This is a genomic window from Pseudomonas sp. LF-5, from assembly GCF_037626295.1.
Taxonomy (GTDB): Bacteria; Pseudomonadota; Gammaproteobacteria; order Pseudomonadales; family Pseudomonadaceae; genus Aquipseudomonas; species Aquipseudomonas monsensis.
In genome coordinates, this window is record NZ_JARKMT010000008.1 from 170,146 (window position 1) to 225,585 (window position 55,440).

General features: G+C 60.0%; 53 protein-coding genes, 4 tRNA genes and 1 pseudogene (2 of these 58 cut by a window edge). 26 read left to right on the plus strand and 32 right to left on the minus strand.

Annotated elements, in window-relative coordinates:
- The 7 genes and pseudogenes from clpB to PseuLF5_RS28290 form a co-directional block, all read left to right on the plus strand.
- Positions 1–1,597 carry the 3' portion of an ATP-dependent chaperone ClpB gene (gene clpB / locus PseuLF5_RS21355; RefSeq protein WP_123464050.1) on the plus strand. 968 nt of this gene lie to the left of the window's left edge, so the window shows 1,597 of its 2,565 coding nt (coding positions 969–2,565); its start codon lies beyond the left edge, outside the window; it ends in the stop codon at positions 1,595–1,597.
- Between the two features lie 298 nt (positions 1,598–1,895).
- A tRNA-Asn gene (locus tag PseuLF5_RS21360) sits at positions 1,896–1,971 on the plus strand.
- 9 nt (positions 1,972–1,980) lie between these two features.
- Positions 1,981–2,057, plus strand: a tRNA-Pro gene (locus PseuLF5_RS21365).
- A gap of 5 nt (positions 2,058–2,062) precedes the next feature.
- Positions 2,063–2,138, plus strand: a tRNA-Lys gene (locus tag PseuLF5_RS21370).
- 97 nt (positions 2,139–2,235) lie between these two features.
- Positions 2,236–2,312 (plus strand) — tRNA-Pro (locus PseuLF5_RS21375).
- A 164-nt stretch (positions 2,313–2,476) separates the two neighbouring features.
- A pseudogene (locus tag PseuLF5_RS28285) lies at positions 2,477–3,247 on the plus strand (MCP four helix bundle domain-containing protein); the annotation flags it as partial.
- Positions 3,239–4,102, plus strand: coding sequence for a methyl-accepting chemotaxis protein (locus PseuLF5_RS28290; protein WP_445262424.1), 864 nt, complete (start codon positions 3,239–3,241; stop codon positions 4,100–4,102). The pseudogene PseuLF5_RS28285 and the gene PseuLF5_RS28290, both read left to right, overlap by 9 nt.
- Positions 4,103–4,161: 59 nt before the next feature.
- On the opposite strand, the gene PseuLF5_RS21385 is transcribed toward PseuLF5_RS28290, so the two are convergent.
- The 5 genes from PseuLF5_RS21385 to PseuLF5_RS21405 all read right to left on the minus strand — a co-directional run bounded on the left by PseuLF5_RS21385 (position 4,162) and on the right by PseuLF5_RS21405 (position 7,622).
- On the minus strand, positions 4,162–4,569 hold the full coding sequence (locus PseuLF5_RS21385) for an HvfA family oxazolone/thioamide-modified RiPP metallophore (RefSeq protein ID WP_128616131.1): 408 nt from the start codon (positions 4,567–4,569) through the stop codon (positions 4,162–4,164).
- Positions 4,570–4,884: 315 nt separating this feature from the next.
- Positions 4,885–6,183 (minus strand): NAD(P)/FAD-dependent oxidoreductase, encoded by a 1,299-nt coding sequence (locus PseuLF5_RS21390; RefSeq protein ID WP_186747896.1) that lies wholly within the window; start codon positions 6,181–6,183, stop codon positions 4,885–4,887.
- 63 nt (positions 6,184–6,246) lie between these two features.
- Positions 6,247–6,420, minus strand: a complete 174-nt coding sequence (locus PseuLF5_RS21395; protein ID WP_007909875.1) for a DUF3094 domain-containing protein — start codon at positions 6,418–6,420, stop codon at positions 6,247–6,249.
- 51 nt (positions 6,421–6,471) lie between these two features.
- Positions 6,472–6,999, minus strand: a complete 528-nt coding sequence (locus PseuLF5_RS21400; protein ID WP_128616129.1) for an MOSC domain-containing protein — start codon at positions 6,997–6,999, stop codon at positions 6,472–6,474.
- On the minus strand, positions 6,996–7,622 hold the full coding sequence (locus PseuLF5_RS21405; protein WP_340134721.1) for a DUF1780 domain-containing protein: 627 nt from the start codon (positions 7,620–7,622) through the stop codon (positions 6,996–6,998). Before PseuLF5_RS21405 ends, PseuLF5_RS21400 begins: the two co-directional genes overlap by 4 nt.
- 129 nt (positions 7,623–7,751) lie before the next feature.
- On the opposite strand from PseuLF5_RS21405, the gene PseuLF5_RS21410 reads away from it, so the two are divergent.
- The 3 genes from PseuLF5_RS21410 (at position 7,752) to PseuLF5_RS21420 (ending at position 9,186) form a co-directional block, all read left to right on the plus strand.
- Positions 7,752–8,219, plus strand: a complete 468-nt coding sequence (locus PseuLF5_RS21410; protein ID WP_128616128.1) for an FAD/FMN-containing dehydrogenase — start codon at positions 7,752–7,754, stop codon at positions 8,217–8,219.
- Positions 8,216–8,905: an energy-coupling factor ABC transporter permease gene (locus PseuLF5_RS21415; RefSeq protein WP_340134722.1), complete on the plus strand. Its 690-nt coding sequence runs from the start codon at positions 8,216–8,218 to the stop codon at positions 8,903–8,905. The genes PseuLF5_RS21410 and PseuLF5_RS21415 overlap by 4 nt, the downstream gene beginning before the upstream one ends.
- Before the next feature lie 65 nt (positions 8,906–8,970).
- Positions 8,971–9,186 carry a hypothetical protein gene (locus tag PseuLF5_RS21420; RefSeq protein WP_123464064.1) on the plus strand — a complete coding sequence of 72 codons (216 nt, stop codon included), beginning with the start codon at positions 8,971–8,973 and terminating at the stop codon, positions 9,184–9,186.
- Positions 9,187–9,191: 5 nt separating this feature from the next.
- Here PseuLF5_RS21420 and yacG read toward each other — a convergent pair whose 3' ends face one another.
- From yacG to pilB, 5 genes are read right to left on the minus strand one after another with little or no spacing between them, the layout of a single operon-like run.
- A complete protein-coding gene (yacG, locus tag PseuLF5_RS21425; protein ID WP_340134723.1) occupies positions 9,192–9,392 on the minus strand; it encodes a DNA gyrase inhibitor YacG in 201 nt (66 codons plus the stop codon).
- Complete coding sequence (gene coaE / locus PseuLF5_RS21430; protein WP_123464068.1) at positions 9,389–10,012, minus strand: dephospho-CoA kinase; 624 nt, start codon at positions 10,010–10,012, stop codon at positions 9,389–9,391. Before coaE ends, yacG begins: the two co-directional genes overlap by 4 nt.
- Positions 10,009–10,881 carry a prepilin peptidase gene (locus tag PseuLF5_RS21435; RefSeq protein WP_340134724.1) on the minus strand — a complete coding sequence of 291 codons (873 nt, stop codon included), beginning with the start codon at positions 10,879–10,881 and terminating at the stop codon, positions 10,009–10,011. The genes coaE and PseuLF5_RS21435 overlap by 4 nt, the downstream gene beginning before the upstream one ends.
- 1 nt (position 10,882) lies before the next feature.
- Positions 10,883–12,100, minus strand: coding sequence for a type II secretion system F family protein (locus PseuLF5_RS21440; RefSeq protein ID WP_123464072.1), 1,218 nt, complete (start codon positions 12,098–12,100; stop codon positions 10,883–10,885).
- Positions 12,101–12,102: 2 nt separating this feature from the next.
- A complete protein-coding gene (pilB, locus tag PseuLF5_RS21445; protein ID WP_267804881.1) occupies positions 12,103–13,803 on the minus strand; it encodes a type IV-A pilus assembly ATPase PilB in 1,701 nt (566 codons plus the stop codon).
- Positions 13,804–14,029: 226 nt separating this feature from the next.
- On the opposite strand from pilB, the gene PseuLF5_RS21450 reads away from it, so the two are divergent.
- Together PseuLF5_RS21450 and PseuLF5_RS21455 are read left to right on the plus strand one after the other, a co-directional pair.
- Complete coding sequence (locus PseuLF5_RS21450) at positions 14,030–14,461, plus strand: pilin (protein ID WP_123464076.1); 432 nt, start codon at positions 14,030–14,032, stop codon at positions 14,459–14,461.
- A 295-nt stretch (positions 14,462–14,756) separates the two neighbouring features.
- Positions 14,757–15,113 carry a BON domain-containing protein gene (locus PseuLF5_RS21455; protein WP_047600285.1) on the plus strand — a complete coding sequence of 119 codons (357 nt, stop codon included), beginning with the start codon at positions 14,757–14,759 and terminating at the stop codon, positions 15,111–15,113.
- 208 nt (positions 15,114–15,321) lie between these two features.
- Here PseuLF5_RS21455 and PseuLF5_RS21460 read toward each other — a convergent pair whose 3' ends face one another.
- From PseuLF5_RS21460 to dksA, 16 genes are all read right to left on the minus strand, one after another.
- Positions 15,322–15,618: a DUF2845 domain-containing protein gene (locus tag PseuLF5_RS21460; RefSeq protein WP_336348240.1), complete on the minus strand. Its 297-nt coding sequence runs from the start codon at positions 15,616–15,618 to the stop codon at positions 15,322–15,324.
- Positions 15,618–18,566: a DUF748 domain-containing protein gene (locus PseuLF5_RS21465; RefSeq protein WP_336348230.1), complete on the minus strand. Its 2,949-nt coding sequence runs from the start codon at positions 18,564–18,566 to the stop codon at positions 15,618–15,620. The genes PseuLF5_RS21460 and PseuLF5_RS21465 overlap by 1 nt, the downstream gene beginning before the upstream one ends.
- 154 nt (positions 18,567–18,720) lie before the next feature.
- The gene (locus PseuLF5_RS21470) at positions 18,721–19,737 is read right to left on the minus strand and encodes a class I SAM-dependent rRNA methyltransferase (RefSeq protein WP_340134725.1); all 1,017 of its coding nucleotides are present in this window, start codon (positions 19,735–19,737) and stop codon (positions 18,721–18,723) included.
- 152 nt (positions 19,738–19,889) lie between these two features.
- Positions 19,890–20,762 (minus strand): oxygenase MpaB family protein, encoded by an 873-nt coding sequence (locus tag PseuLF5_RS21475; protein ID WP_186747907.1) that lies wholly within the window; start codon positions 20,760–20,762, stop codon positions 19,890–19,892.
- 51 nt (positions 20,763–20,813) lie between these two features.
- Positions 20,814–22,751 carry an acetate--CoA ligase gene (acs, locus tag PseuLF5_RS21480; RefSeq protein ID WP_340134726.1) on the minus strand — a complete coding sequence of 646 codons (1,938 nt, stop codon included), beginning with the start codon at positions 22,749–22,751 and terminating at the stop codon, positions 20,814–20,816.
- Positions 22,752–22,972: 221 nt separating this feature from the next.
- Positions 22,973–24,637, minus strand: coding sequence for a glucose-6-phosphate isomerase (gene pgi / locus PseuLF5_RS21485; RefSeq protein WP_123464087.1), 1,665 nt, complete (start codon positions 24,635–24,637; stop codon positions 22,973–22,975).
- A gap of 224 nt (positions 24,638–24,861) precedes the next feature.
- On the minus strand, positions 24,862–25,242 hold the full coding sequence (gene panD / locus PseuLF5_RS21490; protein ID WP_340134727.1) for an aspartate 1-decarboxylase: 381 nt from the start codon (positions 25,240–25,242) through the stop codon (positions 24,862–24,864).
- 210 nt (positions 25,243–25,452) lie between these two features.
- Positions 25,453–26,313: a pantoate--beta-alanine ligase gene (gene panC, locus PseuLF5_RS21495; RefSeq protein ID WP_340134728.1), complete on the minus strand. Its 861-nt coding sequence runs from the start codon at positions 26,311–26,313 to the stop codon at positions 25,453–25,455.
- Positions 26,310–27,110: a 3-methyl-2-oxobutanoate hydroxymethyltransferase gene (panB, locus tag PseuLF5_RS21500; protein WP_222834287.1), complete on the minus strand. Its 801-nt coding sequence runs from the start codon at positions 27,108–27,110 to the stop codon at positions 26,310–26,312. The genes panC and panB overlap by 4 nt, the downstream gene beginning before the upstream one ends.
- Before the next feature lie 311 nt (positions 27,111–27,421).
- Entirely contained in the window at positions 27,422–27,907 is a 486-nt protein-coding gene (gene folK / locus PseuLF5_RS21505) for a 2-amino-4-hydroxy-6-hydroxymethyldihydropteridine diphosphokinase (RefSeq protein ID WP_267804889.1), read from the minus strand.
- Positions 27,908–27,911: 4 nt separating this feature from the next.
- On the minus strand, positions 27,912–29,312 hold the full coding sequence (locus tag PseuLF5_RS21510; RefSeq protein WP_123464097.1) for a polynucleotide adenylyltransferase PcnB: 1,401 nt from the start codon (positions 29,310–29,312) through the stop codon (positions 27,912–27,914).
- Between the two features lie 734 nt (positions 29,313–30,046).
- On the minus strand, positions 30,047–31,483 hold the full coding sequence (locus PseuLF5_RS21515) for a sigma-54-dependent transcriptional regulator (protein WP_123464101.1): 1,437 nt from the start codon (positions 31,481–31,483) through the stop codon (positions 30,047–30,049).
- Positions 31,484–31,505: 22 nt separating this feature from the next.
- Positions 31,506–34,460, minus strand: coding sequence for a sensor histidine kinase (locus PseuLF5_RS21520; RefSeq protein ID WP_177490416.1), 2,955 nt, complete (start codon positions 34,458–34,460; stop codon positions 31,506–31,508).
- Positions 34,444–34,620, minus strand: coding sequence for a hypothetical protein (locus tag PseuLF5_RS21525; RefSeq protein WP_003176118.1), 177 nt, complete (start codon positions 34,618–34,620; stop codon positions 34,444–34,446). Before PseuLF5_RS21525 ends, PseuLF5_RS21520 begins: the two co-directional genes overlap by 17 nt.
- A gap of 77 nt (positions 34,621–34,697) precedes the next feature.
- Entirely contained in the window at positions 34,698–35,594 is an 897-nt protein-coding gene (gene gluQRS / locus PseuLF5_RS21530) for a tRNA glutamyl-Q(34) synthetase GluQRS (RefSeq protein ID WP_340134729.1), read from the minus strand.
- 110 nt (positions 35,595–35,704) lie between these two features.
- On the minus strand, positions 35,705–36,148 hold the full coding sequence (gene dksA / locus PseuLF5_RS21535; RefSeq protein WP_003228250.1) for an RNA polymerase-binding protein DksA: 444 nt from the start codon (positions 36,146–36,148) through the stop codon (positions 35,705–35,707).
- Between the two features lie 334 nt (positions 36,149–36,482).
- Here dksA and PseuLF5_RS21540 point away from each other — a divergent pair, with 334 nt between their 5' ends.
- Both PseuLF5_RS21540 and sfsA read left to right on the plus strand, forming a co-directional pair.
- Positions 36,483–37,655 carry a pyridoxal phosphate-dependent aminotransferase gene (locus PseuLF5_RS21540; RefSeq protein ID WP_186747917.1) on the plus strand — a complete coding sequence of 391 codons (1,173 nt, stop codon included), beginning with the start codon at positions 36,483–36,485 and terminating at the stop codon, positions 37,653–37,655.
- Positions 37,655–38,368 (plus strand): DNA/RNA nuclease SfsA, encoded by a 714-nt coding sequence (gene sfsA / locus PseuLF5_RS21545; protein ID WP_322375556.1) that lies wholly within the window; start codon positions 37,655–37,657, stop codon positions 38,366–38,368. Before PseuLF5_RS21540 ends, sfsA begins: the two co-directional genes overlap by 1 nt.
- On the opposite strand, the gene PseuLF5_RS21550 is transcribed toward sfsA, so the two are convergent.
- On the minus strand, positions 38,365–38,682 hold the full coding sequence (locus tag PseuLF5_RS21550; RefSeq protein ID WP_123464111.1) for a Rieske (2Fe-2S) protein: 318 nt from the start codon (positions 38,680–38,682) through the stop codon (positions 38,365–38,367). The two genes, sfsA and PseuLF5_RS21550, sit on opposite strands and share 4 nt — an antisense overlap.
- A 166-nt stretch (positions 38,683–38,848) precedes the next feature.
- Here PseuLF5_RS21550 and PseuLF5_RS21555 point away from each other — a divergent pair, with 166 nt between their 5' ends.
- Genes PseuLF5_RS21555 through PseuLF5_RS21570 form a run of 4 tightly spaced genes read left to right on the plus strand, consistent with a single transcriptional unit; the run spans position 38,849 to position 42,395 of the window.
- Positions 38,849–39,721: a heme/hemin ABC transporter substrate-binding protein gene (locus PseuLF5_RS21555; RefSeq protein ID WP_186747922.1), complete on the plus strand. Its 873-nt coding sequence runs from the start codon at positions 38,849–38,851 to the stop codon at positions 39,719–39,721.
- 50 nt (positions 39,722–39,771) lie between these two features.
- Positions 39,772–40,755, plus strand: coding sequence for a FecCD family ABC transporter permease (locus tag PseuLF5_RS21560; RefSeq protein WP_177490570.1), 984 nt, complete (start codon positions 39,772–39,774; stop codon positions 40,753–40,755).
- Positions 40,755–41,522 (plus strand): heme ABC transporter ATP-binding protein, encoded by a 768-nt coding sequence (locus PseuLF5_RS21565; protein ID WP_123464117.1) that lies wholly within the window; start codon positions 40,755–40,757, stop codon positions 41,520–41,522. The genes PseuLF5_RS21560 and PseuLF5_RS21565 overlap by 1 nt, the downstream gene beginning before the upstream one ends.
- Positions 41,523–41,543: 21 nt before the next feature.
- Positions 41,544–42,395 carry a ChaN family lipoprotein gene (locus PseuLF5_RS21570; protein ID WP_340134730.1) on the plus strand — a complete coding sequence of 284 codons (852 nt, stop codon included), beginning with the start codon at positions 41,544–41,546 and terminating at the stop codon, positions 42,393–42,395.
- Positions 42,396–42,628: 233 nt separating this feature from the next.
- On the opposite strand, the gene PseuLF5_RS21575 is transcribed toward PseuLF5_RS21570, so the two are convergent.
- From PseuLF5_RS21575 to PseuLF5_RS21590, 4 genes are all read right to left on the minus strand, one after another.
- Positions 42,629–43,423: a Crp/Fnr family transcriptional regulator gene (locus PseuLF5_RS21575; RefSeq protein ID WP_222834292.1), complete on the minus strand. Its 795-nt coding sequence runs from the start codon at positions 43,421–43,423 to the stop codon at positions 42,629–42,631.
- A gap of 16 nt (positions 43,424–43,439) precedes the next feature.
- Positions 43,440–43,712, minus strand: a complete 273-nt coding sequence (locus PseuLF5_RS21580; RefSeq protein WP_003228231.1) for a TfoX/Sxy family protein — start codon at positions 43,710–43,712, stop codon at positions 43,440–43,442.
- Positions 43,713–43,995: 283 nt separating this feature from the next.
- Complete coding sequence (locus PseuLF5_RS21585; protein ID WP_123464123.1) at positions 43,996–44,340, minus strand: pentapeptide repeat-containing protein; 345 nt, start codon at positions 44,338–44,340, stop codon at positions 43,996–43,998.
- 91 nt (positions 44,341–44,431) lie between these two features.
- Positions 44,432–45,988, minus strand: a complete 1,557-nt coding sequence (locus PseuLF5_RS21590; protein ID WP_340134731.1) for a bifunctional aminoglycoside phosphotransferase/ATP-binding protein — start codon at positions 45,986–45,988, stop codon at positions 44,432–44,434.
- A 118-nt stretch (positions 45,989–46,106) separates the two neighbouring features.
- On the opposite strand from PseuLF5_RS21590, the gene mrcB reads away from it, so the two are divergent.
- The 3 genes from mrcB to PseuLF5_RS21605 are packed head-to-tail and all read left to right on the plus strand — an operon-like array spanning position 46,107 to position 49,532.
- Positions 46,107–48,431 carry a penicillin-binding protein 1B gene (gene mrcB / locus PseuLF5_RS21595; protein WP_123464127.1) on the plus strand — a complete coding sequence of 775 codons (2,325 nt, stop codon included), beginning with the start codon at positions 46,107–46,109 and terminating at the stop codon, positions 48,429–48,431.
- A 16-nt stretch (positions 48,432–48,447) separates the two neighbouring features.
- The gene (locus tag PseuLF5_RS21600; protein WP_340134732.1) at positions 48,448–49,197 is read left to right on the plus strand and encodes a hypothetical protein; all 750 of its coding nucleotides are present in this window, start codon (positions 48,448–48,450) and stop codon (positions 49,195–49,197) included.
- Positions 49,197–49,532 carry a YqcC family protein gene (locus tag PseuLF5_RS21605; protein ID WP_123464131.1) on the plus strand — a complete coding sequence of 112 codons (336 nt, stop codon included), beginning with the start codon at positions 49,197–49,199 and terminating at the stop codon, positions 49,530–49,532. Before PseuLF5_RS21600 ends, PseuLF5_RS21605 begins: the two co-directional genes overlap by 1 nt.
- An 87-nt stretch (positions 49,533–49,619) precedes the next feature.
- On the opposite strand, the gene PseuLF5_RS21610 is transcribed toward PseuLF5_RS21605, so the two are convergent.
- The gene (locus tag PseuLF5_RS21610; RefSeq protein ID WP_340134733.1) at positions 49,620–50,036 is read right to left on the minus strand and encodes a DUF4124 domain-containing protein; all 417 of its coding nucleotides are present in this window, start codon (positions 50,034–50,036) and stop codon (positions 49,620–49,622) included.
- Positions 50,037–50,435: 399 nt separating this feature from the next.
- Here PseuLF5_RS21610 and PseuLF5_RS21615 point away from each other — a divergent pair, with 399 nt between their 5' ends.
- From PseuLF5_RS21615 to msrP, 5 genes are all read left to right on the plus strand, one after another.
- Positions 50,436–52,160 (plus strand): acetolactate synthase 3 large subunit, encoded by a 1,725-nt coding sequence (locus PseuLF5_RS21615; RefSeq protein ID WP_340134734.1) that lies wholly within the window; start codon positions 50,436–50,438, stop codon positions 52,158–52,160.
- Positions 52,161–52,162: 2 nt separating this feature from the next.
- On the plus strand, positions 52,163–52,654 hold the full coding sequence (gene ilvN / locus PseuLF5_RS21620) for an acetolactate synthase small subunit (RefSeq protein WP_003205610.1): 492 nt from the start codon (positions 52,163–52,165) through the stop codon (positions 52,652–52,654).
- A 48-nt stretch (positions 52,655–52,702) separates the two neighbouring features.
- Complete coding sequence (gene ilvC, locus PseuLF5_RS21625; RefSeq protein WP_007959661.1) at positions 52,703–53,719, plus strand: ketol-acid reductoisomerase; 1,017 nt, start codon at positions 52,703–52,705, stop codon at positions 53,717–53,719.
- Positions 53,720–53,866: 147 nt separating this feature from the next.
- Complete coding sequence (gene pssA, locus PseuLF5_RS21630) at positions 53,867–54,724, plus strand: CDP-diacylglycerol--serine O-phosphatidyltransferase (RefSeq protein WP_016983477.1); 858 nt, start codon at positions 53,867–53,869, stop codon at positions 54,722–54,724.
- A 63-nt stretch (positions 54,725–54,787) separates the two neighbouring features.
- Positions 54,788–55,440: the 5' portion of a protein-methionine-sulfoxide reductase catalytic subunit MsrP gene (gene msrP, locus PseuLF5_RS21635; protein ID WP_340134735.1), read on the plus strand. The gene runs 361 nt beyond the window's last position; only the first 653 of its 1,014 coding nucleotides appear in the window; it begins with the start codon at positions 54,788–54,790; its stop codon lies off the right edge, out of view.

Genomic DNA, 55,440 nt, shown 5'->3' on the forward strand with positions numbered 1-55,440 from the left:
AGAGAAGGATGCGGCCCTCGAGCGGCGCTTCCAGAAAGTGCTGGTGGACGAGCCGAGTGAAGAAGACACCATCGCCATCCTGCGTGGCCTCAAAGAGCGTTATGAGGTTCACCACAAGGTCGCGATCACCGACGGCGCGATCATCGCGGCGGCCAAGCTCAGCCATCGCTACATCACTGACCGGCAGCTGCCGGACAAGGCCATCGACCTGATCGACGAAGCGGCCAGCCGTATCCGTATGGAAATCGACTCCAAGCCGGAAGTGCTCGATCGTCTTGAGCGGCGTCTGATTCAGTTGAAGGTCGAATCCCAGGCACTGAAGAAAGAAAGCGATGAAGCGGCCATGAAGCGCCTGGAAAAACTTCAGGAAGAAATTGTCCGCCTCGAGCGTGAGTACTCGGACCTGGAAGAAATCTGGAACTCGGAAAAAGCCGAGGTGCAGGGTTCTGCGCAGATTCAGCAGAAGATCGAACAGTCCCGTCAGGAACTGGAAGCCGCGCGCCGCAAAGGCGATCTCAATCGCATGGCCGAGCTGCAATACGGGGTGATCCCGGACCTGGAGCGCAGTCTGCAAATGGTCGACCAGCACGGCAAGAGCGAAAACCAGTTGCTGCGCAGCAAGGTGACCGAAGAGGAAATCGCCGAAGTCGTTTCGAAGTGGACCGGTATTCCGGTATCGAAAATGCTCGAAGGCGAGCGCGACAAACTGATGAAGATGGAAAGCCTGTTGCACCAACGTGTGATCGGTCAGGACGAAGCCGTGGTGGCGGTGGCCAACGCAGTGCGGCGTTCCCGTGCCGGGTTGTCCGACCCGAATCGTCCGAGCGGCTCGTTCATGTTCCTCGGCCCGACCGGTGTCGGTAAAACCGAGCTGTGCAAGGCGCTGGCCGAATTCCTCTTTGATACTGAAGAGGCGATGGTGCGGATCGACATGTCCGAGTTCATGGAGAAACATTCCGTGGCTCGCCTGATCGGTGCACCACCGGGATACGTTGGTTACGAAGAGGGCGGTTACCTGACCGAAGCGGTACGGCGCAAGCCTTACTCGGTGATCCTGCTGGACGAGGTCGAGAAGGCGCACCCGGATGTGTTCAACATCTTGCTGCAAGTGCTCGAGGATGGTCGCCTGACCGACAGCCATGGCCGCACGGTGGACTTCCGTAATACCGTGATCGTCATGACCTCGAACCTCGGCTCTGTGCAGATTCAGGAGCTGGTCGGTGATCGCGAGGCGCAGCGTGCTGCGGTGATGGATGCGCTGACGTCGCACTTCCGTCCGGAGTTCATCAACCGGGTCGACGAAGTGGTGATCTTCGAGCCTCTGGCGCGGGATCAGATCGCAGGCATTACCGAGATCCAGTTGGGCCGTCTGCGCAGTCGTCTGGCCGAGCGCGAGCTGAAGCTGGAACTGAGTCCGGAAGCGATGGACAAGCTGATTGCCGTCGGTTACGACCCGGTTTACGGCGCACGTCCTTTGAAACGGGCGATTCAGCGCTGGATCGAAAACCCGCTGGCGCAATTGATCCTCTCGGGGCACTTCATGCCTGGCGAAACCGCGACCGGCACCGTCGAGAACGACGAAATCGTTTTCAACTGAGCCAAAGCGCCAAGGAAAAAAGGAGGGCCCCACATTGTGGGGCCTTTTTTTTCGTTAGGCTGTTGAACTCAAAGGAAAAGGCTTGTAAAGTGCGCCCCGCAGTCAGTCACCGGCAGCGTTTCAATCCTCTGGGTTGAAAACTGAAATAAGTTGCAAATCATTAACTTGAAAGCAATTTAGGGGGTTGACAGAGGTGTTCTAGGTTGTAGAATAGCGCGCCTCAGACACACGAACGCAGCGATGCGAAAACGGTGTCGAGAAGCTTCAGGTTTCACAGTTGTAAATTGAAATATGTAGTTCCGTGATAGCTCAGTCGGTAGAGCAAATGACTGTTAATCATTGGGTCCCAGGTTCGAGTCCTGGTCACGGAGCCAATTTCAAACCGGGGTATAGCGCAGTCCGGTAGCGCGCCTGCTTTGGGAGCAGGATGTCAGGAGTTCGAATCCCCTTACCCCGACCATTTTTGGGTCGTTAGCTCAGTTGGTAGAGCAGTTGGCTTTTAACCAATTGGTCGTAGGTTCGAATCCCACACGACCCACCATTTTTGAAACCAGGTAACACTGGGATCGAATCTTAAGATCAGAGGCCAAAAGCGCTGATCGAAGAAGGCGATCTTTGAAAGGTCGCCTTTTTTTTACCGGGGTATAGCGCAGTCCGGTAGCGCGCCTGCTTTGGGAGCAGGATGTCAGGAGTTCGAATCCCCTTACCCCGACCATATTAAAAATCCTCGTATCGAAAGATACGGGGATTTTTTTTGTCCCTCGAAAAGGCAATTCCCTTCAAGTCATCGTACAACTGGCCGATAGCCCGCTAACACGAGGGGACTGCCATGGCTTTCGCCCCTTGAATCTGGCCAATACAAGAATAAGGGCGTTCGTCATGTTGCTTCGTCAGTTGAATATTGCTCCCCGGGCTGCCTTGGGATTCGCCCTGATCGCGGTGTTGGTGGCATTGCTCGGCGTATTTGCGCTGGGGCAGATGTCGAGCATTCGCGACAGTGAGGTCGCGGTAGAAAATCAGTGGCTGCCGAGTATTCGTGGCGGCGACGAGATTCGCGAGATCATGCTGCGCATCCGCACCATCTCATTGCGCATGGCGTTGGATCAGGACGCGAACAATATCGCCACCTACCGCAGCCAGATGGACACCCGCGACAAGGAGCTGAGCGAGAAAATCGCCGCCTACGACAAACTGGTCGACACCCCGGAAGGCCAGCAGCTGTATGACCAATTCAAAAAGACCTTCGCCGCGTATCGCAGCGGTATCGCTCAATCCTTTGCCCTCGCCGAGCAAGGCAAGCGTGATGAGTTGACCAGATTGTTGCTGGTCGACATGAAAACCGTCGTCGATGGCTCCGGCAAACAACTCAACGACCTGGCGGACCTGTTCGCCAAACAGGTCGCCGCCGAAAGCCTGAAGTCCGCTGCGCACTACGAAAACTCGCGCACGATTGTCAGTTTGTTTATCGCGTTGGCCGCGCTGGCCACGGTGGCACTGGCGATGATGCTCACTCGCAGTATCGTCCGCCCGCTGAGCAGTGCCGTGAGCGCAGCAGAAAGTGTCGCGCAGGGGGATCTGACCCGACCGATCGAAACCCAGGGCAACGATGAAGTCAGCCGTTTGCTCAAGGCACTGGCGACCATGCAGCAAAACCTGCGCGAGACGCTGCAAGGCATCAGCGGCTCGGCTACGCAACTGGCGACCGCTGCCGATGAACTCAATGCAGTGACACTCGACAGTACGCAGGGGCTGCAACAACAGAACAACGAGATCGAACAGGCCGCGACGGCTGTTAATCAGATGACGGCCGCAGTGGAAGAGGTCGCACGCAATGCGGTGTCGACGTCTGACGCCACCCGTCAATCCAGCGAGTCGGCGCATCTGGGGCAGGTGCGCGTCAGTGAGACCGCCACGGCCATCAACGCCCTGGCCAGCGATGTGCAACAGACTGGCGAACTGGTGCAATCACTGGCCAATCAATCGCAGGATATCGGCAAAGTGCTGGACGTGATTCGGGCGATTGCCGAGCAGACCAACCTGCTGGCGCTCAACGCGGCGATTGAAGCGGCACGGGCCGGTGAGAGTGGGCGCGGCTTTGCTGTGGTCGCTGATGAAGTGCGGGCGCTGGCCTATCGCACGCAGCAATCGACGCAGGAGATCGAGCAAATGGTTCAGGGCATGCGCAGCGGTTCGAGCCTGGCGCTGGATTCGATGCAGGCCAGTACCGCGCGGGCGACGACCACGCTGGCGCTGGCTGAGCGTGCCGGTGAGGCGCTGCAAACCATTACCGCGTCGGTGCACGAGATCCATGAGCGCAATCTGGTCATTACCAGCGCTGCCGAAGAACAAGCGCAAGTCGCGCGGGAAGTGGACCGCAACCTGGTGAATATTCGGGATTTGTCGGTACGTTCTGCCGCAGGCGCCGACCAGACCAGTGCTTCCAGCCATGAATTGTCGCAACTGGCCAACGCCTTGAAGGGCATGGTGCGGCGTTTCCAGCTGTAAACAACCACACATAAAAAAGCCGCGTTTCTCGCAGGAGAAGCGCGGCTTTTTTCTGTCGATCAGGCGCCGTCTTGGTCTTTCAGGTGTTCGAACAGACCTTTCGGCATTTTCTTGCCATTGGCTTCAAAGTTGGCCTTCACGTTGTTGTAGGCCTCTTGCTCGTCGATAAAGCCGTCGTGGTTGGCGTCGATCTTGTCGAAGTCCGACTTCGGCGCGACTTTCAGAAATTCGGCGCGCGAGACCTTGCCGTCACCATCGCTGTCAGTCTTGGCCATCGAAGCATCGCCACACTTGCCTTCACCGCATTTGCCTTCTGGCGCTTTCACCGAGGTTTCCGCCGAGGCAACCATGTAGCCCTGTGCCAATGGCTGGGCGGCAAATACCGAGCCGGACAGCATCAAGCCGCCAGCCAGGGCTGCGCCGATCAGGCCAATGGATTGTTTACCGAGGGTCGAAGTACGGGACATTTACACTCTCCTGGTTGCACAACGCAACCACACGTTAAGGACAAAAGCCTGAGCGGGTGCGCTCGGGTGTGGCCATTAAGCGGTGGCGGTGTATCGCGTCTGTGTCGCGCAGCGGAGGAGTTTGTAAGTGAAGGTGGGGAAAACGAGGGGGGATACAGTACGAAACAGATCTTTCGATCAACACAAAACATTGTGGGAGCGAGCCGGCTCCGGGCGGCGATCCGACGAAGAGGTTGTATCAGTCGACATTTTTGTCGTTTGACACACCGCATTCGTCGGATCGCCGCCCGGAGCCGGCTCGCTCCCACAGGTTTTTTAGTGCAGTTTCAGACGTGGCTCGGTGCCACGGCCAATCTTGCTGCCCAGCATCAGCATTGCCGTGCGGAACGGCCCGTACAGCGCCATCTGGTGCATGCGATACAGCGACACGTAAAACATCCGCGCGAGCCAGCCTTCGAGCATCACGCTACCGGTCAGGTTGCCCATCAAGTTACCCACGGCCGAGAAGCGCGAGAGCGAAATCAGCGAGCCGTAGTCGGTGTACTTGTACTCCGGCAAGGTTTTGCCTTCGATGCGCAGTTTCAGCGACTTGGCCAGCAGCGATGCCTGTTGGTGCGCGGCTTGCGCCCGTGGCGGTACGTTGCGGTCCGAACCCGGTTGTGGGCAGGCGGCGCAGTCACCGAAGGCGAAGATATTTTCGTCGCGGGTGGTCTGCAGGGTTGGCAGCACTTGCAGCTGGTTGATGCGATTGGTTTCCAGGCCGTCGATGTCCTTGAGGAAGCCCGGTGCACGAATGCCTGCTGCCCAGACTTTCAGACTGGCCTTGATCTCATTGCCATCGGCGGTGATCAGGCTGTCGGCGGTCACTTCACTGACCGAAGCGTTGGTCATCACGTTGACCCCGAGTTTCTCCAGCGTCTTGTGCACCGGCCCGCTGATACGCTCCGGCAGGGCAGGCAACACCCGTGGCCCGGCTTCGATCAGGGTGATGTGCATGTTTTCCGGTTTGATCCGGTCCAGGCCATACGCCGCCAGTTCATGGGCGGCGTTGTGCAGTTCGGCCGCCAGTTCGACGCCGGTGGCACCCGCGCCGACGATTGCCACGCTGATCTGCTCGATCACATCGGTTTGCCCGGCATGGGCGCGCAGGTAGTGGTTGAGCAGTTGCTGGTGGAAGCGCTCGGCCTGTTTGCGGGTGTCGAGGAACAGGCAATGCTGCGCCGCGCCCTGGGTGCCGAAGTCGTTGGTGGTGCTGCCGACGCTGATCACCAGCGAGTCGTATGCCACTTCACGGGCCGGGACCAGCTCTACGCCATTTTCGTCGTAGGTCGCTGCCAGCTGGATTTTCTTCTGCGCGCGATCGAGCCCGCTCATGCGCCCCAGCTGGAACTCGAAGTGGTTCCATTTTGCCTGAGCGACATAGTTGAGTTCGTCTTCGGAGGAGTTCAGCGATCCGGCGGCCACTTCGTGCAGCAGCGGTTTCCAGATGTGTGTCAGGTTCGCGTCGACCAGCATCACACTGGCCGTGCCGCGCTTGCCCAGAGTCTTACCCAGACGGGTAGCCAACTCCAGACCGCCGGCGCCGCCGCCGACAATAACAATACGATGGGACATAGGGATAACTCGCAAGGTTTTTAAAGGAAATCGGTGCGGTTACCCAAGCGAGCGCGAGGCAGCTCATAGCGTCAGGTAACTGATAAATCGGCTCAACAGGCCCAGACCAATGGTCACTGCCAGCACCAGCACCAGGAGCATCCACGGCCGGAAAGGCCGGCGCTCGACTCGGTGTTGGGACAGTTGCAGGTACTCTTCGACATGTTTCTGGTCTTCGGGGTTCAGGCGGCTGGTCATATTTGCCTCGTCAGGTAGACGTTGCTGAATGGGCAGAAGCTACAGCGGTTTTTATCCAGGGTTGAACGCAGCATAGCCGCTGTCCGGAACCGGCTCGACGCTCACCCGGTCTTCGAGGCGAATGATCCCGCTTTGTAGCACCCGCGCGGTAATTCCGCCATGCCCGCGCACCGCTTGAAAGGTGCCCGGACCGAGGTTGTTCTGCAGACGTGCGCACGGCTGGCACCAGCCCGTGGTTTCGAATATGGCCTGACCAATGCGAAAGCGCCGCCCTTTCAGGCTAAACAAATTGATTCCGCTGATGACGAGATTGCGCCGCAGATCTTCAGGCTTTACCGGATGATCGTCAGGGCGACCCATCAACGCGCTGATCACCGCCAGATGTTCCCACTGAATAAGCGTCACCTGTCGCGCGTTGCGCACACCGGGGCGCGCGTGATCGCCAGTCAATCCCGCTTCCAGCCGCGCCTCCACGGCATCGAGTTCGATCATCGGCCCGCGCGACTCGGGGCGCACACCAATCCAGCGGACGCACCCGGTCTGCGGTACATCGGCGATCAGTTGCTGAAGTGGCGTCACAGGCTGATTCCCACATCAAAGACAATGCTGCGACCGAGGTTGCTGCGCAGAAAGTCCGGCGCATCCGGGTGGGCGAACAACACACGGGCGAAGGTCGGGCCGACCAGGGACAGCGAGCGCCAGCCCTGACGCAGATACTCGGTAGGCGGTGGAAAATGGCTGTTCAAATCCAGTACTTCACGTTTGAGGCTGGCGAAGGCGATGATGTCCAGTTCGCCCAGATCCATGCCGCGTTCCTTGTAGTTGTGTGCTTTCTTGCGCAAGGTCGGTGCCAGTCGCAGCAGGAACTCGTTGGCCGGGATGCGTTTCGGCTTGGCTTCGCGGCGCACCAGCTGGCTCAGGGAAAAAGCGCTGCGTCGTCGCTGCAATTCATCGCGCCATTCGTCGTTGAGCCGGCGCCCCTCGTCGAGCACGAAGAACACCTCGAAATTGGCATCGCGAAACAGCACGTCCGGCGGCTCGCCGGCCGGGGCGAATTCGTCGGCGCGATAAGGAGTGTTCAAGCCTTGCAGCAGGCGCTGGCAGACCCAACGCTCACGCTCCCATTTGCGGGCATTGGACAGAAAGGCGTTGGCCTGCTCGGCCGCGATGGTCAGCAGGCGTAAATAATCTGAGTCATCCATACGCCAAGCTTAGCGTTCAAATGCGACAAGCTGAAAGCGTTACGCGGCAAAGTGCATCAGTGGGCAGTGGAGAAGGGCGGTGTAGACTCATGGAAATTGATTATTTACGCCAAACCGTGAGGACTCATCGTGAAATTTCGCTGGCTGCTGCTGTTTGCTCTTTTTCCGCTGTTTGCCCATGCACTCGAAACCGGCGAGCGTCTTGCTCCCTGGACGTTACTCGATCAGTACGAGCAACCCTTCACCCTCGACAACAGCACCACCACGCTGCTGGTGGCGCGGGATATGGACGGCGCCAAGCTGATCAAGGAGGCGTTGAAGGATCAGCCCAAGGGCTATCTGGAGGCCCGTCACGCGGTGTTCGTTGCCGATATCCAGCGCATGCCGGCGCTGATTGCCAGAATGTTTGCCGTACCGGCCATGCGCGACTACCACTATCGGGTCATGCTTGATCGAGAAGGCCGGGTTGCGTCGCGCTATCCCGGCGCGGAAGGCCAGGTGTTGTGGTTGCAACTCAAGGACGGTCGATTGCTCGCGCAACGTGAGTACGCCAACGCGAGCGACCTGCGCGAGGCACTGGAGAAGGCGCGCCCATGATCGGCGTCGAGGTGCTGGCGACTGAGAGTCTGATGCTGGGCTGGCTGATTTATCTGCCGGTGCTGCTTTGGGCGATCGTGCGGGCGCCGTGGGTCGAGTTGTTCAGCGACAGTCGGCGTCAGCATCTGCTGTTCGGCACCGTGTTTGCGTTGTTTCTGTTGTGGTTGATGCGCAGGGATTTCGACACGGGCGTGTCGTATCACTTCCTTGGCATGACGGCGGTGACGCTGCTGCTGGATTGGCCGCTGGCGATCGTCGGGGGGCTGGTGGCGCAAATCGGCCTGGTACTGCTCGGGCGTCAGGATCTCGCGGCGATGGGGGTCAATGGCGCCTTGTTCATTTTGCTGCCGGTGCTGGTTACCGAGTGCGTGGCGATCCTCGTCGAGCGTGCGCAGCCGCGCAATCCGTTCGTGTACATCTTCTGTTCCGGTTTTTTTGCCGCCGCGCTGTCAGCCCTGTTGTGCCTGATCCTGAGCCTGACGCTGCTGTGGTACGACGGCCTTTTCGCCATGCCGGAATGGCTGGAAGACTTCACCGGTTACCTGTGGCTGATCATTTTCCCCGAGGCGTTTATCAACGGCATGATCGTCAGTGCACTGGTGGTATTCAGCCCGGAATGGCTGGAGACCTTCAACCGCACCCGCTACCTTTCGGCGCCCTGGAAGGACGACGATTCGAAGTCTTGATCCACATCAAACCCGCTACGTGGGGGAAATTTCATGCTCGCGCAAATCCCTTCAGGAGCAGCAGCATGAGTGTTTACGAGTGGGCGAGGCAGGAAACCCGGCAGAGTCTGGAAGTGGCGCAGGAAGTTGGTTTCGACCCTGGGTTGAGCCTGCGCGCCTTGCTCAGTGCGGTGGTGCAACAGAGCAAGGCCGTGCGCAACGCCGAAGACCTGGCCGACGAGTTGCGCTTTCTTGCGGAAAACCTCGACGACGATCAGGACTACGGCTTTATGCGCCCCTGATCGAATCAGTGACGCGGGTCGAAATCACCGGAAAACAGTTCGTCCTCGGCATCCGGTGCGACCGGAATCTTGTGTTCTTCCGACGCCCAGGCGCCGAGGTCGATCAGCTTGCAGCGATCGGAGCAGAACGGGCGAAACTTGTTCTCAGGGGTGAATTCCACGGGGGCGCCGCAGGTCGGGCAGTCAACGGTTGGGGTCTGGCTCATGCTTGGCCTCCGGATAAAGTCAGGTAAAAGTGATGCAGGCGCTCGACCTCGCTGTGCAGCCAGGCGAGGTCGCGGTCGTTGACCACCACATCGTCGGCGCGGTTCACACGGTCTTCGCGGCTCGACTGAGCCTTGAGGATCGCCTGAACCTGCTGCTCGCTGGTCTGGTCACGCTGCAAGGTGCGTTCGATCTGCAATTGTTGCGGGGCGTCGATCACCAGGATGCGCTGCGTCATCGCGTATTGCCCGGATTCGATCAACAGCGGCGAAACCAGAATCGCGTAAGGCGATTTTGCCAGTGCCAGATGATGCGCGATTTCCTCGGCGATCAACGGATGCAGCAGGGCTTCGAGCCAGCGACGTTGCTCCGGCACTTCGAAGATGAGTTTGCGCAGGGCGGCGCGGTCCAGCGTGCCATCGGCCTGCAACACGCCGGGGCCGAAGTGTTCGGCAATCTTTGCCAGCGCTGGACGCCCCGGCTCAACTACCCAGCGTGCCGCGTGATCGGCGTCCACCACGTGGACACCCAGATCAATGAAGTGCTGGGCGGCAGCGCTTTTACCGCTGCCGATGCCACCGGTGAGGCCGAGAATCCAGGGTTTTTCCACAGGGGTATTCATTTCAAACCGACAAACTGCCAATAGAAGCCGGTTATTTGACCACCCCAGAGCAAGGCAATCCAGCCGGCAATGGCCAGATAGGGTCCGAAGGGGATCGGCGTCGAGGTTTTCTCGTCGCGCAACCGCAGCAAAATCACCCCGACAATCGCGCCGACCAGCGATGACAACAGGATCGTCAGCGGCAGAATCTGCCAGCCGCCCCACGCCCCGAGCAGCGCCAGCAGCTTGAAATCTCCGTGACCGATGCCGTCCTTGCCGGTCAGCAACTTGAACAGCCAGAACACCGACCACAGCGCCAGGTAACCGGCCACTGCTCCCCACAGCGCGTCGTGCAGCGGCACGAACAGGCTGAAACTGTTGACGATCAACCCCAGCCACATCAGCGGCAGCACCAGTACGTCGGGCAGCAGTTGATGTTCGGTGTCGATCAGGCTCATCGCCAGCAAGCCCCAGGTGAGGACGATCAACAGGGCGGCGGGCCAGCCGAAGCCCAGGTGCCAGGCAATGAACGCTGACAACAGACCGCACGCCAGTTCCATCAGCGGGTACCGTTTGCTGATGGACCCGCCGCACGCCGAGCAGCGCCCGCGCAGGCACAGATAGCTGACCAGCGGAATGTTTTCCCAGGCGCGGATCCGGTGCGCGCAATGCGGGCATTCAGAGTGCGGCAGCATCAGATTGTAAGTCGGCAGCGGCGATTCGCCGGGCAGACCGAGAACGTCCTGCGCCTGCTGGCGCCAATCGCGCTCGAGCATTTTCGGCAGACGCCAGACCAGCACATTGAGAAAACTGCCCACCACCAGACCCAATAGCAGGGCGGTGCACACAAAGGCCAGCGGATACAGACTGAAGAGTTCGTCGATAGGCATGTCAGATCGCTGAGCCGAGTTGGAAGATCGGCAGGTACATGGCCACCACCAGACCACCGACGATCACGCCGAGGACCACCATGATGAACGGCTCCATGAGGCTGGTGAGGTTGTCGACCATATTATCCACTTCGTCCTCATAAAAACCTGCGACCTTGTCGAGCATCTCGTCGAGCGCACCGGACTCTTCACCGATGGCGGTCATTTGCACGGCCATATTCGGAAAGACCCCGGTGGTGCGCATCGAGAAATTCAGTTGCATGCCGGTGGACACGTCCTGGCGAATGCGCAGCACTGCGCGTTTGAACACCACGTTGCCGGTGGCCCCGGCCACCGAATCGAGTGCTTCCACCAGCGGCACACCGGCGGCAAACGTGGTCGACAGGGTACGGGCGAAACGAGCGACAGCGGACTTGTACATCAACGTGCCCACCAACGGCAGTTTCAACAGCCAGGTGTCGCGACGGTCGCGCAACGCCTGGGATGTTTTCAAGGCATGGCGGGTACCGAAAAACGCTGCCACCAATGCCCCGAGAATCGCCCACCACCATTGCTGCATGAACTCCGAAAGGCTGATCACCATCAGCGTGAAGGCCGGCAGTTCGGCACCGAACCCGGAGAACACCGACTGGAATTGCGGCACCACTTTCACCAGCAGGATCCCGGTCACGACGGCCGCTACCAGTACCACGGCGGTCGGATAGGTCATGGCCTTCTTGATCTTGGCCTTGAGGCTTTCGCTTTTTTCCTTATAGGTGGCGACGCGATCGAGCAACGTATCGAGGGCGCCGGACTGCTCGCCGGCATCCACCAGGTTGCAATACAACTCGTCGAAATATTTCGGCTTCTTGCGCAGGGACGTGGCGAAGCTGTTGCCGGCCGCGACCTCCTGTTTGACCTCATCCACCAGTTTGCGCATGGCCGGGTTTTCGAAGCCTTCGCCAATGATGTCGAACGACTGCAGCAGCGGCACGCCGGCCTTCATCATCGTTGCCATCTGCCGGGTGAACAGGGCGATGTCCTGAGCCTTGATGCGTTTGCCGAAGCTCAACAGCGAGGCGGATTTCTTGCGTACCTTGCCGGGGTTGATGCCTTGCTTGCGCAATTGCGCCTTGATCAGTGCCGGGTTTTGCCCGCTCAGTTCACCGGTGACCTTGGTGCCTTTACGGTCCGTGCCTTCCCAGGCGTAGACGCTGATTTTTGCTGCCTTGACCGCCATGTTCAGTCCTTGGTGACCCGGTTGATTTCTTCAAGGCTGGTGATGCCTTGCATGGCCTTGCGCAGACCCGACGTGCGCAGGTTGTCGAAGCCGTCGCGGCGCATCTGGGTGTCGATTTCCAGCGAATTGCCTTCGGCCATGATCAGCCGTTGCAGCTCGGGGGTGTTTTTCACCACTTCATAAATCCCCACGCGTCCCTTGTAACCGCCGTTGCAGTGATCGCAACCGACCGGCTCATAGATCGTGAAACTGCCGATCTGTTCCGGTGGGAACCCTTCCTTGATCAGGGTTTCGCGGGGGATCTCGATCGGCTTCTTGCAATGACTGCACAATTTGCGCGCCAGGCGCTGGGCAATGATCAGGCTGACCGAGGTGGCGATGTTGAAACCGGGAATGCCCATGTTGTGCAGGCGCGTCAGGGTTTCTGCAGCGCTGTTGGTGTGCAGGGTCGAGAGCACCAGGTGACCGGTCTGCGCTGCCTTGATGGCGATCTCGGCGGTTTCCAGATCGCGGATCTCACCGACCATGATCACGTCCGGGTCCTGACGCAGAAACGAGCGCAGGGCCTGGGCAAAATCCAGGCCTTGTCTGGGATTGACGTTGACCTGGTTGATACCTTCCATGTTGATCTCCACCGGGTCTTCGGCGGTGGAAATATTGATGTCGACGGTATTGAGAATATTCAGGCCGGTGTACAGCGACACGGTTTTCCCTGACCCGGTCGGGCCTGTTACCAGGATCATGCCCTGTGGTTGCTTGAGCGCCGCCATGTACAGGTCTTTCTGCGCTGGCTCGTAACCCAGAGCATCTATGCCGATCTGCGCGCTGGACGGATCGAGGATCCGGATCACCACTTTTTCGCCCCACAGGGTCGGCAGGGTGTTGACCCGGAAATCAATCGACTTGCTCTTCGACAGGCGCATCTTGATCCGCCCGTCCTGAGGTTTGCGCCGCTCCGAGATGTCGAGACTGGCCATGACTTTCAGGCGTGCGGCGATGCGCCCGGCCAGTTGAATCGGTGGCTTGGCCACCTCGCGCAGAATGCCGTCGGTGCGCACCCGCACCCGGTAGTTCTTTTCGTAGGGCTCGAAGTGCAGGTCGGAAGAGCCGCTCTTGATCGCATCGAGCAACATCTTGTGAACGAAGCGCACCACTGGCGCATCGTCGGCGTCGAGCCCACCGATGGCGTCCTGCTTGCTGTCGTCGATGGACTCGACATCGAGGCCGTCGAGATCGACATCGGCCATGTCTTCCAGGCCACTGGCATGGGTATCGAAGAACTTTTCGATGGCATCGGTGAGCTTGTCGTCCTCGACCAGAATCGCTTCGGTGCTCAACCCGGTGCTGAACTGGATATCGTTGATCGCTTGATGATTGCTCGGGTCGGAAATGCCCACGAACAGTTTGTTGCCACGCCGCCACAGCGGCAGGGCGTGGTGCTGGCGTACCAGTTTTTCGCTGACCAGCCCTTTGGGCTGGGTTTCCTTGTCGAGGCAATTGAGGTCGAGGAACGCCATGCCGAAATGCTCGGAAGCGATCTCGGCCACCTGTGAGCTTTTCACCAGTTTGTTCTGTACCAGATAACTGACCAGCGACAGGCGATTGCGCTGGGCCTGTTGCCAGGCTTGCTGGGCGCTTGTTTCCGTCAACAGTTGCGCCTGCACCAGTTGCTTGGCCAGACCGCTCAGAGCGATGTCATTCATGGGGATTCCGCACGCTTGCCGTTCATGACTTATAGCCTAGTCAAGTGACAGCGCCAAACACGGCCGGCGCAGGTGACAAAAAGTGTCAGATAGTGCGGTTGCAGGCTGTAGGAAATGGCGTTGCAGGCGCTTCGCGTCGAATGAACGGGGCTTTGCAGGCATTGGCATGGCCTATGCTCCGTCCCTTGCAGATCATGAGAATTCGACTCATGCATGGAGCGTGTCTATGAAAAAACAACAAGGTTTCACTCTGATCGAGTTGCTGATCGTGGTAGCGATCATCGGGATTCTGGCGACCATCGCCTTGCCGCAGTACACCAAGTATCAGGCGCGGTCGAAGGTGACGGCGGGGCTGGCGGAAATCAGTGCGCTGAAGGTGCCTTTCGAGGACACCATCAATCAGGGGACTGACCCTACACTGACACTCGTTGCGGGTGCCGCGACCGTTACGACCTCCAATTGCGCCGTCACTGCGTCGGGCACCGCGTCCACTGGTGCGGGGACAATCGTCTGCACGATCAAAAACGCGCCAGGCCCTGTGCTGGATAAAACCATCACACTCACTCGCTCCTCCGGCACCGGTGCGGGCGTATGGTCTTGCGGTACGACCGTTGCACCGGACTATTCGCCAAAAGGCTGTACTGCCAGCGGTACCTGAGTTGTCGATGGACTGCCAAATGCCCCGCAAAGCGGGGCATTTTTCTTGGTGCAGCACTTCTCAAAAGTTTCAATAATTTCAGCGTCTTAGGAACTTTTCAGAAAACCGCAACTTGCATGCGATTTATCGGTGAGTCATGCAAATTGCATGAATCCGGAAAATCGTAGAATCGGCAACTTATTGATTTATATGGTTTTTTATCATTTGCAAAAGTTGGCACAGCGTTCGCAACTACCTTGGTAACCCTGCTGACAAGACAACCAGCAGACTTTCCAGAAAAACAGGAGTTACTCGTATGAAGAAGTTCGCTATCACTGCCGCTGCTGCTACCGCGCTGACCCTGACCATGGCTTCCGGTGCATTCGCACAATCCACTCAGGCTACCCAGGCTCCAATGACTCTGGCTGCCGGTGAAGTCACCCAGGCTAAAGAAGCTACTTCTGACACTTGGATCACTACCAAAGTCAAAGCTGACCTGGTCACCGAAAAAGGCATTCCAGGTACTGACATCAAAGTAGAAACCAACAAAGGCGTTGTATCGCTGTCGTCGACTACTGCTGTCACTGAATCGCAGAAAGACGTTGCTGTTGCGATCGCCAAGAAAATCAAAGGCGTCAAAGCGGTCTCCGCTGACGGCCTGAAAGCCGAGTAAGGCATGACTTCTCGCCTGAACCGGGAGAAGACGCGACAGACGGGCCGAGTAATACGTCTGCCGCAACTTTAGAGTTCATGCGAACGGTCACACGGATGTGACCATTGCGGGCCCCGGCACTTGTGTCGGGGCCTGTTCTATTTCAGGAGCACCACAAAATAGCTGTAGGCGTGAGCAGGCTCACTCCTGCAAGGGCAACCGGTGCGGCTTAGTTACCGCGCTTGCTGTTGATCTGCCGCAGGCGATTGCCTTCAAAGCGCAGGTACTGGTACATGCCGTTGCTCGGGCCGTAGGTCCATTCCTCGACCTGAAACTCTTCGCGGCGATTGGCGCTGCGCTTGTAGCCGAGGGCATCGCGGCTGATCGGCTCGCCACACTTCTGCAGCACTTCGCTGGCGCGGTCGCCGAGGCTGACCAGCTGGCTGCCGCAGCGCAAAGTGTCGGACGCCGAGGCATGGCCCACAGCGAACGTCAGTAGCAAAGCGGGTAGCCACTTGATGTTCATCATTCGGCATCCAGGTGCATTTGCGTCACGACCCGGCCATCGCTTTCGGCTTCGCCCAGGTTGGCGTCGATGAAGTAAACGCGGTCGTCCGCCAGTTGGCCTTTGTCGACGAGGTAATCCTTGATACTGCTGGCGCGGTCCTGGCCCAGTTGACGCAGCAGTACATCACTTGCGCCCCAGAACGTGATCAAGCCTGCACGCATCTTCGCCGTGCGTTCTTCCTTGCCCAGATCCTTCCATTCGGCAGGCGGCTGGGTTTTCAGACGCGTGCGGTAGATGCCTTCGAGCAACGGACCTTTCTCGCCGTCCGGTACTTGCAGGAGCGACGCCTGAGCCGGCACCTTGTCGCCGCGGCGCTGGAGCATCTTGTAGTAGTTGTACTGGTATTCGCGTTCCAGCCGTTGCTCGGCAAGCAGCGGGCCGTCGCTGCTTTTGGCAGCGGTGCCTTCGATTTCCAGGCGCAGGGCCGGGCGTTCCTTGAGCGCCTTGGCCAACTTCTCCAGTGCAGCTTCGGCATCCTTGCTCAGTTCACTGGAGCCCGGCGCGAAGGACACGGTGCCGAGGTCTTCGGAACTGCCACCGCTGATCAGCCCGCCAATCATCTTGAACGGCGCCGCAGCGGCTTTGACAATCAGATTGCGCAAGGTCTGCCAGACAATCGGCATCACGCTGAACTGTGGATTGTTCAGGTCGCCGGTCACCGGCAGTTCGATGGAAATCTTGCCATCGACGTCCTTGAGCAAGGCGATCGCCAGTTTCAACGGCAGGCTCACGGCATCCGGACTGTCGACTTTTTCACCCAGTTGTAGCTGTTCGACCACCACTTTGTTCTCGGCCTTGAGCTGGCCCTTGGTGATCAGGTAATGCAGGTCTAGGTTGAGCCGGCCCTTGCGGATGCGGTAGCCGGCGAACTTGCCGGAGTAGGGCGTCAGGGTGGTCAGCTCGACCCGTTTGAAGCTGGTGGCGATGTCGAGGCTGGCCATCGGGTCGAACGGGTTGACCGCCCCTTTGATGGTGACCGGTGCATAGCGGTCGACCTTGCCTTTGATGTCGACGCTGGCCGGTTTGGCCTGGCGACTGTCGATGGTGCCGATCTGGCCATTGAGCTGTTGAATCGCGGTGGCGAAATTCGGCGTCAGGCTGAAGTCGGCGAAGTTGGCTGAACCGTCATTGATGGCGATACCGCCGATGTGAATGCCCAGCGGTTTGGCGTTGCCGGCCGGTTTGGCAGCGGTGCCTTTCGTCCCGCTGTCGGCGGGCTGCGGGATCAGCAGGTCGTCGATGTTGGTCGTGCGATCGTCGTTGATCATGAACCGCGCATAGGGCTGGAACAGGTTGACCTTGTCGATCGACAGGTTGTCGCCGTGTTGATAGTTCAGGCCTTCGACCACCACTTGTTGCCACTTGAGGAAGTCGCGGGTTTTCAGTGTGTCGAGGGTGTGCAACTGATCTATCTGCGCACGTCCGGTCACGCTGAGGGCCAGCGGCTCGGTGCTCTTGAGGTTGACCTTCAGATCACTGCCGAGCATGCCGCTGCGCAGTTCGAGGCGAATGAATGGATTGATGTAGGACTGGGCGACGCGCAGGTCGATGTCCTGGGTTTTGACATTGAGCTGCGCGGTGACCGGGGCGAGATTGACGGTGCCGTCGGCCGTGATCTTGCCTTGTTTGCCCAGGCCGCTGTCGAGTTTGAGCTTGAAGGGCGAACCGTTGAGGCTGTCGAAATCCTGCAGATCGACATTCAGCGGCGTGACATCCAGGGCCACCGCCGGCTTTGCTGAACGGTCGGCGAGGTGGACCGTGTAGTTACGCAATTGCACGTCTTTGAGCAGCACTTGCCAGGGCTTGCTCGGTGCCGGCGTTGCTTTCGGCGAGTCGGCGGCTGCCGGGGTATTGGCAGGTTCCGCTGCCGCTTTGGCAGCTGGCCTGGAGGGTTGGCTGGCGAACAGTTTCTGCCAGTCCAGTTGACCGTCGGCTTCGAGCGCGGCCCAGGTTTCCAGTTTGTTGCTGCGGATTTTGCCGACCACCACTTGCTGTCTGGCCAGGTCGATCGAGGTTTCGCTGACATCGAGGCGTTCAAGTCTTGCCAGCGGGCGTCCGTCCGGTGCCTTGATCGCGAACGGCGCAATGCTCACTGTTACGTCGTTCAGCAGCAGTTCGGTTTCTTTCGACAGATTGAGTTTGTACGTGGTGCTGAGGCTGAGCACACCGTCTTCGAGCACCAGCGGTACGGCGTCACGCACGTAGGGCCAGAAGGCTTTCATCTTGCCGTCGGTGATTTTCAGTGTCCCTTCGGAGGTGAACGGGATCAGGCTGAAGTTGCCCTTCCAGTCGATCTGCCCACCCGCCGGGCCGACCGCTACGAGCGTCATGTCGGCATTGTCTTCGGGCAGGGTGCTGAGGTTCTTCAGTTCGAAGTCGAGCTTGTCGTAGAGGAACTCGATCGGCTCGCTCGGCCGGGCGTCCTCGAAATGCACATTGCCACCGGCCAGCTGGATGCGGTCGATGCGCAGCGGGAACGGCTTGGCGTTCGGGTCGGCCGGGGTCGGTTCGCTGGCGGGGAGTTTGAACAGGCCCAGCAGGTTCAGCTGACCGTCTTTGGCGAAGAGGATTTCGGTCTTGGGTTTGTCCAGTTCGATGTCGGCCAGGTGCAGCGCTTTGGTCCACAGGCTGTCGAGTTGCAGGTTGGCGTAGAGCCGCTCGAAACCAACCTGTTCCTTGCCCGGCTCACCGATGACCAGGCCCCACACTGTCACTTCAAGGCTGAACGGATTGAGTTCGATGCGCTGGATATGCGCAGGCAGCGTGGCGTAGTGGGCCAGTTGCTGGTTGGCCACGCGCAGGGCGATGCCCGGCAAAATCAGAAACCCCAGCAAGCTGTAGAGGGCCAGAGCGGTCAACAAGGCGCCAATCGCGCGAATCAATCCTTTGGGCATGTGCGGCTTCATCTGTCTGAATCGGAGTGCCTTGGAGTATGGCACGCGATTCCGGTTCCGAAGTACATCCGAGGGCGCAGGATTGTTCAGATTGTTCTGTAGGATTAAACCCCATGAAGGAGCGAGCCTGCTCCCTCATTGGACAGTTGTTAACCGCAGGGAAGGGTTACAACTGCAGGATCAGGGTTTTCAGCGGCGGTTGCTGGTCCATTGACGGGAAGTCGGCGCCGGGGGGCATGACGCTCCATTCGCGTACCGGGCGTCCGGCTTTCTCGGCACAGCGCAGCACTTGCTCGCGCCAGTCGGCCATGCTGACTTTCGCCAGGTTGTTGCAGCAGATCAGCACGCCGTTGTCGGCGGTGGTCAACAGGGCCGGCTTGAGCAGGCTCTGATAGTCGCGCAGCAGGTCGACGGTGCCGAACGCACTCTTGGCCCACGCCGGCGGATCGAGCAGCACCAGATCGTACTGACGCTGTTCGAGGCGCTGGTAGCTCGGCAGTTTCTGTCCGCGTCGCTGGCTGACCGGCAGACCGGCGAGCTGGCGGATCGCCGGGAAGTAGTCGGACTGGATGAACTCCATCTGCGGCAACTGCGGATTGAGCAGACCGTTTTCGCGGCCGACCGCCAGATTGCCTTCGGCGAAATCCAGATTGCACACCTCACGCGCGCCACCGGCGGCGGCACTCAGGCCAACGCCGCAGGTGTAGGCGAACAGGTTGAGCACGCTTTTGCCCCTGGCGTGATCCTTGACCCAGCCGCGGGTGTTGCGCAGGTCGAGGAACAGCAGCGGGTCCTGCCCGGCATGCCGCCCGCGGACACGGTAGTTCAGGCCCCATTCGTGACCGACCAGATCGGCCAGCGCGGCGTCGTCGGCACGATAGACCGGGTCTTCGCGATCAATCCGCGAATTGCCCCGGGAGCGGTCGTTGTAGACCAGCAGGGTTTCCAGGCCCAGGGCCTGGTTGACCAGAGCGTGCAGTTGCAGCAGGTCGTCACGTTCCAGCGTCTGGTGAAAGCTCTGCACCAGCAGTTGCGGGCCGTAGCGGTCGATGGTCAAGCCGCCGGCGCCCTCCTGGCTGCCGTGGAACAGCCGATAGCAATCGGTGCCCTGGCCATGCAGCTCAGTGAGCAAGTCTTGACGTTGGTCGAGGGCGGCGCGCAGCGCCTGATTCAAGGAAGACATGCGGGCGCCTTGCTGGAGGGAATTGGGGCGCGGGAGTTTAGCAGTTACTGGGCTTCAAGCTCCAAGCTTCAAGCCTTAAGCTCAAATCTTGCAGCTTGCAGCTTGCAGCTTGCAGCTTGCAGCTTGCAGCTTGCAGCTTGCAGCTCCGGGCATCAGGTCAGAATTCCCATGCGCCGCTGTGCCCGTTGTACTGAACCATTGCGCATCGCCCAGCGCAGCATCGGTGCGCTGCGTCTGACGCTGGCGCGAATCAGTTGCCGTTGCACCGAACTCTGGCGGACGTCGAGCATGTCGCTGGCCCAGTCCGGCAGCAGGTCGATGCCGGCCTTCATCATCAGATCGCCAAAGGGCCGCGCCAACAGGCTGGGGGCCGGTGCCGCGAGCAGCAGGCGCAGCACTTCACGACTGCGCTCGTCGCACAGTAATTGTGGGCGCATGCCTTGCAGGTAATCGGCCACAGCCTGTCGGGACTTCGGTACGTCGCGGGCGCCAAGGCGTTCGGCGACCACAGCGATTTCCGCGTAATAACGATCCTGATCGGCCCACGACAGTTGCGGGTTGCGGTAACGCAAATGCGCGGCGAGGAAGTTGCTGACTTCCGCCACGTGCACCCACGTCAGCAAGTCCGGATCGCTCGCCGCGTAGGGCCGGCCGTCCGGCGCGGTGCCGACCACCTGCAGGTGGATGGTGCGCACTTTTTCGATCAGCCAGTCGGCGTCCCGACGCGAGCCGAACGTGGTGCCGGACACGAACTGACTGGTTCGGCGCAAACGCCCGAGCATGTCCTGGCGAAAGTTCGAGTGATCCCAGACGCCGGCCAGCGCCAGGGGATGCAAGGCTTGCAGCAACAGCGCGCTGATGCCGCCAATCAGCATGCTGCTGAAGTCGCCATGCACCTGCCAGCTGACTGAGTCGGGGCCGAACAGGCCGGGATCACCCTTGGGGTTTTCCAGGTCGAGCTGACCGAGAGACAGGCCGGTCAGGCTCATGAGTTGGTGTTCGATACGGCTGCGGATGAATTCCATGACCACTCTGTGCACAGGGACGGGCGCGGCCGGTTGACCGCGCCTGGCAGGTTACTGATTGAGGCGCTTGTCGATCAGGCCTTGCACCACACTCGGGTCGGCCAGGGTCGAGGTGTCGCCGAGGCTGTCGAGTTCGTTGCAGGCGATCTTGCGCAGGATGCGGCGCATGATCTTGCCTGAACGGGTTTTCGGCAAGGCCGGCGCCCACTGGATCAGATCCGGCTTGGCGAAGCTGCCGATTTCCTTACTGACGTGGGCGAGCAGTTCTTTCTTCAGTTCATCGCTCGGCTCGGCACCATTCATTGGCGTGACGAAGGCGTAGATGCCCTGACCTTTGACGTCATGGGGATAACCGACCACCGCCGCCTCGGCGATGCTGTTGTGCAGCACCAGTGCGCTTTCGACTTCGGCGGTGCCGATGCGGTGCCCGGACACGTTGATCACATCGTCGATGCGCCCGGTGATCCAGTAATCGCCATCCTCGTCGCGGCGCGCGCCGTCACCGGTGAAGTAGTAACCGGGGTAGGGTTTGAAGTAGGTGTCGACCATGCGTTGCGGATCACCGTAGACGCTGCGGATCTGTGCGGGCCAGCTGGACTTGATCGCCAGCACGCCGCTGCCGGCACCCTTGATTTCCTTGCCGTGTTCATCGAGCAGCACCGGTTGCACGCCGAACATCGGTTGCGTGGCGCAGCCGGGTTTGATCCGTTGGGCGCTGACCAGGGGGCTGAGCATGATGCCGCCGGTTTCGGTCTGCCACCAGGTATCGACGATCGGGCAGCGCTGTTCGCCGACCACGTTGAAATACCATTCCCACGCTTCCGGGTTGATGGGCTCGCCGACGCTGCCGAGTAATCGCAGACTCTGGCGCGACGTTTCCTTCAACGGTTCGGCACCTTCGCGCATCAGGGCGCGCAGGGCGGTCGGCGCCGTGTAGAAGATGTTGACCTTGTGCTTGTCGATCACTTGCCAGAAGCGCGAGCTGTTCGGGTAGCTCGGTACACCTTCGAATATCAGCGTGGTCGCGCCATTGGCCAGCGGGCCGTAAACGATGTAGCTGTGGCCGGTGACCCAGCCGACGTCAGCGGTGCACCAGAACACTTCGCCCTCGCGGTAGTCGAGCACGTACTTGAAGGTCATCGCTGCTTGCAGCAGGTAACCGCCGGTGGTGTGCAGCACGCCTTTGGGTTTGCCGGTGCTGCCCGAGGTGTAGAGGATGAATAGCGGATCTTCGGCGTCCATCGGCTCTGGCGCGCAGTCGTCGCTGACGTCACGCACGGCCTGGTGATACCAGAGGTCGCGGCCCTCGACCCAATCGACTTTGCCTTGCGTGCGCTCGACCACCACGACGGTGCTGACGTCGGGGCAATTTTGCAGGGCTTTGTCGACGTTCTGTTTCAATGGTACGAACTTGCCGCCGCGCACGCCTTCATCGGCGGTGATCACCGTGCGGCAGTCGGCATCGAGAATGCGGTCACGTAATGAATCGGGGGAAAATCCACCGAACACCACCGAGTGGATGGCGCCGATCCGCGCGCACGCGAGCATGGCGTAGGCGGCTTCGGGGATCATTGGCATGTAGATGCACACCCGGTCGCCTTTCTTCACGCCACGACTTTTCAGCACGTTGGCCAGACGGCAGACATGGTGGTGCAGTTTCTTGTAGGTGATTTGCGCCGATTCGGCCGGGTCGTCGCCTTCCCAGAGAATCGCGGTCTGCTCGCCGCGTCGGGCGAGGTGGCGGTCGATGCAGTTGTAACTGACATTCAGCTGGCCGCCGGCAAACCAGGACGCTTCGCCGGTTTTCAGGTCATAGCGCTGAACGGTCTGCCACGGCGTGCTCCAGTCGAGGAAGCGCGTGGCCTGTTCGGCCCAGAAGGTCGTGGGGTGTTCAATGGATTCGCGGTACAGACGCTTGTAGTCGTCCTGACTCAACTGCGCAGCCCGGCGGACGGCATCGGCTTTGGGGAACGTGCTGATATCGAACATGACGGTTCCTTATTCTTGTTGTGCACAGGAATAAAGATGCGCCGAGAGGGCCAAGGGTTCAAGCCGGATCAGGAATCTGATGGCTGAAGGGGTCCAAAATAACTGTGGGAGCGAGCTTGCTCGCGAAGGCGTCACGCCAGCCAACAAAGGTGTCGACTGACAGATTGCATTCGCGAGCAAGCTCGCTCCCACAGGGAACAGCGTTGGCCCGAAGGCCTTGATCAGCCGCGGTGACGACCGCGGAAGTAATTGATCAGGCCTTGGGTGGAGGCGTCGTCAGCGGTGGTTTCATCGCTGCCGACCAGACGGTTGTAAACGCCTTTGCCCAGTTCCTTGCCCAGTTCCACACCCCACTGGTCGAAGGCGTTGATGCCCCAGACCACGCTCTGCACGAACACTTTGTGCTCATACATGGCGACCAGCGCGCCGAGACGACGCGGGCTGATGCGTTCGACCACGAGGGTGTTGCTCGGACGGTTGCCCGGGATCACCTTGTGCGGTGCGAGCTTGTGCACCTGCTCTTCGCTCATGCCCTTTTCGCGCAGTTCGGCTTCGGCTTCCGGCAGGGTCTTGCCGAGCATCAGCGCCTGGCTCTGCGACAGGCAGTTGGCGTACAGCCATTGATGGTGGTCGGACACCGGGTTGAAGCTGACGATCGGCACAATGAAGTCGGCCGGAATCAGTTGGGTGCCCTGGTGCAGCAACTGGTGGTAGGCGTGCTGACCGTTGCAGCCGACGCCGCCCCAGATCACCGGACCGGTATCGGTCGACACCGAGGTGCCGTCCTGACGCACGCTCTTGCCGTTGGACTCCATGTCCAGCTGTTGCAAGTGCTTGGTGATGTTGCGCAGGTAGTGGTCGTACGGCAGGATCGCGTGGCTCTGCGCGCCCCAGAAGTTGCCGTACCACACGCCGAGCAGGGCCAGCAGTACCGGCATGTTCTGTTCGAACGGCGCGGTCTGGAAATGCTGGTCCATGGTGTAGGCACCGGACAGCAGTTCCTTGAAGTTGGACATGCCGATGGCCAGGGCGATCGGTAAGCCGATGGCCGACCACAGCGAGTAACGCCCGCCGACCCAGTCCCACATCGGGAAGATGTTTTCTTCACGGATGCCGAACGCGACCGCCGCGGCGTTGTTGCTTGATACCGCGATGAAGTGACGATACAGCTCGGCTTCCGAACCACCCTGCGCCAGATACCAGGCGCGTGCGGCCTGGGCGTTCTTCAGGGTCTCGAGGGTGTTGAAGGATTTCGACGAGACGATGAACAGCGTGGTTTCGGCGCGCAGCTTTTGCGTCAGCTCGTGGAACTCACTGCCGTCGATGTTCGCCAGGTAGTGGCAGCGCACGCCTTTCTGCGCGTAGGACAACAGCGCTTCGGAGACCAGCTCGGGGCCGAGGAACGAACCACCGATGCCGATGTTGACCACGTCGGTGATCGGCTTCTCGGTGTAACCACGCCACAGGCCATCGTGGATGCGGCCGACCAGATCGGTGATCTGGTTCAGCACCTTGTGCACTTCCGGCATCACGTTGACGCCGTTGACCGACAGCTTGTCGCCCACCGGGCGGCGCAGGGCGGTGTGCAGGGCGGGGCGGCCTTCGGAGGCGTTGACGATTTCGCCGTCGAACAGCGCTTTGATCGCGCCCTTCAGATCGACTTCATTGGCCAGGCCCACGAGCAGATTGCGGGTCTCGGCGTTGATCAAATTCTTCGAATAATCGAGAAACAGTCCGCAGCTGCTGAGGGTGAACTGGTTGAAACGCTGCGGATCGGCGTTGAAGGCTTCGCGCATGCTGAAATCCTGCATGGCTTGGCGGTGGTCTTTCAACGCTTGCCAGGCGGGCAGAGCGGTAACGTCATGAGGAGTGCGGTAGTACGCCATCGCTGCGGTTTTCCTTTTTACTTGAACGGCCTTTTGAACACTGAACAGACCGCCACACCCTGTTGAGGCGCGGGGTCAAACTGCGTCGACACGATTTATTGGCGCAGGGCGAATACAGTAAACCTCACGCCGCGATCTGTCTTGACTTTGTCTGACCTGTTTCCGGTACTTTTTTAACATCGGGGTTAGAAACCGTCCGACAAACGGAAGCGGTGCACTGCCGATCAGGCGACCTGCACCGGAATGGCGTTGCTGGTGTGGCTCAGTTCATTGCCCGGCGCCATGTAGAGCATGCGCGGCTTGAAATGCACCAGTTCCGCTTCGCTGTAGTGCGCGTATGCGCAAATTATCACGCGGTCGCCGACCCTGGCCTTGTGCGCGGCAGCGCCGTTGACCGAGATCATCCGTGAACCCTCTTCGCCACGGATGGCGTAGGTGGTGAAACGCTCGCCGTTGTCGATGTTGTAAATCTGGATCTGCTCGTATTCCCGGATGCCGGACAAGTCCAGCCATTCGCCATCAATGGCGCATGAGCCTTCGTAATCGAGCACCGCGTGAGTGACTTCGGCGCGGTGCAGCTTGGCCTTGAGCATGATGGCGTGCATGAGGGATTTCCCGGGTTGGAATCGAACGGCGGGCAGTGTGCCCGAAGGCTTTGGGGGCGGCAATATGGCTTGAAATGCAATTTTCAGGACGCTGAAAACACTGCAGGAGTGAGCTTGCTGGCGATAACGGACTGACATTCAACAATGATGCTGAATGTCAGGTCCTCATCGCGAGCAGGCTCACTCCTACAGGGGGTATTGCGGTGCTTTTCAGGCCGGGATATCGAGGTTCAGGTGCAGGTTGTCGATCAACCGTGTGGTGCCGAGGAACGCTGCTACCAGAATCACCAGATCGCGGTCTTCGGCCGTGGCCGGACGCAAACTGAGGGCGTGGCGGATTTCCAGGTAGTCCGGGCGCAGGCCAGCCGCTTCCAGCTGTTTCAACTGCGCGCCGATCAGCGCCGGGAAATCTCGCTCCCCCTGTTTGATCGACTCGGCCATCGTGCTCAGGGCGCGATAGACCGCCGGTGCCACGGCGCGCTGTTCTTCGCTGAGGAAACCGTTACGCGACGACAGCGCCAGGCCGTCAGCGGCGCGAACGGTCGGCTCGCCGATGATCTGGATCGGCATATTCAGGTCATGCACCAAGGCGCGGATCACCGCCAGTTGCTGGTAATCCTTCTGGCCGAAAATCGCCAGATCCGGCTGGACCATGTTGAACAGCTTGCTGACCACCGTTGCCACACCTTCGAAGTGCCCCGGACGGCTGGCGCCGCACAGGCCTTCGGACAATTGCGGAACGCTGACCCGGGTCTGCCCGGCCATGCCGTCGGGGTACATCTCTTCAACGGTGGGGGCGAACAGCAGGTCGCAACCGGCTTCGAGCAGTTTTTCCTGATCCGCCGCGAGGGTGCGCGGGTATTTGTCGAGGTCTTCGCCGGCGCCGAACTGCAGCGGATTGACGAAGATGCTCGCGACCACGAAATCCACGCGTTGGGTGGCTTTGGTGATCAGTGCGACGTGGCCGCTGTGCAGGTTGCCCATGGTCGGCACGAAGCCGATGCGCTTGCCTTCACTGCGGGCGCGGGCCACGGCAGCGCGCAGTTCGCGTACGGTTTTTACGGTGTTCATGCAGAGAATCCGTGTTCGATGCCTGGGAACGTGACAGCTTTGACTTCGTTAACGTAAGCCTTCAGGGCTGACTGGATACTGTCCTGACCGTGCATGAAGTTCTTCACGAACTTCGGTACGCGGCCAGTGATCGACAGGCCGAGCATGTCGTGCAGCACCAGAACCTGGCCATCGGTGGCGTTACCGGCACCGATGCCGATGACCGGGATTTTCACCGCCTGGCTGATTTCGGCGGCCAATTCGCTTGGCACGCATTCGAGCAGCAACATCGCTGCACCTGCCTGTTCCAGCGAGATCGCGTCGGCACGCATCTGCCGCGCCTGGTTCTCGTTGCGGCCCTGCACTTTATAGCCGCCGAGAATGTTGACCGCTTGCGGGGTCAGGCCCATGTGCGCGCAAACCGGCACACCGCGTTCGGCCAGCAGGCGGATCGACTCGGCGAGCCACAACTGACCTTCGACCTTGACCATGTGCGCGCCGGCCTGCATCAGCATGGCACTGTTGGTCAGGGTCTGTTCGACGGTGGCGTTGGCCATGAAAGGCAGGTCGGCCAGGATCAGCGCGTCGGTGTTGCCGCGTTTGACGCAGGCGGTGTGATAGGCCATTTCTGCGGTGGTCACGGGCAAAGTGCTGTCGTGACCCTGCAGAACCATGCCGAGGGAGTCGCCCACCAGCAGCACTTCGACACCGGCCTCGTTGCAGGCGTGGGCGAAGGTCGCGTCATAGCAGGTCAGCATGGTGATCTTTTCACCTTTCTGCTTGAGGCTCTGGAGCGTGGTCAGGGTGATGGCTGGCATGTAAAAAATCCTCGTTCAGGCGCTCTGGAAACTACTGCGAGTAACGCGCGTGATTCGTCATCTACTCAGGCGCACGGTCTTTTGTCGTGCTTATAAGGCCTGGCTTGCGCCCGTATGTGCCGGGTTGGCGGCAGCGGGACGCCTATAGTCGTGATGAGCCAACCGGAAGTCAATTGTGTGTGTTACCGCATTGTTACGAGGGGAGTGTTACCGGCGTTACTGATGCGATTCAGCGGCGCGGCGGGGCTGATTCGCGGGTTTTTTGTCCGACAATAAATCTGGATAGGACGAAGGCCTACAAAGGATTTGCGTCAGGCGTGGGAAAGGCGTTCCAGGCCGACGAACGGGCACGCTGCCAGCAGGTCGGGGAGGGTGCGGCCATCGGCCAGGCGCAGCTTCTCAGGGGCCAGTTCGGCGAGGGGATAGAGCACGAACGCGCGTTCCTGAATCTGGTAATGCGGGACTTTGAGCCGCGGCTCGTCGATCAGTCGATCGCCGAATAACAGGATGTCCAGATCCAGTGTGCGCGGTCCCCAGCGTTCCAGGCGTTCGCGGCCCTGATCGTTCTCGATCGCTTGCAACGCATCAAGCAGTTCAATCGGCGCAAGCGTGCTGTCGAGTGCCGCGACCGCGTTGGTATAACGCGGTTGGCCCGGCAGCAGCGAGTCACTCTGATAGAAGGCGGAAACGCCGGCAAGCGTGGTCTGCGGCAATTGCCCCAGCGCCTCGACGGCGCTGCGCAATTGTTCGGCCGGGTCAGCGAGGTTGCTGCCCATGCCAATGTAGATGCGTTCCATGCCTTTACTCGCCTGTAGCACTCGAGGCGCCGGCACGTTTGCGCTTGGAGCCGCTGCTGCGGCGACGCTTGCGCGGAGCACCGCTGGCGTCATCGCCCTTGCCGCTGAGGTCGCGGATCATGTCGCGACGTTCGCTGTCGTTGGCATCCTGATAGTCAGTCCACCATTCGCCCAGACCGTCAGTTTCCTCGCCAGCGCTTTCACGTAGCAGGAGGAAGTCGTAACCGGCGCGGAAACGCGGGTTGTCCAGCAACAGGTCGGCGCGCTTGCCGCTGCGACGGGGCAGACGCTCCTGCATGTCCCAGATCTCGCGGATCGGCATGGTGAAGCGTTTTGGAATCGCAATGCGCTGGCACTGTTCGGCGATCAGCTCGTGAGCGGCTTCCTGCATCGCCGGAATCGGCGGCATGCCACGCTCTTGCAGGCGCAATACACGGGCTGGCAGGGCCGGCCACAACAATGCGGCGAACAGGAACGCCGGGGTCACCGGTTTGTTCTGCTTGATGCGCAGGTCGGTGTTGGTCAGCGCTTCGCTGATCAGCGTGTGGGTGTATTCCGGGTTGTATTCCAGCGCATCGGCACTGGCCGGGAACAGCGGGGCGAACAGTTGCAGATCGACCAGCATTTCGAAGGTGATCGCGCCGTGGCCGGAGAGGAACAGCTTGAGCACTTCCTCGAACAGACGTGCCGACGGAATCTCGCGCAGCATCGGTGCCAGTTCGCGGATCGGCTGCACGGTGTGCTTCTCGATACCGAAGTTGAGCTTGGCGGCGAAACGTACGGCCCGCAGCATGCGCACCGGGTCTTCCTGGTAACGCTGCTTGGGATCGCCGATCAGGCGGATCAGGTGATTGCGGATATCGTGTACGCCGTTGGCGTAGTCGAGGATGCGCTCGCTGACCGGATCGTAATACAGGGCGTTGATGGTGAAGTCACGGCGTTGCGCGTCTTCTTCCAGGGTGCCGTAGACGTTGTCGCGCAGAATTCGCCCGCTCTCGTTGCGCGAAGACTGGTTGCTGTCTTCGTCGTCTTCGTTGACCGGGTGATTGGCGCGGAAGGTTGCGACTTCAATGATTTCGCGACCGAAATGGATATGCACCAGTTTGAAGCGACGGCCAATGATCCGCGCATTGCGGAATTCGGCACGCACTTGCTCGGGAGTGGCGCTGGTGGCGACGTCGAAATCCTTGGGCGTGATGCCCAGCAGCATGTCACGCACGCAACCGCCGACCAGATAGGCCTGGTAACCAGCCCCTTGCAGGCGTTCGACGATATTCACCGCATAGCGGCTGAATTGCGTTTTCTGCAGCGAATGTTGGCCGCTGTTGAGCACTTCAGGGGTGCTACGGATGTGTTGCGTACGACGCACGGGAGTTCGGAATGACTGGAACAGCTTCTTCAGCATGGGATGCACTGTTTGAAGGAATGTTCGGCCATACCAAAGAATGACCGCATGATGGGCGCAGATTCTAGCATTTAGTCAGGGGATGGTGTAGGAGACAGCAGATTTGAGCTGTAAGCCGCAAGCTGCAAGGGTCGAGCAAGGGAAACTGGGAGGATTTTGCCGGAAGGGAGAAACTACAAGGGGAGCCGGAGCTCCCCAAGAAGTAGTTGCGTGCTCTTTTTATTATTGATTCGGGCTTTTTGTTTTTGTTGAGTGCCCTCGTCACGAAGATTTTCCTTCGTGACCCTCCCAATCGGGAGCCAAGAGCAAACGGATTGCTTTGGTCGCTGAATTGCAGTGATCTCTCGATCCAACCAGTACAGGCTCTGTCTTAGGACAGTTTTTGTTGTTCTCGGCCTGGTCGTGGGGCAAGCCCCAAATACAACGCCTCTCCAAAAGAATCAGTTAGCTGCGCCTCTCGCCGTCTTGTTTTTATTGTGCGTGAGTCGATTCGTCTTATTTTTATTGTCTTGTGCATTGCTTGTTATTGTTCTTGTACCAAACATATAGCAGGGGCCGTGCCAACTTTTGCGAGGCCCAATAAAACAAGGGGTTAGGTCGATATAACCGTTTTCTCGGGGCGAAAAAAAGCCGGGGTTTCGTTACCGATAACCCCGGCTTCTGTTACGTGAAAGGACTGAGGTAACAGTTTTTTCACATCCTCAAGCGTTACCCGCACACTCGACAGGTAACGTTCAGCTCTCGCTGGCGACCCCGGTCTTGCGCCGTGGGATGCCCAGGCGCTGACGGCGTTCCCACAGACACTTGCGGCTGACGCCCAGTTTGCGCGCCAGCTCGGTCTCGGTCATGTGGTCCTGGTGCTCGAGGACGAAGTGCTGGAAATAGTCTTCCAGTGACAGGTCTTCGGTCGGCTCATGGCTGCTGTTGCTGGCGTTACCCGCCGTCTGCGGCGGCAACCCGATGAACTCGTCGTCCTCCAGATCACTCAATTCGATGTCGATGCCCAGCAGGTCGGCAGAGATTTCCGGGCTTTCGCTGAGAATCACTGCGCGCTCGACAGCGTTTTCCAGCTCACGCACGTTACCCGGCCACGAATAATGCCGGATGGCCTGTTCGGCATCGGCGGCAAATTTCAGGTCGGTGCGGTTGATGCGTGCACTTTGGCGAGCGAGGAACGCATTGGCGATTTCGTTGACGTCGGCGCCACGTTCGCGCAGGGCCGGCAGTTTCAGGGCGATTACGTGGAGACGGTAATAAAGGTCTTCACGGAACTGACCGATTTTTGCCAGGCTCTTGAGGTCCCGGTGGGTTGCCGCGATCAGGCGTACATCGACCTTTTGCGATTGCACCGAACCGACCCGGCGTATCTCGCCTTCCTGCAACACGCGCAGCAGACGGGCCTGGGCTTCCAGTGGCAGTTCACCAATTTCATCGAGGAACAGCGTGCCGCCGTCCGCCGCTTCGACCAGCCCGGCGCGCCCGGCGCTGGCGCCGGTGAACGCGCCTTTCTCGTGGCCGAACAGCTCCGACTCGATCAGGCTTTCCGGAATGGCGGCGCAGTTCACCGAGATCATCGGCGCCTTGGCGCGTTTCGACAGGTTGTGCAGGGCGCGGGCCACCAGTTCCTTACCGGTGCCGGATTCGCCCTGGATCAACACATTGGAATCGGTCGGTGCGACTTTGCGGATCTTGCTGTACAGATCCTGCATCGGTGGGCAGGAACCGATGATGCCGATTTCGCCGTTGCTGTTGTCGACGGCAGATTTGCCGCTGCCATTGGTCGATTTGTTGGCAACCACTGCACCGGCAGCCGGGGCCGACTGGCGATCGCGCAGGATCCGCGCGACTGCCTGGAGCATTTCATCGTGGTCGAAAGGCTTGGCGATGTAGTCCACCGCGCCCATCTTCATCGAGTCGACCGCCGAACGCAGGCTGGCGTAACTGGTCATGATCAGCACCGGGGTGCCTTCGCCGAGCTTGATCAGCTCGGTGCCCGGCGCGCCGGGCAGGCGCAGATCGCTGACGATCAGATCGAACGTAGGAATGGTGAAGCGTTCTTGTGCTTCCTGCACTGAACCGGCCTCGCTGACCTGGTACTGATTACGTTCCAGCAGGCGGCGCAAGGCGGAGCGGATAATTGTTTCGTCTTCGACGATCAAAATGTGCGGCATTGATTCGATACTCTCGACGGTCTCAGTTCACAGCGGACGTCGCTTCGACATGACGCGGTAAGGTCACCCGGATACGGGTGCCGCGTTGGCTTTGTACATCAGCCGGGCTGTCGATGGTGATTTGTCCATAATGCTCTTCAACGATGGAATAGACCAGTGCAAGGCCCAGACCGGTACCTTCACCCGGATCCTTGGTGGTGAAGAAAGGTTCGAACAGTCGGTCCATGATGTTCTTCGGAATACCACTGCCTTCGTCCTCGACGATCAGATCGACCGTGTGTTCGCCGGCTTCGCTCTTGACCCGCACGGCACTGCCCGCAGGCGAGGCGTCACGGGCGTTCGAGAGCAGATTGATCAAGACCTGGGCAAGCCGCTGCGGATCGCCTTCGACCCAGTGGTCCGGATCGCACAGGTTGTAGAACTGCACTTCGAAATTGCGCCGGTTCAGGGCCAGCAGGCCGATTGCATCCTGCGCGACTTCGGCCAGACAGACGGGCTCGTCACTGTGCTGATGGCTGCCGGCATGGGCAAAGCTCATCAACGACTGCACGATGCGCGAGACGCGTTTGGTCTGTTCGAGAATCTGTCCGCTGATCTCGGTCAGCTCGCCATCCTCTTCGCGTTCTTCGCGCAGGTTCTGCGCCAGACAGGCGATGCCGGTGATCGGATTGCCGATTTCATGAGCCACACCCGCCGCGAGTCGACCGATGCTCGCCAGGCGTTCGGAGTGCACCAGTTTGTCTTCGAGCATTTGGGTTTCGGTCAAATCTTCAACCAGTAACACCAGGCCGCTGTTACCCGGTGCCAATGGTTCGTCGATCGCTGCTTTGTGCAGGTTCAGCCAGCGGGTCTGGCCATCAAGCGCCAGGTGCTGTTTGTGCAAATGCTCGTCCGGCAGGTCGATGAAGCCTTGCAGCAGGCCTTTCCACGGCTCGCCGATGGTACTCAGGCGCGAGCCGACCACGCGCTGTGCGGCGATGCCCGTCAGCTCTTCCATGGCCTTGTTCCACATCAGGATCTCTTGGTCCTTGGCCAGCGAGCAGACGCCCATCGGCAATTCCTGCAAGGTCTGGCGGTGGTAACGGCGCAGGGCGTCGAGTTCGGCGGCCAGGCCGGTGAGGCGCGAGTGGTAATCCTCGAGGCGGCTTTCGATGAAGTGGATGTCTTCGGTCACATAGTTTTCGCCGCCGGCCTTGTACGGCAGGAAGGTTTCCACCATGTCCTGCGCGACGCTCGGCCCCATCAGGCCGGAGAGGTTGGCTTCGATACGGTCGCGCAAACGGCGCAGGGCATACGGACGGCGCTCGTCGAAGGGCAGATAAAGATCGCGCAGCGCCTGTTCGACTTCTTTCTGCGCAGCCTTGGCGCCCAGCGGTTTGGCCAGTTGCGTGGCGAACTCCTGCGGCGAGGCGGCGTGCAGCTCGCGACGTTGTGGACGGCGGACGTTATCCACCGCACAGGCTTCGGCGGCGCTGGCTTCTTCGGGGCTGGCGTTGGTGAACAGCGAGATCAGGGTGAACATCAGCACGTTGGCCGCCAGCGACGCGATGGCCGCCATGTGCCAACTGGTATCGTCGAGCACGTAAATCATGTTCAGCAGCGGGATGTAGAAACCCTGCAGATTGCCGACCAGCGGCAGCAGCATGGTCACGACCCAGACCAGAATCCCCGCCAGCAGACCGGCAATAAAGCCGCGACGATTGGCGGTCGGCCAGTACAGCACCGACAACACCCCAGGCAGGAATTGCAGGGTCGCGACAAACGCGACGATGCCGAGGTTGGCCAGATCCTGTTCGGCGCCGAGCATCAGGTAAAAGCCGAACCCGGCCATGATGATTGCGACGATCAGCGCGCGGCGTGTCCATTTCAGCCAGCGGTAGATATTGCCTTCGGCCGGTGGCTGGTAGAGCGGCAGCACCAAGTGGTTCAGCGCCATGCCCGATAGCGCCAGCGTCGTGACAATGATCAGGCCGCTGGCCGCCGACAGCCCGCCGACATAGGCGAGTAGCGCCAGCGGTTTGCTGTTGGCGGCGATGCCGACGCCGAGGGTGAAGTATTCCGGATTGGTGGTGGCGCCGAGCTTGAGCCCGGCCCACAGAATCAGCGGCACCGCCAGGCTCATCAGCAGCAGGAACAGTGGCAGGCCCCAACTGGCGCTGACCAGCGAGCGCGGGTTGAGGTTTTCGGTAAAGGTCATGTGATACATGTGCGGCATCACAATCGCCGAGGCGAAGAACACCAGCAGCAGCGTCCGCCACGGGCCTTCCTGCAACGGCGTGTGCAGGGCGGCGAGGGCGGTCTGGTTCTGCAGCAGCCACAGTTCCAGCTGTTGCGGGCCGTCGAATACGCCGTACAGCGCATAGAGGCCGACGCCACCGAGGGCCACCAGTTTAATCACCGATTCGAAGGCGATCGCGAACACCAGACCTTCGTGTTTTTCGCGGGTCGCGATATGCCGCGAGCCGAAGAAAATCGTGAACAGAATGATCAGCGCGCAAAACGCCAGCGCCACGCGGCTCTGGACCGGTTCGCCGGTCAGGATGCCAATGGAGTCGGCCACCGCCTGAATCTGCAGCGCCAGCAGCGGCAGCACGCCGATCAGCATGAAGATCGTGGTCAGCGCGCCGGCCCAGGTGCTGCGAAAGCGAAAGGCAAACAGATCCGCCAGCGACGACAGTTGATAGGTGCGGGTGATTTTCAGGATCGGATAAAGCAGCACCGGCGCCAGCAAAAACGCGCCGGACACCCCGAGATAGCTGGAGAGAAAACCGTAGCCGTACTGATAGGCCAGACCGACCGTGCCATAAAACGCCCACGCACTGGCGTAGACCCCCAGCGACAGGGTGTACGTCAGCGGGTGGCGAATGATCGCCCGCGGGATCATGCCCCGTTCACTGATCCAGGCCACGCCGAACAGCACCGCCAGGTACGCGGCGCTGATCAGGATCATCTGGGTCAGGCTAAAGCTCATCGGCATCTTTTTGGCTCTGCAGGATGAAGGTCACGACAATCAGGATCAGCCAGAGCAGATAAGGGCGATACCAGGCGCCCGTAGCGTCGATCCACCAATCCATGATGGCGGGAGAAAACAGATAGATCCCGACGACCAAAAGCAGGACCAAGCGATAGATGTACATCCCGGCCTCTCTTTTTTATGCGCGTGCCCGAAAACGTGCGGCGATGGTAACGGATGACGACGCGACTGCAAGTGTCGTCATGACAGTTGCGCTTCGGGCAACGTCAGTGTGCGCGGGATCTTCGTGGCATCCCAGTGGACGCGGCCCCAGTCGAGCAATTCCCGTGGCGTGGCATAGGCCAGTTCGGTGCCGGGGGTTTGCCCGAGTGCGCGCAGGGCGCGCAACAGTAACGGCGTGGCTTGATCGGCCTCAAGCGGCGGCGAGCGGTAGGACTTACCGAGCTTGTTGCCGTCCGGTTGGGTGATCAGGGGCAAGTGCAGGTAACGCGGCTGGCGCAGGCCAAGCAGTTCTTGCAGGTACAGCTGACGCGGCGTCGAGTCGAGCAGGTCGGCGCCCCGGACGATGTCGGTGATGCCTTGCCACGCATCATCCAGCACCACGGCCAGTTGATAAGCGTAGAGGCCGTCACGGCGGCGGATCACGAAATCGCCGACGTCGCGGCCCAGATGCTGTCGGTATTCGCCTTGCACGCGGTCAATGAAGTGGTATTCCAGTTCCGGCACGCGCAGGCGGATCGCCGCGTCTTGCTGATCGTGACCGGCATTGCGGCACAGGCCCGGATAAATGCCGTTGTACGCTTCGAGCTGTTTGCGCGAGCAGGTGCAGGCGTAAGCGAGGCCGTGATTGAACAGGCTGTTGAGGACCTCCGCGTAGGCCTCGTGGCGATCGCTCTGGCGCACCATGTCGCCGTCCCATTCAAAGCCATAACTTTCCAGCGCTTTGAGGATCGCCGCCTGCGCACCGGGTTCTTCCCGGGGCGGGTCGAGATCTTCCATGCGCACCAGCCAGCGACCATCGACCGAGCGTGCATCGAGATAAGACGCGAGCGCGGCTACCAGCGAGCCGAAGTGCAGGTGGCCACTGGGGGTGGGGGCGAAGCGGCCGATGTAGGCGGGGGCGTTTTTGGCAGTCATGGAAACGAAACTACTTATCAGGCTATACGCAGGACAACCTACAAAAGCAAAAGAAAAGGCAGAAACAAAAACGGAGCGTTTGCACGCTCCGTTTTTCATTCAGGTCGGGATTATTTGCCGACCTGCTTTTCCTTGATTTCCGCCAGGGTCTTGCAGTCGATGCACAGATCCGCAGTAGGACGGGCTTCGAGGCGCTTGACGCCGATCTCGATGCCGCAGGACTCGCACCAGCCGTATTCTTCGTCCTGGATCAGTTCAAGCGTCTTGTCGATCTTCTTGATCAACTTGCGCTCGCGGTCGCGGGCGCGCAGCTCGAGGGCGAATTCTTCTTCCTGGCTGGCACGGTCGGCCGGGTCAGGGAAGTTGGCCGCTTCGTCTTTCATGTGATCAACAGTACGGTCGACTTCCTGCATCAAGTCCTGTTTCCACTTATTCAGGATCTTGGTGAAGTGCGCGCGCATCGGGGCGCCCATGTACTCTTCGCCTGCCTTCGGAACATAAGGTTCGAAGCCGCTGATCGTCGCTTGCTGCTGTTGCTTTGCTTGGGTGGGCATGAAATGGACCGCCTCTACTCTTGTAATCCATTGCGCAGGATTGCTCCATCACCGACACCTGCCGGCCCTGCGGCTGCAAGCGGGCGAACTTACCAGATCAATTCGGCCTGCGCTACTCCCGGATGTCGAGGCCCCGGCGGGTGGCGCTTGCAAATGTTTGGCAAGCCGTGTCTGGTGGTGGTGAAGACCTGTTCAATCACTGATTTTAGTCAATCCTGGAGCGTACGCGCATATCGTTACAGTCCAGCGTTCTTGAGGCTGTGACCGCTACGGGTTCTCGCTCGTTCCGGCAGATGGGTAGAATCGTCTCTTTTTCCCCGTCGAAGGAAAACCAATGGCTCAGCCTTACAGTGCCCGCAGTCGTGCGATCGAACCGTTCCATGTCATGGCGCTGCTGGCGCGGGCCAACGAATTGCAGGCTGACGGCCACGATGTGATTCACCTGGAAATCGGCGAGCCCGACTTCACCACGGCCGAACCGATCATCCGCGCGGGGCAGGCGGCGCTGACGGCGGGCAAGACGCGTTACACCGCCGCCCGGGGCATTCCCGAGTTGCGCGAGGCGATCTCCGGTTTCTACCAGACACGCTATGGACTGAATATTGATCCACGGCGGATCCTGATCACGCCGGGCGGCTCCGGTGCGTTGCTGCTGGCCAGCGCGTTGCTGGTCGATCCCGGTAAACACTGGCTGCTGGCGGACCCCGGTTATCCGTGCAACCGGCACTTCCTGCGTCTGGTCGAAGGGGCGGCGCAGCTGGTGCCTGTCGGTCCCGATGTGCGTTACCAACTGACCCCGGATCTGGTCGAGCGGCATTGGGACCATGACAGTGTTGGCGCGCTGGTTGCCTCGCCGGCCAACCCCACCGGCACGATCCTGACCCGTGATGAACTGGCCGGGTTATCCACAGCCCTCAAGGCGCGGCACGGGCATCTGGTGGTGGACGAGATCTATCACGGCCTGACCTATGGCACTGATGCGGCCAGCGTGCTGGAAGTCGATGACGACGCGTTTGTCCTCAATAGTTTCTCCAAGTATTTCGGCATGACTGGCTGGCGCCTCGGCTGGCTGGTGGCGCCCGATGCGGCGGTCAGTGAACTGGAGAAACTTGCGCAGAACCTCTACATCAGCGCCCCGAGCATGGCCCAGCACGCCGCCTTGGCCTGTTTCGAGCCGGACACCATTGCCATTCTCGAAGAGCGCCGCGCTGAATTTGGCCGCCGCCGGGACTTCCTCCTGCCGGCGTTGCGCGAGCTCGGTTTCAACATCGCTGTTGAGCCCGAAGGTGCGTTCTATCTGTATGCCGATATCAGCCAGTTCGGCGGCGATGCCTTCGCGTTCTGCCGGCATTTTCTCGAAACCGAGCACGTTGCCTTTACCCCGGGCCTGGATTTCGGCCGGTATCAGGCCAGCCACCACGTACGTTTTGCCTACACGCAAAACCTCCCGCGCCTACAGGAAGCGGTTGAACGGATCGCCCGTGGCTTGAAGAGCTGGCAAGCCTGATGCGCTTTTATCCAGCGCTGGAAGAGGCGCGACTGATCCGTCGTTACAAGCGTTTTCTCGCCGATATCGAAACCGTTGGCGGCGAGTTGCTGACCATTCACTGCCCGAACACTGGCTCGATGCTCAATTGCCAGGTCGAGGGCGGACAGGTCTGGTTCAGTCGCTCCAACGATCCGAAACGCAAACTGCCAGGCACCTGGGAAATCGGTGAAACCCCGCAGGGGCGGTTGTTTTGCGTGAATACGGCGCGGGCCAACGGTCTGGTCGAGGAAGCGTTGCAGGCCGGGGTGATTACCGAGCTGAACGGGTTTACCGCGTTGAAGCGTGAAGTTGCCTATGGCCAGGAAAACAGCCGCATCGATTTTCGTCTCGAATACCCGGGCGGCCCGGCTTACGTGGAGGTGAAGAGTGTCACCCTGGGCTTCGAGGGCACCCGTGTGGCGGCGTTTCCCGACGCCGTGACCCAGCGCGGCGCCAAGCATTTGCGGGAGCTGGCGCATCTGGCCCGGGACGGGATTCGGGCGGTGCAGTTGTATTGCGTGAATCTCACCGCAATTGACGCGGTGCGACCGGCCGCAGAGATCGACGCTGCCTATGCCGACGCGCTGCGCGAGGCCGTGGCCTGTGGCGTTGAAGTGCTGGCCTATGGTGTGCGGTTGACCCCTGAAGAGATGATCATCGACCGGCGCCTCGACGTGTTGCTCAACGGTTAAACATCAATCCACAACCCTTGCGCGTCTTCACGGCAAGGGATCGCCGTCAGTGATTGCCCGGCGCAGGGGCCGGCGACGCATTCGCCATCCTCGATCAGAAACAGTGCGCCGTGGGTGGCGCACTGGATCAGGCTGTTGCTCGGGTCGAGAAAACGGTCTGGCTGCCATTCCAGCCCGACGCCGCGGTGCGGGCAGCGGTTGAGGTAGACATAGGCCTGACCGCCACGGCGTACGGCGAACAGCCTTGTTCCGTCGAGATCGAAACCGCGGCTGCCGGCCTCGGCCAGTTCGGCGCCCGCGCAGAGAAACTTCATGGCTATCCTCTAAGGTCGGCTCGTGTCTGGATATGTCCGAGCTTGACGTTTAAATGCAAACAATTATCAAATGGCCGCCTTCACCCGCGGGATGGCCGGCCGGTATCGAGGATACTTGGCCTGTCATCCGGATGCCCGGGAAAAACTTCGTTCAAGGAAGCTGTGTATGCGCCTGAATACCCGCGTTGCTGTGTTGTGTATGGGTCTTTTCCTCGGCCATCCGGCTGCGGCGGCCGATCTCCCACAACGTTGGGTCAGCGCTGGTGGGGCGTTGTCGGAATGGGTCAGCGCGCTCGGCGCTGAAGCGAAACTGGTCGGTGTCGACACCACCAGTCAGCATCCCGAAGCCTTGAAGGCGCTGCCGAGCATTGGCTATCAGCGCAGTCTTTCCGCCGAAGGCATTCTCAGCCTGCGCCCGGATATCCTGATCGGGACCGAAGAAATGGGCCCACCGCCGGTGCTGGCGCAGGTGAAAGCCGCCAAGGTGCAGGTGGAGTTGTTTTCAGCTCAGCCAGATCTGCCGACGCTGGAAAAGAACGTCACACATCTGGGCCGCTTGCTCGGCGCTGAACGCCAGGCGACGCAACTGCTGCAAGGTTATCAACAGCAACTCGAGACGCAGAAAGTGCGCGTGATGCAAGCCCAGGCGAAACAGAAAGCGCCCGGCGTGCTGTTGCTGCTCGGCCATGCCGGTGGCAAACCGTTGATAGCCGGCCAAGACACCGCTGCCGACTGGCTGCTGCAACAGGCCGGTGGACATAATCTGGCGACCCATTCCGGCTACAAGCCGTTTTCTGTGGAATCGCTCGCCGGTCTCGATCCTGAAGTCCTGGTGTTTGCCGACCGGGCGCTCACCGGTGAGGCGGCAAAAGCCGCGCTGTTCAAGGAAAACCCGATCCTCAATGCCAGTCGTGCGGCCAGGGCCGGGCGTGTTCTGGAGCTCGATCCAACGCTCTTGGTGGGTGGGCTCGGGCCGCGTCTGCCGGCGGCATTGCAAACCTTGTCTGACGCTTTCTACCCGGCCAAGAGCGGCCAATGACCACACTGGTCAAGCCCCGCGGCCTGTTCATTGGCCTGACGCTCCTGTGTTTGCTGGCGATCTGGCTGTCACTGGCGCTTGGCCCGGTCAGCCTGCCGCTGTTCGATACGCTGCGGGCAGCGCTGCGTTTGATTGGCGTGCCATTGGCGCCGGACGGCCTGGAGCAGGCTGAGTTGATTCTCGGGCAGATTCGTCTGCCGCGTACTTTGCTGGGACTGGCAGTGGGGGGTGTGCTGGCGCTGTCCGGTGTGGCCATGCAGGGCCTGTTTCGCAATCCACTGGCGGACCCGGGGCTGGTCGGCGTTTCCAGTGGCGCGGCGTTGGGCGCGGCGATCGCCATTGTCGGCGGTTCTTTGTTGGGCGGCTTGCCGGAATGGTTCGGGCCGTACCTGTTGTCGGCGTGCGCATTTCTTGGCGGACTCGGGGTGACGGCGCTGGTTTATCGACTCGGTCGGCGCAACGGCCAGACCCACGTCGCGACCATGTTGCTGGCGGGTATCGCGCTGACGGCACTGGCCAGTTCGGCGGTCGGCCTGTTCACCTATCTGGCGGACGATGCGACCTTGCGTACACTGACCTTCTGGAACCTCGGCAGCCTCAATGGCGCCAGTTATGCACGGCTCTGGCCATTGCTGATCATCACGGCCGGCGTCGCGCTGTGGCTGCCGCGTCGGGCACGGGCGCTGAATGCCTTGCTGCTGGGTGAATCCGAGGCCGGGCACTTGGGGATTGATGTCGAGCGCCTCAAGCGTGAGCTGGTGTTTTGCACGGCGCTGGGTGTCGGCGCGGCGGTGGCAGCGGCCGGGATGATCGGTTTCGTCGGGCTGGTGGTGCCGCATCTGGTGCGCTTGCTGGCGGGGCCGGATCATCGCGTGCTGTTGCCAGCCTCGGTACTGGCCGGGGCCAGCCTGCTGTTGCTGGCCGATCTGGTCGCACGGCTGGCGCTGGCGCCGGCGGAACTGCCGATCGGCATCGTCACTGCGTTTATCGGGGCACCGTTCTTCCTTTATCTGCTGCTGCGAGGACGCACCTGATGCTGCGTGCACACAATCTGCACATCCAGCGCGGCCGCCAGACCGTGCTAAGCGGCGTCACGGTGCAACTTGAACCGGGTGAAGTGCTGGGTGTGCTGGGGCCGAACGGTGCCGGTAAAAGTACCTTGCTCGGCGCCTTGTGCGGGGAGCTGAGTGCCAGCGAGGGTGAGGTTTGCCTCGACGGTGAGGCGTTGAGCAACTGGAGCGGCACGCAACGCGCGCGACGCCTGGCGGTGTTGCCGCAAGTCTCAACCCTGGATTTTGCCTTTCGTGTGGAGGAAGTGGTGGGGATGGGGCGTTTGCCCTATCAAACCGGGCGAGTGCGCGATGACGAGATTGTTGCCGCAGCGCTGGCGGCTGCGGATGCCGGGCATTTGAGCGGGCGCAGTTATCTGGCGTTGTCCGGTGGCGAGCGTCAACGCGTGCATCTGGCGCGGGTCCTGGCGCAACTCTGGCCGGGGCAGGCCGGGCAAACCTTGTTGCTGGATGAACCGACGTCGATGCTCGATCCGTTGCATCAGCACACCACGCTGCAAGCGGTACGCGACTTCGCCGATCGCGGCGCGGCGGTGCTGGTGATTCTGCATGATCTGAATCTGGCGGCGCGCTATTGTGATCGGGTGTTGTTGCTTGAAGGTGGCCGTCCAGTCGCGCTGAATACGCCGGAGCAAGTGTTGCGCCCGGATACCCTGAAAGCCGTGTTCGGTCTTGAAGTTCTGGTGCAACCGCACCCGGAGCGCGGGCATCCGCTGATCATCGCCCGCTGAGATTCTCGTCGAGGTGATTGCATGCGTGGGATGTGGTTATTGGCGCTGGTGTGGCTTGCGGGGTGTCAGCATGTTGTTGCACCGCCACCCGTCGCCGGTGACATCCGCGATCTGCACAGCGGTCAGGTGCTGACGGCGGAGCAATTGTTGGCGCGTCTTTCCAGGCCTGAGCGGGTGCTGATCGGCGAACAGCATGACAATGCCGATCATCATGCTGTGCAGTTGTGGCTGTTGCAGACGCTGGCCGAGCAGCGCCCCCAAGGCAGTCTGCTGATGGAAATGCTCACCCCGGAGCAGCAGCCCCGAATCGATCAAGTGCATCACGCGCAGAAACTGCCTGCCGATCTCCCCGGTGCATTGGCCTGGGAGGAGGGCTGGGACTGGAATCTCTATGGTCCGATCGTCCGCTTTGCTCTGACTCAACCCTCGCCACTGTTGGCGGCGAATCTTGAGCGCAGTGAAATCCACACGTTCTATCGCAACCCGCCAGTTTTGCGCGGTGAGCGCAGCAATGCTCAGCCTGTGAAAAGTGTTTTGTTGGGCCAGATCGGCGATTCCCACTGCGGCCTGCTGCCTGAATCGCAGATGCTGGCGATGCTGGCGGTGCAGCAACAGCGTGACCGGCGCATGGCCGAGCGTCTGCTGGCGGCGCCGACACCGTCATTATTGTTGGCGGGGGCGTGGCATGCGCGAAAAGATCTGGGCGTGCCGTTACATGTGCTGGACCTGGGCGCGACTCAGTCACCGACGGTGCTGATGCTGGCAGAGCAGGGTGACGACGTGACCGCGGCAATGGCCGATTTCGTCTGGTACACCCCGCCCACTGCGAAGCAGGATTACTGCGCGCAGATGCGCAAACAGTTCGGTAAATGACATTTCCACGGGCAAAAAAAGACCCGGTAAAAACCGGGTCAAATAACCGTGATTAGCCTGATGAGGAGATAATCTGAGAGTCCGAACCAAGGGCTTTTCAGAATATCGACCGATCTCGCGATCAGTTGTGATAATCATAGCGATTCTCATTACTGAGTCAACCACTGTTTCTGCATTTATTTTATTCAGCCCCAAAAATGGCCGGAATGTCCCGCAAAAGCAGGGCTTCAGCGCTAACCTTTGCTCGGTGTCAGTTGCGTGATCTGGCGATTCAACTGGCCGATGCGCCGCGCCATGCTCTCGATCAGGCTGTGGGCGATCTTCGGATTGGTGTGGCACATGCTCAAAAACTGATCACCGGGAATCAGCATCACCGTGCTCGGTTCTCGCGCAATGACCGACGCATTGCGCGGCTCGCCGGTGAACACGGCCATGGCGCCGAAGATCTCGTCCTTGGGCACTTCGCCGACTTTATGCCCGTCAACGAATGCCTCGGCGTGGCCATCTATGATCACAAACACATGATCGGCCGCATCGCCCTGGTGAATCAGCGTTTCACCGGCCTCGACCCGTTTGAAACCATTGGTGCTGCGAAACTCGCGCGGTTTCAGCTCGGCTACGGCATGGGCGAGCAGGGCCATTTGCCCCAGCAGATATTCCAGAAACTGTTCTGAACGAATGGGCTCGGCAAACAGATGCAGGAAAACATCGCTGCGCCGATAGGGCATCAAGCGCAATGGCCCGTCCGCGCACAAACGGCAATCGGCCCAGGCGTCGCCCTGCTGAAGGCCGATCAGATCGCCTTCCTGCCAGTAAAACAGCAGCCGTGCGCCGACGCCGCCGTTGATCACGCCTTCGCTCAGTAGAAATACCTGATCGCCAGGTAACTGCGCCATCAGGTCAGCGGTCGCGTCTATCTGCAGAACCGGCCCACACGGTGCCAGACCCTCCAGCCACTTCGCGGGCAAATTCTGCAAGCGATTGATCAGTGCATCGGCGTACGCCGATTGTTCCCCTAGCAGGTACATGGCGGTCAGCGCCCGTTCAGTTCTTGTGGCGCGAGGAAATCGCTTCTAGCTGTTTGTTCAAGGCATCCTTGCGTTCGGCGGGGATGTCGTTCCAGTGCACATCCATCAATGCCCCCTCGATCGCATACAACAACACCTTCGATGCGCGAAACCCACGGGTACGCACGGCCCGGTAGGCGTCCACCGCACCCAGGCGACGCAAGTCCGAGGCGCTGTGGATGCCCACGGCATGCAGCCATTGCGCCGACGTCTTGCCAAGATTTTTCAGGTGTTGCAGTTCATCATTCATCAAGCCTCCTTGCGACGGCCGAATGGTGCGTGGGCGAGCTTCTCAGGAGTGTAGCCATCAGTAGGAAAAGCGTGGTTGTTTGGTCGGATTCAACGCAAACGCTTCTAAGAAAGGGCGCTTGAACGGCCTGCGAACGCAGAAAGGGAGGGAACACAATTGAATGTAGGAGTGAGCCTGCTCGCGATAGCGGACTGGCAGGCACACATGTGTTGAATGTTAGACCGCTATCGCGAGCAGGCTCACTCCTACAGGGAAGGCGTTGTGTCAGGGAATAATGAGGCGATCAGCGAGTGCGATAGCGCAACCGCGTACCGAAATTCATCGACATCAGGATTTCATCGGCACTCAGTTCCGGCGGGAAGTACGCTCCGGAAATCTGAGCGTGGGCCAGGCTTGCGCCTTCGAGCGATGAGTTGCGGAAATCGATGCCGCGCAGGTCGGCGGAACGGAAATACGCGTCCCGGAAATCCACGCCATCGGCATTCAGTTCGCGCAGGTCGAGGCCGCGGAAGTCGCCGCCCACCATGTCGATCGGGCCGTCATTGGGACGCTCCTTGTTAAAACCGGTGATGTCATCCTTGTGCAGCAGGGCATAAAGCGGGGTGTCGAGAAGTTTCGGCTGGCTCATGTCATATCACCTGTTGGTTTTATGACGCCAGTATAGTGCCACTATTTGACGGCCGTGAAGCGAGCGAGGGCTTCACGGCCGAAATAGTTTCTTACAGGCCTGGCAGGCGCTGACGGATCTGCGCGACCACCGTATCCAGCGTGCCGGATTCGTTGGTCTGCACGCGCTTGCTACGCAGAATCTCTTCCGGTGTCAGCGCTTCGCGGTTGGCCTGTTGGGCTTCGATCACGGCGAGGGTGGCGTCGGAAGGATCTTTTTGATCCGCCTGACGAATCGCCAGCCAGCTCTCGATCACCGCCTGCGGCGCATTGCAGTCGAGGATAAGGAACGGCGTGCCAGTGGCCTCGGCGATTTTCGCGGCGCTGTCGCGTTGTTCACGCTTGAGGTAAGTCGCGTCGATTACCACCGGGAAACCGGCGTGCAGGATGACCTCTGCGATTTCATGCAGGCGCGCGTAGGTCGCGACACTGGCATCGGCACTATAAATGCCGGCCTGCACGTCATTGGCCACGGTTTGCTCACCGAACAGACGCTTGCGCTCGACATCGGAGCGTAGACGGATCGCGCCCAGCGCTTCGACCAGACGCATGGCCACGTGGCTCTTGCCGACGGCGGAAACACCGTGGGTGATGGCCATGAAGCGCGACGGAATGGTGCTGTAGCTTTCTGCCAGGTTGGCGTAGTTGCGATACTGGCGCAGGGTGGTCGCGCGCTGCACTGGCGTGGCGTCCGCCGGCATGCTGAACAGCGCAACCTTGGCGCGAACCAGAGCGCGGTAGGCTTTGTAGAAGTTCAGCACTTCCAGGCCCTGATAGTCACCTGTCAGCTCCAGGTACTGGCTGATGAAGCGACGGGCCAGGGATTTCAGGCCGCGGTCTTCCAGGTCCATCGCCAGGAAACCGGTGTCGGCCCAGACGTCGGTGAAACGAAACGGTTCGTTGAACTCGATGCAGTCGAAGATCACCACTTTGCCGTCGATGACTGTGGCGTTGCCCAGGTGGATGTCACCGTGGCATTCGCGGGTGAAGCCCTCGGTCTTGCGCTGCGCGAACAATGGCTTGAGGCGTTCGAAGCTGCTTTCGGCCCAGGCCTTCAGCGCTTCGAGTTGCAGCAGATCGCTTTTATCGCTGAGGAACGGCAGGATCTGTTCGAAGTTTTGCGAAACCGGTGCCATCACCGCGTCCGGGGTGCCAGCTTCATGTTCGGCCGGCACTTTTGGTGCGCTGAGGTGGAAGTGAGCAATCTGCTCGGCCATTTCGTCGATATGCCGAGTGGTCAGCTCGCCGTTGGCCTGCAGGGTGCTGAGCAAACCGGTCTGCGGGAATTGACGCATCTTCAGCACATATTCGATGGCCGGACCGTCACCGTTCAGTTGCGGTGCTTCGGCGCTGCCAGTGACCGGTAACACGTCCAGATACAGATCGTCGGTCAGGCGCTGGTTCAGACGCAGTTCTTCAGCGCAGAAATGGGCGCGTGACTCCAGGCTGGTGAAGTCGAGAAAGCCGAAATTCACCGGCTTCTTCACTTTGTAGGCAAAGGGACCGGTGAGGATCACCCACGAAATGTGGGTTTCGATGACCTGGAACCCTTCGACGGGGTGCGGGTAGAGGGCCGGGTTTTGCAGGGCAGCGATCAGTGACTGGCTCACGGGCGATCCTTCAGAGACTGGGGGAAATTCGAGGTCGCCATTATGGCCGCTCGCCAGCCCGACGCAAACCTCGGAGCGCTCCTGTTGAGTATGAATAAAGTGCGTATAATCCGCCGCCATGACTCGATCTCGATCCCCCCGTACCAAGAAAAAACCACCTGCCAAGGGCCTGAGCCCGTGGCTGGGCTGGGCCATTAAACTCAGTCTGGTCGGCCTTGTGGTGCTGGCCGGCTTTGCCGTTTACCTCGATGCCGTGGTGCAGGAGAAGTTCTCCGGCAAGCGCTGGACCATCCCGGCCAAGGTGTACGCCCGCCCGCTCGAGCTGTTCGTCGGACAAAAGCTCAGCAAGGACGACTTCCTCACCGAACTCGATGCCCTCGGCTATCGTCGCGAAGCCGTGAGCAACGGCCCCGGTGCCGCAGCGGTCAATGGCAACACAGTCGACCTGAATACCCGCGGTTTCCAGTTCTATGAAGGCCTGGAGAAACCACAGCCGGTGCGCGTGCGTTTCTCCGGCGACTACGTGGCGGAGCTGTCGGCGATCAATGGTTCGAAACTGTCGGTCGTGCGTCTCGAACCGTTGATGATCGGTGGCATTTACCCGAAAAACCTTGAAGACCGCATCCTGATCAAGCTCGATCAGGTGCCGCCGTACCTGCTGGAAACCCTGGTTGCGGTTGAAGATCGCGATTATTACAGCCACTGGGGCGTATCGCCGAAGTCGATTGCCCGGGCCATCTGGGTCAACACCTCTGGCGGCAAAATGACTCAGGGCGGCAGCACGCTGACCCAGCAGTTGGTGAAAAACTTCTACCTGACCAATGAACGCAGCCTGACCCGCAAGCTCACCGAAGCGATGATGGCGATGTTGCTGGAGCTGCATTACGACAAGAAAGAGATTCTTGAGGCGTACCTCAACGAAGTCTTCGTCGGTCAGGACGGTCAGCGTGCGGTGCACGGTTTCGGTCTGGCGAGTCAGTTCTTCTTCGGTCAACCGTTGTCCGAGTTGAAGTTGCACCAGGTTGCATTGCTGGTCGGCATGGTCAAAGGTCCGTCTTATTACAACCCGCGTCGCAACCCGGAGCGTGCGCTGGAGCGGCGTAACCTGGTGCTCGACGTGCTTGAGCAACAAGGCGTGGCAACCGCGGAGCAGGTCGAGGCCGCGAAGAAAATGCCACTGGGCGTGACGACGCGCGGCAAGCTCGCCGACAGCTCGTTCCCGGGCTTTATTGATCTGGTCAAACGCCAGTTGCGTGAAGACTATCGCGACGAAGACTTGACCGAAGAAGGTCTGCGGATCTTCACCAGTTTCGACCCGATTCTGCAGATGAAGGCCGAGGCTTCGGTCAACGATACCTTTAAACGTCTGGCCGGGCGCAAGGGCTCTGACGACGTCGAAGCGGCCATGGTCGTGACCAACCCGGAAACCGGCGAAGTGCAGGCGATGATCGGCAGCCGTCAGGCCAGTTACGCCGGGTTCAACCGTGCACTGGACGCGGTACGACCAATCGGTTCGTTGATAAAGCCTGCGGTTTATCTGACAGCGCTGGAAAAGCCGAGCCAGTACACGTTGACCAGTTGGCTGTCGGACGACCCGTTGTCGGTCAAAGGCGCCAACGGTCAGGTGTGGAAGCCGCAGAACTATGACCGCCGCTCCCACGGCACCGTATTTCTTTATCAGGGCCTGGCGCACTCCTACAACCTGTCGACTTCGCGTCTGGGTCTGGAAGTGGGCGTACCGAATGTGCTCAAGACCCTTGCGCGTCTGGGGGTGACCCGTGAATTCCCGGCGTTCCCGTCGATGTTGCTGGGTGCTGGCGGCATGACCCCGATCGAAGTGGCGACCATGTACCAGACCCTCGCCAATGGTGGTTTCAATACGCCGATGCGCGGGATTCGCAGCGTACTGACCGCCGAGGGCGAGCCGCTCAAGCGTTATCCGTTCCAGATCGAGCAGCGTTTCGATCCGGCGTCGATCTACCTGATCCAGAACGCCATGCAGCGGGTGATGCGTGAAGGTACCGGCAGTTCGGTTTATAACGTGCTGCCGAAGACGCTGACCCTGGCCGGCAAGACCGGTACCAGTAACGATTCGCGTGACAGCTGGTTCGCCGGTTTCAGTCAGGATCTGCTGGCGGTGGTCTGGCTGGGTCGTGATGACAACGGCAAGACGCCGTTCACCGGGGCTACCGGTGCGCTGCAGGTCTGGACCAGTTTCATGCGCAAGGCCGATCCGCTGCCGCTGGACATGCCGCAGCCGGACAACATCGTCCAGGCGTGGGTCGATTCGCGGACCGGGCAGGGCTCCGATGCCAACTGCCCGGGGGCGGTGCAGATGCCGTATATTCGCGGCAGCGAACCGCCACCCGGCGCCGCGTGTGCAAGCGAAACGCCTGCTTCGCCGGAATCGGTGATGGATTGGGTCAAGGGCTGGATGAATTAAGCAAAGAGGGTTTCAAGTGAACAAGTGGTTGATTCCAGCGGTGACCGCCGTGGCTTTGCTCAGCGGCTGCTCTACCGTACAGCGTGGTTCGATCCCGGTGGTCGATTCCGGTACCGTCGTGTCCAACAGCGAGCGCATTTCGGCCAATGGCGGCTTCCGTCAAACGACCGTCAAGCGCCCTGTACAGGGCCAGACTCAGGCGATCCCGCAAGGCGATACCGGCGTGGTGGTGATGGTGCCGGGCGGCGGCGCGACAACATCCGCGCCGATCAGCACTTCGCCAATCGTGCCGGGACCGGCGTCCGGCGGAATTACCCCGGGACCGTACAACCCGTCGCCGGTTGAATCGGCGCCCGTCAACACTGGCAGCTACAGCATGCCGTCGACGCCGAGCGGCATTCCTTCGGCCAGCAGCGGCGGCGGTCTGTCGGCCGACGAGCAACTGGACGGCCCGGTGCTCGCGTTGCTGACCACTGCGCAACAGCAACAGGCCGGTGGCGACCTCAATGGTGCGTCGTCCAGCCTGGAGCGTGCCCAGCGTGTTGCCCCGCGTGAGCCGCAAGTGCTTTACCGTCTGGCGCAAGTGCGCATGGCGCAGGGTGACGCCCCGCAAGCCGAGCAATTTGCCCGTCGTGCGTTGACCATGGCCAACGGTCGTCCTGATCTGCAAGCCAATCTGTGGGAAATCATCGCGCAGTCCCGTGAAAAACAAGGTGACGCTGCCGGTGCCGCGCAGGCCCGTCAGAAGGCCAGGGTTTCGCTGTGATGGATGTTCGTTTCCCGAAAATCGCCGATCAGCTGTTGCTGATCGAGCGTGAGTTGCGCACTCAGGGCTGGTGGGACGAGGTCTCGCCGTCGGCTGAAGCCCTGAGCAGTGTCGAGCCGTTTTCGGTCGACACACTCGACTTCGAGCAGTGGCTGCAATGGATCTTCCTGCCACGGATGAAAATGATCCTCGAGCAGGATCTGCCGTTGCCCAATGCCTCGGGTATTCAGGAAATGGCTGAAATGGTCTTCGCCCAGCGCAATCTGCAGGGCAAGGATCGCCAGTTGCAGGTGCTGCTCAAAGAGTTCGACCTGCTGATCACCGCTTCCCGTTAATACCGATTCCGTGCAGGAACTGCCGCAGGCCGCGATCTTTTGATCTTGTCTTTAACGATCGCAGCCTGCTGCTGCGCCGACAGGTCTCTATTCACAGTTTTGCGTAATCTGTTTCTGCGCTTCGATAATGCGCTCCTGCCGTTGTGCAGCGTCCAGGCGCCTTGATTCTCCCTCTACTTCTTCTCTCAAACGTGGATTGTTCTGCAATTGCGCAAGGTTCGTCCGTGCCTGTTCGCAAAACTGTTTGAGCTGTGCCTGCTGGTCGGCGACCTGTTTCTTGACCTTGGCGTCGATCACCTTCTGATCCCCCAGTGCACCGCTGCCCGGCATTGGCGCAGCTTTGGGCGGTGGCGAGGAGGGCGTTTGTACGGTACTGGACGGCTGGTCTTGCGGCGGCTGTGCATCGAAGTGCGTGACACCTTGAGCGTCGACCCATGTGTAAATTTGAGCGGCCATGCACCACGGGCTGAGGCCGATCAGCAGAGTGAGGAGTAGCGTTCGCATGCTGATTCCTTGGCAAAATTGCGCAATTGACGCTAACAGAGTAGCGGTTTTCAGGTTTTTTCTTGCGTTCTCATGTGCTTACCCACAATTAAGCACATAGACGGCTTGACTTGGAGAGGGCGAAACAGAAGAATCCAAAGTCCGCTGTAGAGGGACTGCCAGAAGCAGACCCACTCGGTAGATCATGAGGCGCACATCCGCGCCGACCTGTTACACCCGCAACGCGTTACCTCGCGCTGGGTGGGAAAGGCCCGCAACACTTGGGACGATCCCAATACTTGCTCAGTCAGTGCTGACGTAGTCGGCGACCACCGTCGCTCATGCTCTGCCGAGAAGTAAACCTATTAAGACCCGCCCCTTTTTTGTGGACGGTATTCTGGCGTTTTAGAGGTGAACAACGTGGAGCTTTTATCTGGCGGTGAGATGCTCGTCCGCTTCTTGCGTGACGAAGGCGTCAAATATATCTACGGGTACCCGGGTGGTGCTCTCCTGCATGTTTACGATGCCCTGTTCAAAGAACCGGAAGTGACCCACATCCTGGTTCGTCACGAACAAGCGGCGACCCATATGGCTGACGGCTACGCCCGTGCCACCGGTAAAGCCGGCGTGGTATTGGTGACTTCCGGTCCAGGCGCCACAAACGCCATCACCGGTATCGCCACGGCCTATATGGACTCGATTCCAATGGTGATTATTTCCGGTCAGGTGCCAAGCACCATGGTCGGCACCGACGCGTTCCAGGAAACCGACATGATCGGTATCTCCCGGCCGATCGTGAAGCACAGCTTCATGATCAAGCACGCCTCGGAAATCCCGGAAGTCATGAAGAAGGCCTTCTACCTGGCGCAATCCGGTCGTCCGGGCCCGGTCGTGGTCGATATCCCGAAAGACATGACCAATCCGGCCGAGAAGTTCGAATACGTCTTCCCGAAAAAAGCCAAGCTGCGCTCCTACAGCCCGGCCGTTCGCGGTCACTCGGGGCAAATCCGCAAGGCGGCAGAAATGCTCCTCGCGGCCAAGCGCCCAGTGCTGTACTCCGGCGGCGGCGTGATTCTGGGCAATGGTTCCGCACCGCTGACCGAACTGGCGAAGATGCTCAACCTGCCAGTGACCAACACCTTGATGGGCCTGGGTGGTTACCCTGGTACCGATCGGCAGTTCATCGGCATGCTCGGCATGCACGGCAGCTACACCGCCAACCTGGCGATGCACCACGCTGACGTGATCCTGGCGGTCGGCGCGCGTTTCGACGATCGCGTGATCAACGGCGCGGCGAAGTTCTGCCCGAACGCCAAGATCATCCACATCGACATCGACCCGGCTTCGATCTCCAAGACCATCAAGGCCGACGTGCCAATTGTTGGCCCGGTAGAGAGCGTCCTGACCGAAATGGTCACGATCCTCAAGGAAATCGGCGAGACCCCGAACAAGGAGTCGGTTGCCAGCTGGTGGAAGCAAGTCGATGAATGGCGCGGTGATCGCGGCCTGTTCCCTTACGACAAGGGCGATGGCAGCAAGATCAAGCCGCAGACCGTGATCGAGACCCTGTGCGAAGTGACCAAGGGCGATGCCTTCATCACTTCCGACGTGGGCCAGCACCAGATGTTCGCGGCGCAGTACTACACGTTCAACGAGCCTAATCGCTGGATCAACTCCGGTGGCCTGGGCACCATGGGCTTCGGTTTCCCGGCGGCCATGGGCATCAAGTTGAGCTTTCCGGATGATGACGTCGCCTGCGTGACCGGCGAAGGCAGCATCCAGATGAACATCCAGGAGCTGTCGACCTGCCTGCAATATGGTCTGCCGGTGAAAATCGTCATCCTCAACAACGGTGTTCTGGGGATGGTTCGTCAGTGGCAGGACATGAGCTACGGCAGCCGTCACTCGCACTCCTACATGGAATCGCTGCCTGACTTCGTCAAGTTGGCTGAAGCCTACGGCCACGTTGGCGTACGCATCACCGAATCGAAAGATTTGAAGTCGAAGATGGCAGAAGCGTTCGCCATGAAGGATCGCCTGGTCGTGATCGACATTTCGGTCGACACCAGCGAGCACGTCTATCCGATGCAGATCAAAGACGGCTCGATGCGCGATATGTGGCTGAGCAAGACGGAGCGTACTTAATCATGCGGCACATTATTTCCTTGCTTCTGGAAAACGAACCCGGCGCTTTGTCTCGCGTAGTCGGCCTGTTCTCGCAGCGCAACTACAACATCGAAAGCCTGACCGTGGCCCCGACCGAAGACCCGACCCTGTCGCGTCTGACGCTGACCACCGTGGGCCACGATGAAATCATCGAGCAGATCACCAAAAACCTGAACAAGCTGATCGAAGTGGTCAAGCTGGTGGACCTGTCGGAAAGCGCTCACATCGAGCGCGAGCTGATGCTGGTCAAGGTCAAGGCCACTGGCGCCCAGCGCGCCGAGATCAAACGCACCACCGATATTTACCGTGGACAGATCGTCGACGTCAGCGCCAGCGTGTATACCGTTCAATTGACCGGTACCAGCGACAAGCTCGACAGCTTCATTCAGTCCATCGGCACCGCATCAATTCTGGAAACCGTCCGTAGCGGCGTGACCGGCATTGCCCGCGGCGACAAAGTACTCAGCATCTAAACCAAATTAGCGAATGGCCTGAACGGCCTGGATATATAGGGGAAATTCATGAAAGTTTTCTACGATAAAGACTGCGACCTGTCGATCATCCAGGGCAAGAAAGTTGCCATCATCGGTTACGGTTCCCAGGGCCACGCCCAAGCGTGCAACCTGAAAGATTCCGGTGTCGACGTTACCGTTGGTCTGCGTAAAGGTTCGGCCACCGTTGCCAAAGCTGAAGCTCACGGCCTGAAAGTGACCGACGTGGCTGCCGCTGTTGCCGGCGCCGACCTGGTCATGATCCTGACCCCGGACGAGTTCCAGTCCCAGCTGTACAAGAACGAAATCGAGCCGAACATCAAGAAGGGCGCCACCCTGGCCTTCTCCCACGGCTTCGCGATTCACTACAACCAGGTTGTTCCGCGTGCCGACCTCGACGTGATCATGATCGCGCCGAAAGCCCCGGGCCACACCGTACGTTCCGAGTTCGTCAAAGGCGGCGGTATCCCTGACCTGATCGCGATCTACCAGGACGCTTCGGGCAACGCCAAAAACGTTGCACTGTCCTACGCTGCTGGCGTTGGTGGCGGTCGTACCGGCATCATCGAAACCACGTTCAAGGACGAGACCGAAACCGACCTGTTCGGCGAACAAGCCGTTCTGTGCGGCGGTACCGTTGAGCTGGTAAAAGCCGGTTTTGAAACTCTGGTTGAAGCTGGCTACGCGCCGGAAATGGCCTACTTCGAGTGCTTGCACGAACTGAAGCTGATCGTTGACCTCATGTACGAAGGCGGTATCGCCAACATGAACTACTCGATCTCCAACAACGCCGAGTACGGCGAGTACGTGACCGGTCCGGAAGTGATCAACGCCGAATCCCGCCAGGCCATGCGCAATGCCCTGAAACGCATTCAGGACGGCGAATACGCCAAAATGTTCATCAGCGAAGGCGCAACCGGCTACCCTTCGATGACCGCCAAGCGTCGTAACAACGCCGCTCACGGTATCGAAATCATCGGCGAGCAACTGCGCTCCATGATGCCGTGGATCGGTGCCAACAAGATCGTCGACAAAGCCAAAAACTAAGTCGTCACCCTTGTACGAAAAACGCGGCCTCGGCCGCGTTTTTTCGTTTGAGGCGGTGGTTCTGGTATAAAGCTGCATCGTTTGTGGCCGAACTGTCGTCCTCAAGCACCTGTCGAATTTTCTCCAAACCGTTGCAAGGTAATGTCCATGAGCGAACGTCCCGAAGAGCCGAACAAGGCTTCTGACGCCGAAAGCCTGCTGCCCATCGATGAACACATCGAAGAAGGGCACGACGCAGAAGGTCGTAAAGTCCGGCATCGTGGTATCTATCTGCTGCCGAACCTGTTCACCACGGCGAACCTGTTTGCCGGGTTCTATTCCATCATCAACTCGATGAGCGCCCAGGCGGCCCTGAGCGCTGGCGATTCGGCGAATGCGAGCAAGTATTTCGCCTTCGCTGCGATCGCGATCTTCGTTGCCATGGTGCTCGACGGTCTCGACGGCCGGGTTGCGCGCATGACCAACACGCAAAGCGCATTCGGCGCCGAGTACGACTCGCTGTCGGACATGGTTGCCTTTGGCGTCGCGCCGGCGCTGCTGGCTTTCGGCTGGGCGTTGGGTGACATGGGCAAGGTCGGCTGGATGGTTGCCTTCATCTATGTAGCGGGCGCGGCGTTGCGTCTGGCACGTTTCAACACCCAGGTTGGCACCGCAGACAAACGTTACTTCATCGGTCTGGCCAGTCCGGCAGCCGCCGGTGTGGTGGCCGGTATCGTCTGGGCATTCAGCGATTACGGCATCCAGGGTTCGAAAATGTCGTTCCTGGTCGCGTTGATGGTCGCGGCTGCCGGCATGCTGATGGTCAGCAACATCAAGTACAACAGCTTTAAAGAGCTGGACTTGAAAGGGCGGGTGCCGTTCGTGGCAATCCTTGCAGTGGTGCTGGTGTTCGCCGTGGTCTTCAGCGATCCACCGCGCATTCTGCTGCTGGTGTTCCTCGCCTACGCTGCTTCCGGCCCGGTGCAATACCTGTTGCATCTTCGTCGGCACAAAAAAGCCGAGTGATGTAATTTCCCGCATACTCCGCAGTCTATGGGTGCATCTGTCCTCCAAAGCTGCGGAGTTGCCATGCTGATCAAAGTCCCCAAAGCGTCTGACTGCCATGAGTCGGATGTCACGCCTGAATCCATTTATCTCTCCCGCCGCCAGTTGCTGGGGGCCACTGCTGCCGGTATCGCTGTCAGTAGCCTGCCACGCTGGGCCAGTGCCGATGACGCGGCGCGTTATCCCGATGTCGAGCCGGGCAAGGCGCCAGCCTGGTTTGCCGAAAAGCTTCCCTCTACTAAATGGGGGGCGGTCAACGTCAAGGATGAGGCGATCACGCCTTATAAAGATGCGACGCACTACAATAACTTCTATGAGTTCGGGACCGACAAGGGGGATCCGGCGGCGAATGCCGGCGCGTTGAAAACCGAACCGTGGACGGTGGTGGTAGACGGAGAGGTGGGTAAGCCGGGGCGCTATGCGCTGGAAGACTTCATGAAACCGTATCAGTTGGAAGAGCGCATCTATCGACTGCGTTGTGTCGAGGCCTGGTCGATGGTCATTCCATGGATCGGTTTTCCGATCTCGGCGCTGCTCAAGCAGGTCGAGCCCACCTCCAAAGCCAAGTACATTCGCTTTGAAACCTTGCAGGATCCCAAGAGCATGCCCGGGCAGCGCTCGGGATTCGCTTTGATCGACTGGCCTTATGTAGAGGGCCTGCGCCTGGATGAGGCGAT

What these genes read in the sequence shown, in the direction of transcription:
- pssA (WP_016983477.1), top strand. Translation starts at nt 53,867, where the DNA reads ATGAGCGAACGTCCCGAAGAGCCGAACAAGGCTTCTGACGCCGAAAGC.
- dksA (WP_003228250.1), bottom strand. Translation starts at nt 36,148, where the DNA reads ATGCCCACCCAAGCAAAGCAACAGCAGCAAGCGACGATCAGCGGCTTC.
- PseuLF5_RS21435 (WP_340134724.1), bottom strand. Translation starts at nt 10,881, where the DNA reads ATGCCTATCGACGAACTCTTCAGTCTGTATCCGCTGGCCTTTGTGTGC.
- folK (WP_267804889.1), bottom strand. Translation starts at nt 27,907, where the DNA reads ATGGAACGCATCTACATTGGCATGGGCAGCAACCTCGCTGACCCGGCC.
- panC (WP_340134728.1), bottom strand. Translation starts at nt 26,313, where the DNA reads ATGAACACCGTAAAAACCGTACGCGAACTGCGCGCTGCCGTGGCCCGC.
- PseuLF5_RS21510 (WP_123464097.1), bottom strand. Translation starts at nt 29,312, where the DNA reads ATGCTGAAGAAGCTGTTCCAGTCATTCCGAACTCCCGTGCGTCGTACG.
- panD (WP_340134727.1), bottom strand. Translation starts at nt 25,242, where the DNA reads ATGCACGCCATCATGCTCAAGGCCAAGCTGCACCGCGCCGAAGTCACT.
- PseuLF5_RS21550 (WP_123464111.1), bottom strand. Translation starts at nt 38,682, where the DNA reads ATGAAGTTTCTCTGCGCGGGCGCCGAACTGGCCGAGGCCGGCAGCCGC.
- PseuLF5_RS21395 (WP_007909875.1), bottom strand. Translation starts at nt 6,420, where the DNA reads ATGACCAGCCGCCTGAACCCCGAAGACCAGAAACATGTCGAAGAGTAC.
- PseuLF5_RS21475 (WP_186747907.1), bottom strand. Translation starts at nt 20,762, where the DNA reads ATGGAATTCATCCGCAGCCGTATCGAACACCAACTCATGAGCCTGACC.
- PseuLF5_RS21385 (WP_128616131.1), bottom strand. Translation starts at nt 4,569, where the DNA reads ATGTCCCGTACTTCGACCCTCGGTAAACAATCCATTGGCCTGATCGGC.
- PseuLF5_RS21585 (WP_123464123.1), bottom strand. Translation starts at nt 44,340, where the DNA reads ATGAGCCAGCCGAAACTTCTCGACACCCCGCTTTATGCCCTGCTGCAC.
- PseuLF5_RS21440 (WP_123464072.1), bottom strand. Translation starts at nt 12,100, where the DNA reads ATGGCGGTCAAGGCAGCAAAAATCAGCGTCTACGCCTGGGAAGGCACG.
- PseuLF5_RS21415 (WP_340134722.1), top strand. Translation starts at nt 8,216, where the DNA reads ATGATCGGCGTCGAGGTGCTGGCGACTGAGAGTCTGATGCTGGGCTGG.
- PseuLF5_RS21565 (WP_123464117.1), top strand. Translation starts at nt 40,755, where the DNA reads ATGCTGCGTGCACACAATCTGCACATCCAGCGCGGCCGCCAGACCGTG.
- PseuLF5_RS21575 (WP_222834292.1), bottom strand. Translation starts at nt 43,423, where the DNA reads ATGTACCTGCTAGGGGAACAATCGGCGTACGCCGATGCACTGATCAAT.
- PseuLF5_RS21390 (WP_186747896.1), bottom strand. Translation starts at nt 6,183, where the DNA reads ATGTCCCATCGTATTGTTATTGTCGGCGGCGGCGCCGGCGGTCTGGAG.
- ilvC (WP_007959661.1), top strand. Translation starts at nt 52,703, where the DNA reads ATGAAAGTTTTCTACGATAAAGACTGCGACCTGTCGATCATCCAGGGC.
- PseuLF5_RS21525 (WP_003176118.1), bottom strand. Translation starts at nt 34,620, where the DNA reads ATGTACATCTATCGCTTGGTCCTGCTTTTGGTCGTCGGGATCTATCTG.
- PseuLF5_RS21515 (WP_123464101.1), bottom strand. Translation starts at nt 31,483, where the DNA reads ATGCCGCACATTTTGATCGTCGAAGACGAAACAATTATCCGCTCCGCC.
- PseuLF5_RS21520 (WP_177490416.1), bottom strand. Translation starts at nt 34,460, where the DNA reads ATGCCGATGAGCTTTAGCCTGACCCAGATGATCCTGATCAGCGCCGCG.
- PseuLF5_RS21570 (WP_340134730.1), top strand. Translation starts at nt 41,544, where the DNA reads ATGCGTGGGATGTGGTTATTGGCGCTGGTGTGGCTTGCGGGGTGTCAG.
- pilB (WP_267804881.1), bottom strand. Translation starts at nt 13,803, where the DNA reads ATGAATGACATCGCTCTGAGCGGTCTGGCCAAGCAACTGGTGCAGGCG.
- PseuLF5_RS21610 (WP_340134733.1), bottom strand. Translation starts at nt 50,036, where the DNA reads ATGCGAACGCTACTCCTCACTCTGCTGATCGGCCTCAGCCCGTGGTGC.
- pgi (WP_123464087.1), bottom strand. Translation starts at nt 24,637, where the DNA reads ATGGCGTACTACCGCACTCCTCATGACGTTACCGCTCTGCCCGCCTGG.
- sfsA (WP_322375556.1), top strand. Translation starts at nt 37,655, where the DNA reads ATGCGCTTTTATCCAGCGCTGGAAGAGGCGCGACTGATCCGTCGTTAC.
- PseuLF5_RS21455 (WP_047600285.1), top strand. Translation starts at nt 14,757, where the DNA reads ATGAAGAAGTTCGCTATCACTGCCGCTGCTGCTACCGCGCTGACCCTG.
- PseuLF5_RS21580 (WP_003228231.1), bottom strand. Translation starts at nt 43,712, where the DNA reads ATGAATGATGAACTGCAACACCTGAAAAATCTTGGCAAGACGTCGGCG.
- yacG (WP_340134723.1), bottom strand. Translation starts at nt 9,392, where the DNA reads ATGAGCCAGACCCCAACCGTTGACTGCCCGACCTGCGGCGCCCCCGTG.
- PseuLF5_RS21420 (WP_123464064.1), top strand. Translation starts at nt 8,971, where the DNA reads ATGAGTGTTTACGAGTGGGCGAGGCAGGAAACCCGGCAGAGTCTGGAA.
- PseuLF5_RS21605 (WP_123464131.1), top strand. Translation starts at nt 49,197, where the DNA reads ATGGATGTTCGTTTCCCGAAAATCGCCGATCAGCTGTTGCTGATCGAG.
- panB (WP_222834287.1), bottom strand. Translation starts at nt 27,110, where the DNA reads ATGCCAGCCATCACCCTGACCACGCTCCAGAGCCTCAAGCAGAAAGGT.
- PseuLF5_RS21405 (WP_340134721.1), bottom strand. Translation starts at nt 7,622, where the DNA reads ATGGATGACTCAGATTATTTACGCCTGCTGACCATCGCGGCCGAGCAG.
- PseuLF5_RS21540 (WP_186747917.1), top strand. Translation starts at nt 36,483, where the DNA reads ATGGCTCAGCCTTACAGTGCCCGCAGTCGTGCGATCGAACCGTTCCAT.
- PseuLF5_RS21470 (WP_340134725.1), bottom strand. Translation starts at nt 19,737, where the DNA reads ATGTCTTCCTTGAATCAGGCGCTGCGCGCCGCCCTCGACCAACGTCAA.
- gluQRS (WP_340134729.1), bottom strand. Translation starts at nt 35,594, where the DNA reads ATGACTGCCAAAAACGCCCCCGCCTACATCGGCCGCTTCGCCCCCACC.
- PseuLF5_RS21465 (WP_336348230.1), bottom strand. Translation starts at nt 18,566, where the DNA reads ATGAAGCCGCACATGCCCAAAGGATTGATTCGCGCGATTGGCGCCTTG.
- PseuLF5_RS21460 (WP_336348240.1), bottom strand. Translation starts at nt 15,618, where the DNA reads ATGAACATCAAGTGGCTACCCGCTTTGCTACTGACGTTCGCTGTGGGC.
- PseuLF5_RS28290 (WP_445262424.1), top strand. Translation starts at nt 3,239, where the DNA reads ATGCAGCAAAACCTGCGCGAGACGCTGCAAGGCATCAGCGGCTCGGCT.
- coaE (WP_123464068.1), bottom strand. Translation starts at nt 10,012, where the DNA reads ATGAATACCCCTGTGGAAAAACCCTGGATTCTCGGCCTCACCGGTGGC.
- mrcB (WP_123464127.1), top strand. Translation starts at nt 46,107, where the DNA reads ATGACTCGATCTCGATCCCCCCGTACCAAGAAAAAACCACCTGCCAAG.
- acs (WP_340134726.1), bottom strand. Translation starts at nt 22,751, where the DNA reads ATGTTCGATATCAGCACGTTCCCCAAAGCCGATGCCGTCCGCCGGGCT.
- PseuLF5_RS21450 (WP_123464076.1), top strand. Translation starts at nt 14,030, where the DNA reads ATGAAAAAACAACAAGGTTTCACTCTGATCGAGTTGCTGATCGTGGTA.
- PseuLF5_RS21555 (WP_186747922.1), top strand. Translation starts at nt 38,849, where the DNA reads ATGCGCCTGAATACCCGCGTTGCTGTGTTGTGTATGGGTCTTTTCCTC.
- ilvN (WP_003205610.1), top strand. Translation starts at nt 52,163, where the DNA reads ATGCGGCACATTATTTCCTTGCTTCTGGAAAACGAACCCGGCGCTTTG.